Annotated in this window: 52 protein-coding genes and 2 pseudogenes (2 of these 54 cut by a window edge); 20 read left to right on the top strand and 34 right to left on the bottom strand. The window is 60.8% G+C overall.

Features of this window, described 5'->3' with window-relative positions; translation table 11 throughout:
* The 9 genes and pseudogenes from bamA to rpsB all read right to left on the bottom strand — a co-directional run.
* Positions 1-1,094 carry the 5' portion of an outer membrane protein assembly factor BamA gene (gene bamA / locus JTY93_RS05765; RefSeq protein WP_169996882.1) on the bottom strand. 1,294 nt of this gene lie to the left of the window's left edge, so 1,094 of the gene's 2,388 nt are visible here — the first part of the coding sequence; the start codon lies at positions 1,092-1,094; its stop codon lies beyond the left edge, outside the window.
* Positions 1,095-1,168: 74 nt separating this feature from the next.
* Positions 1,169-2,523: pseudogene (rseP, locus tag JTY93_RS05760) on the bottom strand (sigma E protease regulator RseP).
* Between the two features lie 35 nt (positions 2,524-2,558).
* Positions 2,559-3,749, bottom strand: coding sequence for a 1-deoxy-D-xylulose-5-phosphate reductoisomerase (gene ispC, locus JTY93_RS05755; protein WP_205477023.1), 1,191 nt, complete (start codon positions 3,747-3,749; stop codon positions 2,559-2,561).
* Positions 3,746-4,552, bottom strand: coding sequence for a phosphatidate cytidylyltransferase (locus tag JTY93_RS05750; protein WP_205477022.1), 807 nt, complete (start codon positions 4,550-4,552; stop codon positions 3,746-3,748). The genes ispC and JTY93_RS05750 overlap by 4 nt, the downstream gene beginning before the upstream one ends.
* Entirely contained in the window at positions 4,552-5,307 is a 756-nt protein-coding gene (gene uppS, locus JTY93_RS05745) for a polyprenyl diphosphate synthase (protein WP_205477021.1), read from the bottom strand. The genes JTY93_RS05750 and uppS overlap by 1 nt, the downstream gene beginning before the upstream one ends.
* Positions 5,308-5,324: 17 nt before the next feature.
* The gene (frr, locus tag JTY93_RS05740; protein WP_169996870.1) at positions 5,325-5,882 is read right to left on the bottom strand and encodes a ribosome recycling factor; all 558 of its coding nucleotides are present in this window, start codon (positions 5,880-5,882) and stop codon (positions 5,325-5,327) included.
* Positions 5,879-6,622 (bottom strand): UMP kinase, encoded by a 744-nt coding sequence (gene pyrH / locus JTY93_RS05735; protein ID WP_003172271.1) that lies wholly within the window; start codon positions 6,620-6,622, stop codon positions 5,879-5,881. Before pyrH ends, frr begins: the two co-directional genes overlap by 4 nt.
* Before the next feature lie 211 nt (positions 6,623-6,833).
* Positions 6,834-7,697 carry a translation elongation factor Ts gene (tsf, locus tag JTY93_RS05730; protein ID WP_003172264.1) on the bottom strand — a complete coding sequence of 288 codons (864 nt, stop codon included), beginning with the start codon at positions 7,695-7,697 and terminating at the stop codon, positions 6,834-6,836.
* Between the two features lie 193 nt (positions 7,698-7,890).
* Positions 7,891-8,631 carry a 30S ribosomal protein S2 gene (gene rpsB, locus JTY93_RS05725; protein ID WP_029297291.1) on the bottom strand — a complete coding sequence of 247 codons (741 nt, stop codon included), beginning with the start codon at positions 8,629-8,631 and terminating at the stop codon, positions 7,891-7,893.
* 386 nt (positions 8,632-9,017) lie between these two features.
* Between rpsB and map the strand changes: the two genes are divergently transcribed.
* The 4 genes from map (at position 9,018) to JTY93_RS05705 (ending at position 14,777) form a co-directional block, all read left to right on the top strand.
* On the top strand, positions 9,018-9,800 hold the full coding sequence (gene map / locus JTY93_RS05720; protein ID WP_029297294.1) for a type I methionyl aminopeptidase: 783 nt from the start codon (positions 9,018-9,020) through the stop codon (positions 9,798-9,800).
* Positions 9,801-9,867: 67 nt separating this feature from the next.
* On the top strand, positions 9,868-12,570 hold the full coding sequence (locus JTY93_RS05715; protein WP_169996868.1) for a [protein-PII] uridylyltransferase: 2,703 nt from the start codon (positions 9,868-9,870) through the stop codon (positions 12,568-12,570).
* A gap of 145 nt (positions 12,571-12,715) precedes the next feature.
* Entirely contained in the window at positions 12,716-13,915 is a 1,200-nt protein-coding gene (gene dapC / locus JTY93_RS05710; RefSeq protein ID WP_205477020.1) for a succinyldiaminopimelate transaminase, read from the top strand.
* Between the two features lie 553 nt (positions 13,916-14,468).
* Entirely contained in the window at positions 14,469-14,777 is a 309-nt protein-coding gene (locus tag JTY93_RS05705) for a zinc metalloprotease (RefSeq protein WP_205477019.1), read from the top strand.
* Here JTY93_RS05705 and JTY93_RS05700 read toward each other — a convergent pair.
* Positions 14,767-16,410 (bottom strand): Na+/H+ antiporter, encoded by a 1,644-nt coding sequence (locus JTY93_RS05700; protein WP_205477018.1) that lies wholly within the window; start codon positions 16,408-16,410, stop codon positions 14,767-14,769. The genes JTY93_RS05705 and JTY93_RS05700 overlap by 11 nt on opposite strands.
* A gap of 264 nt (positions 16,411-16,674) precedes the next feature.
* Here JTY93_RS05700 and JTY93_RS05695 point away from each other — a divergent pair, with 264 nt between their 5' ends.
* From JTY93_RS05695 to JTY93_RS05680, 4 genes are all read left to right on the top strand, one after another.
* Positions 16,675-16,983, top strand: coding sequence for an arsenate reductase (locus JTY93_RS05695; RefSeq protein WP_240344362.1), 309 nt, complete (start codon positions 16,675-16,677; stop codon positions 16,981-16,983).
* Between the two features lie 32 nt (positions 16,984-17,015).
* Entirely contained in the window at positions 17,016-18,050 is a 1,035-nt protein-coding gene (gene dapD / locus JTY93_RS05690) for a 2,3,4,5-tetrahydropyridine-2,6-dicarboxylate N-succinyltransferase (protein ID WP_029300118.1), read from the top strand.
* 70 nt (positions 18,051-18,120) lie between these two features.
* The gene (locus JTY93_RS05685) at positions 18,121-19,326 is read left to right on the top strand and encodes an aminotransferase class V-fold PLP-dependent enzyme (protein ID WP_205477016.1); all 1,206 of its coding nucleotides are present in this window, start codon (positions 18,121-18,123) and stop codon (positions 19,324-19,326) included.
* Positions 19,323-19,736 carry a SufE family protein gene (locus JTY93_RS05680; protein ID WP_205477015.1) on the top strand — a complete coding sequence of 138 codons (414 nt, stop codon included), beginning with the start codon at positions 19,323-19,325 and terminating at the stop codon, positions 19,734-19,736. The genes JTY93_RS05685 and JTY93_RS05680 overlap by 4 nt, the downstream gene beginning before the upstream one ends.
* A 116-nt stretch (positions 19,737-19,852) precedes the next feature.
* On the opposite strand, the gene tcdA is transcribed toward JTY93_RS05680, so the two are convergent.
* Complete coding sequence (gene tcdA / locus JTY93_RS05675) at positions 19,853-20,668, bottom strand: tRNA cyclic N6-threonylcarbamoyladenosine(37) synthase TcdA (protein ID WP_205477626.1); 816 nt, start codon at positions 20,666-20,668, stop codon at positions 19,853-19,855.
* Between the two features lie 211 nt (positions 20,669-20,879).
* On the opposite strand from tcdA, the gene JTY93_RS05670 reads away from it, so the two are divergent.
* The 4 genes from JTY93_RS05670 to JTY93_RS05655 all read left to right on the top strand — a co-directional run bounded on the left by JTY93_RS05670 (position 20,880) and on the right by JTY93_RS05655 (position 26,117).
* A complete protein-coding gene (locus JTY93_RS05670; RefSeq protein ID WP_205477625.1) occupies positions 20,880-23,471 on the top strand; it encodes a glycosyltransferase in 2,592 nt (863 codons plus the stop codon).
* Between the two features lie 234 nt (positions 23,472-23,705).
* Positions 23,706-24,857 carry a succinyl-diaminopimelate desuccinylase gene (gene dapE / locus JTY93_RS05665; RefSeq protein WP_205477624.1) on the top strand — a complete coding sequence of 384 codons (1,152 nt, stop codon included), beginning with the start codon at positions 23,706-23,708 and terminating at the stop codon, positions 24,855-24,857.
* Positions 24,857-25,666, top strand: coding sequence for a putative RNA methyltransferase (locus JTY93_RS05660; protein ID WP_205477623.1), 810 nt, complete (start codon positions 24,857-24,859; stop codon positions 25,664-25,666). Before dapE ends, JTY93_RS05660 begins: the two co-directional genes overlap by 1 nt.
* A 73-nt stretch (positions 25,667-25,739) precedes the next feature.
* Entirely contained in the window at positions 25,740-26,117 is a 378-nt protein-coding gene (locus tag JTY93_RS05655; protein ID WP_169996844.1) for a hypothetical protein, read from the top strand.
* A gap of 162 nt (positions 26,118-26,279) precedes the next feature.
* Here JTY93_RS05655 and JTY93_RS05650 read toward each other — a convergent pair whose 3' ends face one another.
* Positions 26,280-26,489 carry a cold-shock protein gene (locus JTY93_RS05650; protein ID WP_017844724.1) on the bottom strand — a complete coding sequence of 70 codons (210 nt, stop codon included), beginning with the start codon at positions 26,487-26,489 and terminating at the stop codon, positions 26,280-26,282.
* Between the two features lie 179 nt (positions 26,490-26,668).
* Between JTY93_RS05650 and plsB the strand changes: the two genes are divergently transcribed.
* From plsB to JTY93_RS05635, 3 genes are read left to right on the top strand one after another with little or no spacing between them, the layout of a single operon-like run.
* Positions 26,669-29,173, top strand: a complete 2,505-nt coding sequence (gene plsB, locus JTY93_RS05645; RefSeq protein ID WP_205477622.1) for a glycerol-3-phosphate 1-O-acyltransferase PlsB — start codon at positions 26,669-26,671, stop codon at positions 29,171-29,173.
* A gap of 51 nt (positions 29,174-29,224) precedes the next feature.
* Positions 29,225-29,626 (top strand): YbaY family lipoprotein, encoded by a 402-nt coding sequence (locus JTY93_RS05640; protein WP_205477621.1) that lies wholly within the window; start codon positions 29,225-29,227, stop codon positions 29,624-29,626.
* 25 nt (positions 29,627-29,651) lie between these two features.
* Entirely contained in the window at positions 29,652-30,338 is a 687-nt protein-coding gene (locus JTY93_RS05635; protein WP_205477620.1) for a DUF4197 domain-containing protein, read from the top strand.
* A 433-nt stretch (positions 30,339-30,771) separates the two neighbouring features.
* Here the strand turns inward: JTY93_RS05635 and JTY93_RS05630 are convergent, their stop codons facing one another.
* Complete coding sequence (locus JTY93_RS05630; protein WP_205477619.1) at positions 30,772-33,837, bottom strand: efflux RND transporter permease subunit; 3,066 nt, start codon at positions 33,835-33,837, stop codon at positions 30,772-30,774.
* Positions 33,838-33,843: 6 nt separating this feature from the next.
* A complete protein-coding gene (locus tag JTY93_RS05625; RefSeq protein ID WP_205477618.1) occupies positions 33,844-34,947 on the bottom strand; it encodes an efflux RND transporter periplasmic adaptor subunit in 1,104 nt (367 codons plus the stop codon).
* Positions 34,948-35,039: 92 nt separating this feature from the next.
* On the opposite strand from JTY93_RS05625, the gene JTY93_RS05620 reads away from it, so the two are divergent.
* Positions 35,040-35,675: a TetR/AcrR family transcriptional regulator gene (locus JTY93_RS05620; RefSeq protein ID WP_169996832.1), complete on the top strand. Its 636-nt coding sequence runs from the start codon at positions 35,040-35,042 to the stop codon at positions 35,673-35,675.
* A 47-nt stretch (positions 35,676-35,722) separates the two neighbouring features.
* Here the strand turns inward: JTY93_RS05620 and JTY93_RS05615 are convergent, their stop codons facing one another.
* On the bottom strand, positions 35,723-36,505 hold the full coding sequence (locus JTY93_RS05615) for a class I SAM-dependent methyltransferase (RefSeq protein WP_205477617.1): 783 nt from the start codon (positions 36,503-36,505) through the stop codon (positions 35,723-35,725).
* Between the two features lie 95 nt (positions 36,506-36,600).
* On the opposite strand from JTY93_RS05615, the gene JTY93_RS05610 reads away from it, so the two are divergent.
* Positions 36,601-37,221, top strand: a complete 621-nt coding sequence (locus JTY93_RS05610) for an energy transducer TonB (protein WP_205477616.1) — start codon at positions 36,601-36,603, stop codon at positions 37,219-37,221.
* Between the two features lie 3 nt (positions 37,222-37,224).
* On the opposite strand, the gene JTY93_RS05605 is transcribed toward JTY93_RS05610, so the two are convergent.
* The 8 genes and pseudogenes from JTY93_RS05605 to ppc form a co-directional block, all read right to left on the bottom strand.
* Positions 37,225-37,923, bottom strand: a complete 699-nt coding sequence (locus JTY93_RS05605) for an extensin-like domain-containing protein (RefSeq protein WP_205477615.1) — start codon at positions 37,921-37,923, stop codon at positions 37,225-37,227.
* A 3-nt stretch (positions 37,924-37,926) separates the two neighbouring features.
* Positions 37,927-38,754, bottom strand: coding sequence for an isocitrate lyase/PEP mutase family protein (locus tag JTY93_RS05600; RefSeq protein WP_133714101.1), 828 nt, complete (start codon positions 38,752-38,754; stop codon positions 37,927-37,929).
* Between the two features lie 26 nt (positions 38,755-38,780).
* On the bottom strand, positions 38,781-39,641 hold the full coding sequence (locus JTY93_RS05595) for a DUF72 domain-containing protein (RefSeq protein ID WP_205477614.1): 861 nt from the start codon (positions 39,639-39,641) through the stop codon (positions 38,781-38,783).
* The gene (locus JTY93_RS05590) at positions 39,641-39,961 is read right to left on the bottom strand and encodes a hypothetical protein (protein ID WP_205477613.1); all 321 of its coding nucleotides are present in this window, start codon (positions 39,959-39,961) and stop codon (positions 39,641-39,643) included. Before JTY93_RS05590 ends, JTY93_RS05595 begins: the two co-directional genes overlap by 1 nt.
* Before the next feature lie 128 nt (positions 39,962-40,089).
* Positions 40,090-40,188 (bottom strand): annotated as a pseudogene (locus tag JTY93_RS28905) (outer membrane lipoprotein carrier protein LolA); the annotation flags it as partial.
* A gap of 151 nt (positions 40,189-40,339) precedes the next feature.
* On the bottom strand, positions 40,340-41,026 hold the full coding sequence (tsaB, locus tag JTY93_RS05585; protein ID WP_205477612.1) for a tRNA (adenosine(37)-N6)-threonylcarbamoyltransferase complex dimerization subunit type 1 TsaB: 687 nt from the start codon (positions 41,024-41,026) through the stop codon (positions 40,340-40,342).
* 90 nt (positions 41,027-41,116) lie between these two features.
* Positions 41,117-41,764: an adenylate kinase gene (gene adk / locus JTY93_RS05580; protein WP_205477611.1), complete on the bottom strand. Its 648-nt coding sequence runs from the start codon at positions 41,762-41,764 to the stop codon at positions 41,117-41,119.
* Positions 41,765-42,057: 293 nt separating this feature from the next.
* A complete protein-coding gene (ppc, locus tag JTY93_RS05575) occupies positions 42,058-44,703 on the bottom strand; it encodes a phosphoenolpyruvate carboxylase (protein ID WP_205477610.1) in 2,646 nt (881 codons plus the stop codon).
* Positions 44,704-44,886: 183 nt separating this feature from the next.
* Between ppc and JTY93_RS05570 the strand changes: the two genes are divergently transcribed.
* The 3 genes from JTY93_RS05570 (at position 44,887) to lptF (ending at position 46,787) form a co-directional block, all read left to right on the top strand.
* Positions 44,887-45,231, top strand: coding sequence for a pilin assembly protein (locus tag JTY93_RS05570; RefSeq protein ID WP_205477609.1), 345 nt, complete (start codon positions 44,887-44,889; stop codon positions 45,229-45,231).
* A gap of 293 nt (positions 45,232-45,524) precedes the next feature.
* The gene (locus JTY93_RS05565) at positions 45,525-45,950 is read left to right on the top strand and encodes a DUF4398 domain-containing protein (RefSeq protein ID WP_029300159.1); all 426 of its coding nucleotides are present in this window, start codon (positions 45,525-45,527) and stop codon (positions 45,948-45,950) included.
* 54 nt (positions 45,951-46,004) lie between these two features.
* On the top strand, positions 46,005-46,787 hold the full coding sequence (gene lptF, locus JTY93_RS05560) for a lipotoxin F family OmpA-related lipoprotein LptF (protein WP_029300161.1): 783 nt from the start codon (positions 46,005-46,007) through the stop codon (positions 46,785-46,787).
* Positions 46,788-46,878: 91 nt separating this feature from the next.
* Here lptF and JTY93_RS05555 read toward each other — a convergent pair whose 3' ends face one another.
* From JTY93_RS05555 to JTY93_RS05505, 11 genes are all read right to left on the bottom strand, one after another.
* Entirely contained in the window at positions 46,879-47,199 is a 321-nt protein-coding gene (locus JTY93_RS05555; RefSeq protein ID WP_205477608.1) for a hypothetical protein, read from the bottom strand.
* 98 nt (positions 47,200-47,297) lie between these two features.
* Positions 47,298-47,624 (bottom strand): PA3694 family proteiin, encoded by a 327-nt coding sequence (locus JTY93_RS05550; protein WP_038446400.1) that lies wholly within the window; start codon positions 47,622-47,624, stop codon positions 47,298-47,300.
* Complete coding sequence (locus tag JTY93_RS05545) at positions 47,621-48,535, bottom strand: alpha/beta hydrolase (protein ID WP_205477607.1); 915 nt, start codon at positions 48,533-48,535, stop codon at positions 47,621-47,623. Before JTY93_RS05545 ends, JTY93_RS05550 begins: the two co-directional genes overlap by 4 nt.
* 117 nt (positions 48,536-48,652) lie before the next feature.
* Complete coding sequence (locus JTY93_RS05540; RefSeq protein WP_029300170.1) at positions 48,653-49,930, bottom strand: flavohemoglobin expression-modulating QEGLA motif protein; 1,278 nt, start codon at positions 49,928-49,930, stop codon at positions 48,653-48,655.
* Between the two features lie 21 nt (positions 49,931-49,951).
* Positions 49,952-50,500, bottom strand: a complete 549-nt coding sequence (locus JTY93_RS05535; protein ID WP_205477606.1) for a hypothetical protein — start codon at positions 50,498-50,500, stop codon at positions 49,952-49,954.
* 155 nt (positions 50,501-50,655) lie between these two features.
* Positions 50,656-51,372 (bottom strand): TetR/AcrR family transcriptional regulator, encoded by a 717-nt coding sequence (locus JTY93_RS05530; RefSeq protein WP_029300174.1) that lies wholly within the window; start codon positions 51,370-51,372, stop codon positions 50,656-50,658.
* 108 nt (positions 51,373-51,480) lie between these two features.
* Positions 51,481-52,980 carry a lysine--tRNA ligase gene (gene lysS, locus JTY93_RS05525; RefSeq protein WP_169996798.1) on the bottom strand — a complete coding sequence of 500 codons (1,500 nt, stop codon included), beginning with the start codon at positions 52,978-52,980 and terminating at the stop codon, positions 51,481-51,483.
* Positions 52,981-53,073: 93 nt separating this feature from the next.
* Positions 53,074-54,169, bottom strand: a protein-coding gene (gene prfB / locus JTY93_RS05520; protein ID WP_205477605.1) for a peptide chain release factor 2 whose coding sequence is annotated in 2 segments (ribosomal slippage) — positions 53,074-54,096 and positions 54,098-54,169 — 1,095 coding nt in all. Because the reading frame shifts where the segments join, the coding sequence is not laid out codon by codon here.
* A 236-nt stretch (positions 54,170-54,405) separates the two neighbouring features.
* Positions 54,406-55,407, bottom strand: coding sequence for a response regulator (locus JTY93_RS05515; protein ID WP_205477604.1), 1,002 nt, complete (start codon positions 55,405-55,407; stop codon positions 54,406-54,408).
* A gap of 51 nt (positions 55,408-55,458) precedes the next feature.
* On the bottom strand, positions 55,459-56,469 hold the full coding sequence (locus JTY93_RS05510) for a chemotaxis response regulator protein-glutamate methylesterase (protein ID WP_205477603.1): 1,011 nt from the start codon (positions 56,467-56,469) through the stop codon (positions 55,459-55,461).
* Positions 56,466-57,371 carry the final stretch of a hybrid sensor histidine kinase/response regulator gene (locus tag JTY93_RS05505; protein WP_205477602.1) on the bottom strand. Its footprint extends 1,392 nt past the window's final position, so only the last 906 of its 2,298 coding nucleotides appear in the window; its start codon lies off the right edge, out of view; it ends in the stop codon at positions 56,466-56,468. The genes JTY93_RS05510 and JTY93_RS05505 overlap by 4 nt, the downstream gene beginning before the upstream one ends.

The following is a 57,371-nucleotide window of genomic DNA, read 5'->3' as shown; positions in this document are numbered from 1 at the left end:
CGCAGCACTTCGTCCTCGGACTTGGTGTTGCCCCGGAAGTTGATACGGTTGACGTAGGCACGCTTGCCCGGATCGACGACAAAGGTGATGTCCACGGTGTGGTCATCATCATGTGGGGTCGGCACGCCGTTGACGTTGGCGAAGGTATAGCCTTCGTTACCCAGGCGACGGGTGATCAATTCGGATGTGGTGGTCATCAGCTTGCGCGAGAACACCTGGTCCTTCTGGACCAGCAGCAGGGACTTGACCTGGTCTTCAGGCACTTTCAGGTCGCCGCTGAGCTTCACGTCACGAACGCGGTACTTCTCGCCTTCGTTGACGTTGACCGTGATGTACACGTGCTTCTTGTCCGGGGTGATGGACACCTGGGTCGAAGCGATATCCATGTTGATATAGCCACGGTCCAGGTAGTAGGAGCGCAGACGCTCCAGGTCACCGGAGAGTTTTTCACGGGCGTACTTGTCGTCGTTCTTGAAGAACGACAGCCAGTTGGTGGTCTTGAGTTCGAACAGGTCGATCAGATCGTCGTCGGCGAACTTGGTGTTGCCCACCACGTTGATGTGCTGGATCGCCGCCACGGTGCCTTCGTTGATGTTGACCTTCAGGCCGACACGGTTGCGCGGCTGCGGCACCACTTCGGTTTCCACGGAAGCGGAGTAACGGCCTTGGGCAACGTACTGACGCTGCAGCTCGTTACGCACGCCTTCGAGGGTGGCACGCTGGAAGATCTCGCCTTCGGCCAGGCCGGATTGCTTGAGACCTTTCATCAAGTCTTCAGTGGAGATCGCCTTGTTGCCTTCGATCTCGATACTGGCGACAGAAGGTCGCTCGACGACAGTGATGACCAGGACGTTGCCTTCACGACCCAGCTGGATATCTTGAAAGAAGCCGGTTTTGAACAGCGCACGAGTGGATTCCACCAGGCGACGGTCGTCAGCCTGTTCCCCAACGTTCAACGGCAAGGCGCCAAACACGCTACCCGCGGAAACCCGCTGGAGGCCGTTGACGCGAATATCGGAGATGGTGAAGGACTCGGCGTGAACTTCGGCGATCATCAATACGGTGAGAACCGCAGTTAGCAGCAGACGTTTCATGAAGTCCTTTCTTATTCCAACTGGCAATAAACAAACTGCCGCAAAATGCGGCAGATTCGCAATTCAGCGAAGCGTTACAGACGTCCCAGATCGTTGACCAAGGCTAACAACATCACCCCGACCACCAAACTGATACCGATCTGTATCCCCCAACCCTGCACCCGATCCGACAAGGGGCGACCACGCACCCACTCGACGAGATAAAACAACAGATGCCCCCCATCCAATACTGGAATGGGCAACAAATTCAGAACCCCAAGGCTAATACTCAGATAAGCCAGGAAATTCAGGAAATCAGCAACGCCCGACTGGGCAGAAGCGCCCGCCACTTTAGCAATGGTTATCGGTCCACTCAAGTTTTTTACCGAGAGCTCGCCGAACAACATTTTCTTCAGCGAATCGAGGGTGAGCACACTCATGGTCCAAGTGCGTCGCGCACCCTCGCCAATTGCCGCCAACGGCCCGAAGCTGACCTCTCGCACCATCGATGGCGGCCACTCGACACCTTTGACCCCCCGCCCCCCAGATACCCGCCGGCCGCCTTGGCCTCCCCGCGCACCGCGAGGGTGACAGGGACGTCGATTTGAGCACCGTCGCGCTCTACTTTCAGCACAATTTTCGTATCAGGACGTACACGAACCAGATCGACTACTTGCTGCCAGTCGCCAAGTGCCTGACCATCAAGGGCCAGCAAACGATCACCGGTCTTCAGACCGGCGGCCTGGGCCGGCCCCTTCGGATCGAGCTCTGCCAGCACTGGCGGCAGCGCCGGGCGCCAAGGGCGAATCCCCAGGGACTTGATCGGATCAGGCTCGTCGGCGCCCTTGAGCCACTGGTCCAGGACCAGCTCACGCGGCGTCTGCGCCGTGGAGTCCTGCTCGCGCACCACCAGTTGTACGGTGCCGCTCTCACCCAGACGTCGCACCAACTGCAGATTGACCGCCCCCCAACCGCTGGTCGGCTCGCCATCAATAGCAACAATTTCCTGCCCAGCGCTCAAACCAGCCTTGGCTGCAATACTGCCCGCCTCCACCGCACCGATGACCGGACGCACCTGCTGGCTGCCCAACATTGCCAGGACCCAGAAGAACACCATGGCCAGCAGAAAGTTGGCGATCGGCCCGGCAGCTACGATAGCGATACGCTGACGAACGGTCTTGCGATTGAAAGATTGATCCAGCTGATCTGCCGGCACTTCGCCTTCGCGCTCGTCGAGCATCTTGACGTAGCCGCCCAGGGGAATGGCGGCAATCACGAATTCAGTCCCACGTCGGTCATGCCAGCGCAGCAGCGGCATGCCAAAACCCACGGAAAAACGCAGGACCTTGACGCCACAACGGCGCGCCACCCAGAAATGACCAAATTCGTGGAAAGTGACCAGTACACCCAGAGCAACCAGGGTGCCGACAATCATGTAGAGCGCACTCATCTAATCTCTCCGCATTCCAATCCCGCGCCTGCCCACTAACCTGCGTGGCGTTTCAACCATTGCTCGGCCAAGACCCGGGCCTTGGCATCCGCCTCGAACACGGCGCCCAAATCATTCACGGCAACCACCGGCTCGAGACTCAAAATTTCCTCGATGATACTCGCGATCTGTGGGAAGCGGATGCGCCGATCAAGAAACGCGGCAACCGCGACCTCATTGGCCGCATTCAACATCGCCGGAGCGCTGTTGCCCGCCTCTGCCGCTTCACGTGCCAGGCGCAGGCAAGGGAAACGCTGATCATCCGGCGCCTCGAAATCCAGGCGTGCAATGGCAAACAGGTCCAGGGGCGCCACACCCGAGTCGATACGCTCAGGCCATGCCAGGGCATTGGCAATCGGCGTGCGCATGTCCGGGTTGCCCAACTGGGCCAACACCGAACCATCCACATAGTCGACCAGGGAATGAATCACGCTTTGCGGATGAATCACCACCTCGACCCGCTCGGCCCGGGCGTCAAATAGCCAGCAGGCCTCGATCAGCTCCAGGCCCTTGTTCATCATGCTCGCCGAATCCACCGAGATCTTGCGCCCCATCGACCAATTGGGATGAGCGCAAGCCTGATCGGGAGAAACGTGCTCCAGTTCGGCCAACGGTGTCTTGCGGAACGGCCCACCAGAAGCGGTCAGCAGGATGCGCCGCACGCCCACCTGGCTCAGGCCGCGGGCAAAGTCGCCCGGCATGCACTGAAAAATCGCATTATGCTCGCTGTCCAGCGGCAACAGCACGGCGCCGCTCTTGCGCACCGCCTGCATAAACAGCGCGCCGGACATCACCAGCGCCTCTTTATTGGCCAACAGGATCTTCTTGCCTGCATCGACCGCCGCCAGGGTTGGCCGCAAGCCAGCGGCACCGACAATGGCGGCAACCACGGTATCCACTTCAGAAGCAGCGGACACCTGGCACAAGCCCTCCTCGCCGACCAGCACTTGAGTGCCCAGGCCGGCAGCCCGCAGGTCGTCCTGCAAACCACGGGCAGCAACGGCATCCGGTACCACTGCAAACTGCGGCACATGCCGCACGCACAGCGCCAGCAGTTCGCTCAAACGACTGAAGCCGGTCAGGGCGAATACCTGGTAGCGCTCGGGATGACGAGCGATCACATCCAGCGTGCTCAAGCCCACCGAGCCAGTTGCCCCCAGCACTGTCACCTGCTGTAGGCGGCTCACGAAGCAGCCATCCACAACAGCACGGCAAATACCGGGATCGCCGCCGTCAGGCTGTCAATGCGGTCCAGCACGCCACCATGGCCCGGCAGCAGGTTACTGCTGTCCTTGATACCAGCCTGGCGCTTGAACATGCTTTCGGTCAGGTCACCGACCACCGAGATCAGTACCACCACTGCCGCGCCGATCAGGGCCAGGAGGATTTGCTTGGCTTCCCACTCACGCACAACGCCGACGACCAGGGTAATCAGCAACGTCAACGCCAGCCCGCCGTACACCCCTTCCCAGCTCTTGCCGGGACTGACTGCCGGGGCCAGCTTGCGCTTGCCAAAGGCACGGCCGGAGAAATACGCACCGATATCCGCGCCCCAGACCAGCACCATCACCGCCATGATCAACCAGTTGCCCAAGGCCATATGCTTGATATAGACCAGACCCTGCCAGGCCGGCAGTAGGATCAGCAGGCCGATCACCAGCTTGCAGGCAACACTGGACCACTGAGCTCTGGTCCGCGGGTAGGTCAATACAAGGAATGTTGCCAACGCCCACCACAGTACCGCCGCCCCGAGCACCCAGGGTGCGACATCCGGCAGGATGTACATCAGGAACAGCAGCAACGCGACCACGGCGGCATACACCACCCGCGGCAACTGCTCGGCAAACCCTGCCAGGCGCGCCCACTCCCAGGCGCCCAGGGTCACGACCAGGCCAATGAACAGCGCAAAGCCGGCGCCTTCGAGCAGGAAAAACCCGCACAAGGCGATCGGCAGCAGGATCAGTGCCGTGATGATTCGTTGTTTAAGCATTAAACCCGGGCTCCAGCTTCGATCTGCTCGCTCGTTTTACCGAAGCGACGCTGACGGGAAGCGAAATCGGCCAGTGCATTACGCATGGCATCGTGTTTGAAGTCCGGCCAGAACAGGTCGGAGAAGTACAGCTCGGTATAGGCCAACTGCCACAACAGGAAATTGCTGATGCGGTGTTCGCCCCCGGTACGGATGCATAGATCCGGCAACGGCAGGTCGCCGGTCACCAGGCAGGTTTGCAACAACTCGGGCGTGATGTCTTCCGGGCGCAAATGGCCAGCCTGCACTTCACGCGCCAGGCGCTGTGCAGCCTGGGCAATATCCCATTGTCCGCCATAATTGGCGGCGATTTGCAGGACGAAGCGGTCGCTGCCGGCGGTGATCGCCTCGGCTTCACGCATGGCCGCCTGCAGCTCCGGATGGAACCGCGAGCGATCGCCAATGATGCGCAGGCTGATGTTGTTGTCGTTGAGACGCTTGGCTTCGCGACGCAAGGCCTTGAAGAACAAGTCCATCAAGGCGCTGACTTCGTCGGCCGGGCGCTGCCAGTTCTCACTGGAGAAGGCAAACAAGGTCAACACCTCGACCTTGGCCTCGGCACACACCTCGATCACCGCCCGTACCGCATCGACACCCGCTTTATGCCCGGCGACACCCGGCATAAAGCGTTTTTTCGCCCAGCGATTATTCCCATCCATGATGATCGCGACATGGCGCGGCACCACGGAGGGCACAGTCTGCTTGGTCTTTTCCATGAAAGCGTCCTGACCCCTTATACGGCCATCAGGTCCTTTTCTTTCTCTTCCGTGGCCTTGGTGATCAGGACCTCGGATTCCTTGGTCAGCTTATCGATATCAGCGATTGCACGACGCTCTTCGTCTTCGCTGATTTCCTTGTCCTTGACCAGTTTCTTCAGGTCACCCAGGGCGTCACGGCGAATGTTACGCACGGCAACACGGGCATCTTCCGCTGCGCTACGCGCCTGCTTGGTGAAGCCCTTGCGGGTTTCTTCGGTCAGCGCAGGCATGGAGATCAGCAACAACTCACCCAGGTTGGTCGGGTTGAGGTTCAGGCCGGCGCTCTGGATGGCCTTGTCGACGGCAGCGAGCATGTTGCGCTCGAAAGCCACGACCTGCAGGGTGCGCGAGTCTTTTACGGTAACGTTGGCTACGCCGCTCAGCGGAGTGTCGGAACCGTAGTAAGGCACCATCACGCTGCCCAGGATGCTTGGGTGAGCCTTGCCGGTACGAATCTGGCCGAATGCATGGCTCAGAGACTCCAGGGATTTGTGCATACGCGCTTGGGCGTCTTTCTTGATTTCGTTGATCATTGTTGGCCTTCCTCGATCAGAGTCCCTTCTGCGCCGCCGTGTACGATATTCAGCAGGGCGCCGGGCTTGTTCATGTTAAATACGCGCAGCGGCATCTTGTGGTCGCGGCACAGGCAAATTGCCGTCAGGTCCATAACGCCCAGCTTGCGATCCAGCACTTCATCATAAGTCAGATGATCGAACTTCTCGGCATGCGGGTCTTTGAATGGATCGGCAGTGTAGACACCATCAACCTTGGTGGCCTTGAGCACCACGTCAGCATCGATTTCGATGGCGCGCAGGCAGGCAGCCGAGTCGGTGGTGAAGAACGGGTTGCCGGTACCGGCAGCGAAGATCACCACTTCTTTGGCGTTCAGGTGGCGCATGGCTTTGCGACGATCGTAATGATCGGTCACACCAACCATCGAGATGGCCGACATCACAATGGCCGAGATATTGGCACGCTCCAGGGCATCACGCATGGCCAGGGCGTTCATCACAGTGGCCAGCATGCCCATGTGGTCGCCAGTGACCCGATCCATGCCAGCAGCACTGAGCGCTGCGCCACGGAACAGGTTGCCACCACCAATCACCAGGCCAACCTGGACGCCAATGCCGACCAATTGGCCGACTTCCAGCGCCATGCGGTCAAGCACCTTGGGATCGATCCCGAACTCTTCCGAGCCCATCAGGGCCTCGCCGCTAAGCTTGAGTAGAATGCGTTTATAGCGAGCCTGATAACCACTGCCCTGCTGAGCCATTGCGAATCTCTCCTGCGGCGTTTTTTTAAAAAATTCTTGGCGAGCCGTTTACGGCTTGCGTTCACTCTAGCTGGACGCTGTCACAGCGCCATCGGAACACGGCTTTGTAAGCCAGTTCCAAAGGGAAGCCAAATAAAATTGAGCATCCCATTTGAAAAGAGGCTGCGCGCGTGAGCGGGCAGCCTCTCTTGGGCGACAGTTGAAAACTGTCTTATTGCTTGGCGGCAGCCAGCTGGGCAGCAACTTCTTCAGCGAAGTTGTCGACCGGCTTCTCGATACCGTCGCCTACTTTGAAGTAGGTGAAGGAAACGATTTCAGCACCGGCTTTCTTGGCCAGCTCGCCAACCTTGATTTCAGGGTTCTTGACGAACGCCTGCTCAACCAAGCTAGCTTCGGCCAGGAACTTGCTGATACGGCCTTTGACCATGTTCTCAACAATGTTTTCTGGCTTGCCTTTGATTTTTTCTTCGTTCAGCTGCAGGAACACAGCTTTTTCGCGCTCGATCGCTTCGGCAGAAACTTCCGAAGGCAGCAGGAACTCAGGGTTGCTGGCCGCTACGTGCATAGCGATGTCTTTGGCCAGCTCAACGTTGCCGCCCTTGAGGACAACTGCAACACCGATCTTGTTGCCGTGCAGGTAACCACCAACAACGTCACCTTCAACACGCACCAGACGACGAATGTTGACGTTTTCGCCAACCTTGCCGACCAGTACCAGGCGATCAGCTTCTTGAGCGGCGATCAGCGGAGCGGCGTCAGTCAGTTTGTCGGCGAACGCTTTTTCAACGCTAGCAGCAACAAATGCCTTGAAGTCGTCCTGCAGAGCCAGGAAGTCGGTCTGCGAGTTCACTTCCAGCAGAACGGCGGATTTGCCGTCTTCTTTCAAAGCGATAGCGCCTTCAGCAGCTACGTTGCCTGCTTTCTTGGCAGCCTTGATCGCGCCCGAAGCACGCATGTCATCAATGGCTTTTTCGATGTCGCCGTCAGCCTTTTCCAGGGCTTTCTTGCAATCCATCATGCCTTCGCCAGTACGCTCACGCAGTTCTTTAACCAACGCTGCAGTAATTGCTGCCATTTTCAAATTCCTCTTGGATAGGTTTTCAACCATTCCACCCGACTTGTACGGGCGTTCAATTCTTCCCGAACCACCCTTGTTAACCGCTGCACGTTACAGATGCTGTAGCTGTGCCGCTCACAAATGGTTTTCGAGGTGGCAAAAAGGGGGCCAAGCCCCCTTTTTGCTTACTGAGTCAACGCCAGGGCGTCAATTACTCAGCTGCAGCGACCGGTGCTTCTTCAGCAGCGAACTCTACGGTGCCGCCGCCAACATTGTTGCGGCCACGGATTACAGCGTCAGCCATCGAACCCATGTACAGCTGGATAGCGCGGATTGCGTCATCGTTGCCTGGGATGATGTAGTCAACGCCTTCCGGGCTGCTGTTGGTATCGACTACGCCGATAACCGGGATGCCCAGCTTGTTGGCTTCGGTGATCGCGATGCGCTCGTGATCAACGTCGATAACGAACAGTGCGTCAGGCAGACCGCCCATGTCCTTGATACCACCCAGGGAACGATCGAGCTTTTCCAGGTCACGGGAGCGCATCAGCGCTTCTTTCTTGGTCAGCTTGGCGAAAGTACCGTCTTCGGCTTGCACTTCAAGGTCACGCAGACGCTTGATGGAAGCACGGATGGTTTTGAAGTTGGTCAGCATGCCGCCCAACCAGCGGTGATCGACGTACGGCGAACCGCAACGTGCTGCTTCTTCAGCAACGATCTTGCCAGCGGAACGCTTGGTGCCGACGAACAGAATCTTGTTTTTGCCCTGGGCCAGGCGCTCTACGAAAGTCAGAGCTTCGTTGAACATTGGCAGGGTTTTTTCAAGGTTGATAATGTGGATCTTGTTACGCGCGCCGAAAATGTATTTACCCATTTTCGGGTTCCAGTAACGGGTCTGGTGACCGAAGTGCACACCGGCCTTCAGCATATCGCGCATGTTGACTTGGGACATGATAGTTCCTTAATAAGTCGGGTTTGGCCTCCACGTATCCCAATGACCAACCAGCGGCTTCAAGGCCTCCGGCACCCAGGTCATCGTGTCGACACGTGTGTGGATTTAAGCTTTGCGGGGTATCCCCGGAAAGCGGCGCATTTTATACCACAGCAACGACAAAAACGAAACCCGCAATCGCATTTGCTTGCCGCCACGGCCACCCAAGCCATTGAATCGGGTGAAAATACCCACACCTTATAGAGAGAAGCGATAGCCAGAGACTCATGGTTTGTACCTTGCGTCTGTTAGAATCGCGTTTTTTGGGCTTGTGCGAACGCTGCACCTTTTTGTCGCACACCCGTAAACCGTATTGATTTCAGCGCGTCGCGCTAGAGAGAGCCTGTATGACCGTTACCCTGAAAACCGCCGAAGATATCGCAGGCATGCGCGTTGCCGGCAAACTGGCTGCCGACGTGCTGGAAATGATTGCCGAACACGTCAAGCCCGGCGTTACCACTGAAGCCCTGGACCGCATCTGCCATGACTATATCGTCGACGTGCAGAAAGCCATCCCTGCGCCGCTGAACTACAAAGGCTTCCCCAAGTCGATCTGCACCTCGATCAACCACGTGGTCTGCCACGGTATCCCGGGCGACAAACCGCTCAAAGACGGTGACACCCTGAACATCGACGTCACCGTGATCAAGGACGGTTATCACGGCGACACCAGCCGCATGTTCCACGTCGGCAACGTCCCGGTCTGGGCCGAGCGCCTGTCCCAGGTCACCCAGGAATGCATGTACAAGGCCATTGAACTGGTCAAGCCCGGCTGCCGCCTGGGCGATATCGGCGAAGTGATCCAGAAGCACGCTGAAAAGAACGGGTTCTCGGTAGTCCGCGAATTCTGCGGCCACGGCATCGGCAAAGTGTTCCATGAAGAGCCACAGATCCTGCACTACGGCCGTGCCGGCACCGGCATGGAGCTCAAGGCAGGCATGACCTTTACCATCGAGCCGATGATCAACCAGGGCAAGGCCGACACCAAGGTGCTGGGCGACGGCTGGACCGCCATCACCAAGGACCGCAAGCTTTCGGCACAGTGGGAGCACACCCTGCTGGTCACCGACACCGGCTACGAGATCTTCACCCTGCGTGCCGATGACACTATCCCCCGCGTTTCGGCCTGATGCTTGCAGCGGGCTTTCCGGATAGCAACGTTGCGACCTACACATAGATAGAAAGGAAAGCCGATCGATGCCCCAGGTGGATCCCGAACTCTTCGACCGTGGCCAGTTCCAGGCGGAACTGGCGCTGAAGGCAAGCCCGATTGCCGCCTTCAAGAAAGCCATCCGCCAGGCCCGCGAGGTGCTCGACGGACGTTTTCGCAGCGGCCGGGAGATCCGCCGGCTGATCGAGGATCGCGCCTGGTTCGTCGATAACATCCTGCAAAAGGCCTGGGAACAGTTCGACTGGAGCGAGGACGCCGATATCGCCCTGGTGGCCGTCGGCGGCTATGGCCGGGGCGAACTGCACCCCTACTCCGATATCGATCTGCTGATCCTGCTGGACAGCGCCGACCACGAGATTTTTCGCGACTCCATCGAGCGTTTTCTGACGCTGCTATGGGACATCGGCCTGGAAGTCGGTCAGAGCGTGCGCTCGGTAGATGAATGCGCCGAAGAGGCCCGCGCCGACCTCACCGTGGTCACCAACCTGATGGAAAGCCGCACCATTTGCGGCCCCGAACGCCTGCGCCAGCGCATGCTGGAAGTCACCAGCACCGCGCATATGTGGCCGAGCAAGGAGTTCTTCCTCGCCAAGCGCGCCGAGCAAAAAGCCCGGCACCACAAGTACAACGACACCGAGTACAACCTGGAACCCAACGTCAAGGGCTCGCCTGGCGGGCTGCGGGACATCCAGACCATTTTGTGGGTGGCCCGGCGCCAGTACGGTACCCTGAACCTGCGAGCCCTGGCCGGCGAAGGCTTTTTGGTAGAGAGCGAAAACGCCCTGCTGGCCTCGTCCCAGGAGTTTTTGTGGAAGGTGCGCTACGCCCTGCACATGCTCGCCGGACGCTCCGAAGACCGCCTGCTGTTCGACCACCAGCGCTCCATCGCCAGCCTGCTGGGGTTTGAGGGCGAAGACGCAAAGACCAGCATCGAAAGCTTCATGCAGCAGTACTACCGGGTGGTCATGAGCATCGCCCAGCTCAGCGACCTGATCATCCAGCATTTTGAAGAAGTGATCCTGGCCCCCGAAGACGAAGCGCCGCCGCAACCGATCAACGCACGCTTCCAACTGCACGATGGCTATATCGAGGCGCGCAACGACAACGTGTTCAAGCGCACCCCATTTGCCATGCTGGAAATCTTCGTACTGATGGCCCAGCAACCGGAAATCAAGGGCGTGCGCGCCGACACCATCCGCTTGCTGCGGGAAAACCGTCACCTGATCGACGACGAATTCCGCAACGACATCCGTAATACCAGCCTGTTTATCGAGCTGTTCAAGTGCAAGATCGGCATCCACCGCAACCTGCGGCGCATGAATCGCTACGGCATCCTCGGGCGCTATCTGCCGGAGTTCGGCTTTATCGTCGGGCAGATGCAACACGACCTGTTCCACATCTATACGGTCGATGCCCACACCCTGAACCTGATCAAGCACCTGCGTAAGCTGCAGTACACCCAGGTGTCAGAGAAATTCCCGCTGGCCAGTAAGCTGATGGCCAAACTGCCCAAGCCCGAGCTGATCTACCTGGCCGGCCTGTACCACGATATCGGCAAGGGCCGGCATGGCGACCATTCGGAGATCGGCGCGGTGGATGCGCAAGCCTTCTGCCAGCGTCACCAGTTGCCGCAATGGGACAGCCGCCTGATCGTCTGGCTGGTGCAGAACCACTTGGTCATGTCCACCACTGCCCAGCGCAAGGACTTGTCCGACCCGCAGGTGATCCATGACTTCGCGCAGATCGTCGGCGACGAAACCCGTCTCGACTACCTGTACGTGCTGACCGTCTCCGACATCAACGCCACCAACCCGACCCTTTGGAATTCGTGGCGCGCCAGCCTGTTGCGCCAGCTCTATACCGAGACCAAGCGCGCGTTGCGCCGTGGCCTGGAAAACCCGGTGGACCGCGAAGAGCAGATCCGCCGCACCCAGAGCGCGGCTCTGGATATCCTGGTGCGCGGCGGCAACGACCCGGACGATGTGGAGCAACTGTGGTCGCAATTGGGTGATGACTATTTCCTGCGCCACACCGCAGGCGACGTGGCCTGGCACACCGACGCGATCCTCCAGCAGCCGGCTGACGGTGGCCCGCTGGTGCTGATCAAGGAAACGACCCAGCGCGAATTCGAAGGCGGGACGCAGATTTTCATCTACGCCCCGGACCAGCATGACTTCTTCGCCGTGACCGTGGCCGCGATGGACCAGCTCAACCTGAACATCCATGACGCGCGGGTCATTACCTCCAGCAGCCAGTTCACCCTCGATACCTATATCGTGCTCGACACCGAAGGCGAGTCCATCGGCGATAACCCCGAGCGCGTGAAAAAGATCCGCGAAGGCCTCACCGAAGCCCTGCGCAACCCGGACGACTACCCAACCATCATCCAGCGCCGGGTGCCGCGCCAGCTCAAGCACTTCGCCTTTCCTCCCCAGGTGACCATCCACAACGACGCCCAGCGCCCGGTCACGGTGCTGGAACTCAGCGCGCCGGATCGGCCAGGCCTGCTGGCACGGATCGGTGGGATTTTCCTGGAGTTTGACCTGTCGCTGCAGAACGCCAAGATTGCCACCCTGGGCGAGCGGGTCGAAGACGTATTCTTTATTACCGACGCCGACAACCACCCCCTGTCCGACCCGGAACTGTGCCGCCGCTTGCAGGACGCCATCGTGCAGCAATTGAGCGTGAACCAGGAGCCTGGGGCAGAAGGTTTCCGACTGACCATTTGAGTTGAATTTTTCCCTGTGGGCGCGCGCCCTTGTAGGAGCTGGCTTGCCTGCGATGGCATCGCCTCGGTGTACCAGATACACCGCGGTGCCTACATCGCAGGCAAGCCAGCGCCTACAGGGGCCGCGCTCAACGATAGAGGACCCTATGAACAACGCCCTGAACCAGCTGCAACCCTATCCGTTCGAGAAATTGCGCGCCCTGCTGGGCAGTGTCACGCCAAACCCGGACAAGCGCCCGATCGCCCTGTCCATCGGCGAGCCCAAGCACAAGTCCCCGGATTTCGTCGCCCAGGCCCTGGCCAATAATCTGGACCAGATGGCCGTCTACCCGACGACCCTGGGTATTCCCGCCCTGCGCGAGGCCATTGGCGCCTGGTGTGAACGACGCTTCAACGTACCCAAGGGCTGGCTGGACCCGGCGCGCAATATCCTGCCGGTCAATGGCACCCGCGAAGCGCTGTTCGCCTTCACCCAGACCGTGGTCAACCGTGGCGACGATGCGCTGGTAGTCAGCCCGAACCCGTTCTATCAGATCTACGAAGGCGCAGCATTCCTCGCCGGGGCCAAGCCGCATTACCTGCCATGCCTGGATGAAAATGGCTTCAACCCGGATTTCGATGCGGTGACACCGGATATCTGGCAACGCTGCCAGATCCTGTTCCTGTGCTCCCCCGGCAACCCGACCGGCGCGCTGATTCCGGTCGCGACCCTGAAAAAACTGATCGCCCTGGCCGACCAGTACGACTTCGTGATCGCCGCCGACGAGTGCTACAGCGAGCTGTACTTCGACGAACAAACCCCTCCGCCTGGCCTGCTCAGCGCCTGTGTTGAACTGGGTCGCGAGGACTTCAAGCGCTGCGTGGTGTTCCATAGCCTGTCCAAGCGCTCCAACCTGCCGGGCCTGCGCTCCGGTTTTGTGGCCGGCGATGCCGAGATCCTCAAGGCCTTCCTGCTGTACCGCACCTACCACGGCTGTGCAATGCCGGTGCAAACCCAGCTGGCAAGCATTGCCGCCTGGCAGGATGAGGCTCATGTATTGGCCAACCGTGATCTGTACCGGGAAAAATTCGCCGCGGTCCTGGCGATTCTCAAGCCGGTATTGGACGTACAGAACCCTGACGGTGGTTTTTACCTGTGGCCGAACGTCGAGGGCGACGACGCCGCGTTCTGCCGCGACTTGTTCGTGGAAGAACACGTGACCGTGGTGCCGGGCTCGTATCTGTCGCGGGAAGTGGACGGTTTCAATCCAGGCGCCGGGCGGGTGCGCCTGGCACTGGTTGCACCGTTGTCCGAATGTGTTGAAGCGGCGGAGCGTATTCGCGATTTTATTCAACGTCGCCGCTGAATACTCACCCCATGTTTACCTCAGGTAAGCATGGGCTTACATGTTCAGGCCGTTCGAATGAAACTTTCCAGCGATTTGGACGAATGAATCCATACATTCGTCCTCATGCGTCATAGGAAAGACCACATGATAAACACCACCCTGCCAACCGCGCTCCACTACCCGCCTGCTGCCTCATCCGTCGGAAATGCTACCGATTCGGCCCAACCCCTTTCCAGAAGCCGACGCAACATTGGCGAACCCGCCACATACTGGCCCCAACACAGCACGATAAAAATAGCCATGTATGACTACGAAATGGACGATGAATACGTAGAGGCCGTCAAAAGCGCCGCCAGCGCATGGCTGCCCCACATCAATCTCAAGTTCGAGTTCGTATCAGGAGAAGAAGGTGACGTTCGCATTACACAGAACGTGAACGACGCCTCAGAGGGTAGATCAACCATGGGGACAAGAGCACTCGTCAAGCCTCCCGCCAGTCCGACCATGTCATTGCCAAGGAACCATACGCACCCCCCGATTCGCCTACGTGGTAATGCATGAGTTCGGCCATATGCTCGGCGCCCGTCACGCCCATCAACACCCCGATGCCCATATTCCCTGGAATATGGACAAGGTGTTTGAAGGCTACACCCGTATCGCCGGGCTGGACCGTGAACAGGTACAAAGTAATGTGCTCCCTCTACCCCGCTCCAGCCAATACGACTTCATGCCTTACGATGGTGACTCGGTCATGCACTATGAAATCAGCTACAAATTAACCCATGGAGGCTGGGGCCAATCTGAAACCTGGTCCCTGAGCGATGGGGACATCGCCTGGGCAAACAAGGCCTACCCAAAAGCAGCTCCCGCTACTTCTTGAGCCCCAGGTTCGCCTCACTCATATCCAGGTCCGCCAGCACCTCGCGCAGCACATCATCACCAATCTGGTGGTGGCGGCTCAGGCTGTACAACTCCAAGCGCTGCGCGCGCAGGGCCTTTAGCCGCAACTTGCGCTCCAACTGATCCATCTGCAGCGCCAATGCCTGGGCTTCAGCCGAGTCATTGAACACCTCCAGTTGATGGCGGTACTCCGACATGATCCGTGCCTTGAGCTCCGTCGCCAGTGCAGCCTGCGCCGCGTCCAGGGGCGCCACGTCGGCGGCCTCCTCCGCCTCCAGGGCATGAATTGCAGCCTCGGCGGTTTTCTTCCAGGCATCGCGCACCTCACCGTGACGCTTGTCATCCGGGCTTTTCTCAATCCCCCGTAGCAACAGCGGCAAGGCAATGCAGGCGGCCACCAATGACAGCAGAATCACCCCGGCGGCGATAAAGATCAGCAGATCACGCTCCGGAAACGCCTGGCCGGGCGCCATCAGCAACGGTACTGACATCACGCCGGCCAAGGTCACAGCCCCGCGTACACCGCCGACGGTCAACAACCAGCAGGAACGGGCGGTTGGCACCAGTGTCAGCTCGCTTTTACCGCGCAGGCGCCGCAGCAGACCAGACAGGCGCCAAATACTCTGTACCCAGATAAACCGCAGCACCAGCAACACCAGGAAGATCGCGATCACGTCCAGGACGCGATAAAACAAGGTCGGCCACAGCGTGGCTTCGTGACTGGTCACCGCCTTGATGATGTCCGGCAATTGCAGACCCAGCAGCAGGAAGATCAAACCGTTGAAGGCAAACTCCAGCAGCGACCAGACACTGCGATTGAGCAAGCGCGTACTGGTCTGGCGCGGCAGCAGGTCCAGCCAGCTTTGCATCATGCCCGCCGCTACCGCCGACAAAATTCCCGACGCCCCCAGCCGTTCGGCCAGCACGTAGGCAGCAAACGGCAGCAGCAACATAAACACCACATGGGTGGCCGGGTCATCCCAGCCCCGGGCAATCATCCAGGCCCGCAGGCGCCCCACCAGCCAGCTCAACGCCACACCGATGGCCAGGCCACCGAGCGCCACCAGCACAAACGTCAGGCTGGCATCGGCCAGGGAAAACACCCCGGTCAACGCCGCCACGAGGGCGAACTTGAACGTCACCAGGCCCGACGCATCGTTCATCAAGGCCTCGCCCTGGAGCATATGCATCAGGGGCGTGGGCAAGCGGTTCTGGGAAATCGCCGACACCGCCACCGCATCCGTCGGCGATAAAACGGCCGCCAGGGCGAAGGCCACAGGCAGGGGAATGCTCGGCAGCAACCAATGGATAAAGTAACCAGCGCCCACCACGGTAAACAGCACCAGCCCCACCGCCAACGTCAGGATCGGCCCGCGCAGGCGCCACAGTTCGCGCTTGGGCATGCGCCAGCCATCGGAGAACAGCAGCGGCGGCAGGAACAGGAATAGAAACAACTCCGGGTCCAGGGCCACATGCAACCCCAGGGTCGGCCACGCCAGCAAGGCGCCGGCAGCAATCTGCACCAAAGGCAACGGCAAGGGAATGACACGCCCGACCAGACGCGAAACGCTGACCAGCATCAGCAGGATAAGAACGGTGTAGGCGGTTTGCATAAAGCGGGGTTCCCGGACAATCGACGTACTACGACACATATCAGGCAGCAGCGCGCCTTTGAAGTGCCATATTAGCCACCTATGCTGCCGTCTGGCTTTTGCACATAAGTCGCACCCGATCACGTAAAGAGTGACGAGCGGCACCGAATCCCTTCGGTCATGGCATAATCCGCGATCCTACGTTTCCATCAGCCCAAAGGGGGCAGTTCCTTGACCGATTCAAGCAAAACATTGCACCTTTTCGGCATCAAAGCCTGCGACACCATGAAAAAGGCTCGTACCTGGCTCGATGAAAATGCCATCAGCTATGAGTTTCATGACTACAAGACGGCCGGTATCGACCGCGAACACTTGACCCAATGGTGCAACGAGCACGGTTGGCAAGTGGTTTTGAACCGTGCAGGCACGACCTTTCGCAAACTCGAAGACGAAAAGAAAGCCGATCTCGACCAGGCGAAAGCGATTGAACTGATGCTCGCACAACCCTCGATGATCAAGCGCCCGGTGCTTGATCTCGGTGACAGAACCCTGATTGGCTTCAAGCCAGATAGTTATTCGGCGGCCCTCAAGTAGGCCAGCCACTTCATTTTTGTAGAGGTAACAGCATGTCCAATTCCCTGTTCAGCCTGGGCTTCGGCGTCGGCACCCAGAACCGCCAAGGTGCTTGGCTGGAAGTGTTTTACGCGCAGCCATTGCTCAACCCTTCGGCAGAGATCGTTGCCGCCATCGCGCCCATCCTCGGCTACACCGAAGGTAACCAGGCCATCACGTTCACCATTGCCCAAGCCTCGCAGCTGGTTGATGCACTGAAAAATGTAGATGCCACCCAAGCCGCCCTGCTGACCCGCCTGGCCGAAAGCCACAAGCCGCTGGTCGCCACACTGCTGGCCGAAGACGCAGCGTTGACCTCCACTCCAGAGGCCTACCTCAAGCTGCATCTGCTGTCCCACCGCCTGGTCAAGCCCCATGGCCTGAGCCTGGCCGGTGTGTTCCCGCAACTGCCGAACGTGGCCTGGACCAGCCAGGGTGCGATCGACATCGGCGAGCTGGCCGAGCGCCAGTTGGAAGCGCGCCTGCGTGGCGAGCTGCTGGAAGTGTTCTCGGTGGACAAGTTCCCGAAAATGACCGACTACGTGGTGCCGGCCGGCGTGCGTATCGCCGATGCAGCGCGCCTGCGCCTGGGTGCCTATGTAGGCGAAGGCACCACCGTGATGCACGAAGGTTTCATCAACTTCAACGCGGGCACCGAAGGCCCGGGCATGATCGAAGGCCGTGTATCGGCGGGCGTCTTCGTCGGCAAGGGTTCGGACCTGGGCGGCGGTTGCTCCACCATGGGCACCCTGTCGGGCGGCGGCAACATCGTGATCAAGGTGGGCGAAGGCTGCCTGATCGGCGCCAACGCCGGTATCGGCATCCCGCTGGGTGATCGCAACACCGTGGAATCGGGCCTGTACGTGACCGCTGGCACCAAAGTGGCACTGCTCGATGAGCAGAACCAACTGGTCAAGGTGGTCAAGGCCCGTGAACTGGCTGGCCAGCCGGACCTGCTGTTCCGCCGCAACTCCGAGACCGGTGCCGTGGAGTGCAAAACCCACAAGTCGGCCATCGAACTGAACGCAGCGCTGCACGCTCACAACTAAGCAGCGACTCGATGCCACCGGAACCGGCCGCGCTGTTCAGCGCGGCCGGTTCATATGAGTCTTGAACCCCATGCTTGTGCCTTCGCCCTGGCGCGCCGATTTCCCGGCCATCGCTACCTTGCAACGGCAAGACCAGACCTATCTGGACAACGCCGCTACCACGCAAAAACCTCAAGCCCTGTTGGACGCCCTCAGCCATTACTACGCCAATGGCGCAGCCAATGTGCACCGTGCCCAGCATTTGCCGGGCGCCCATGCGACCCAGGCGTTCGAGGACAGTCGCAGCAAAGTGGCGCAATGGCTCAACGCAGGTGATAGCGGGCAGATCATCTTCACCCACGGCGCAACTTCAGCGCTGAACCTCCTGGCCTATGGCCTTGAGCACCTTTTCAACCCGGGCGATGAGATTGTCATCAGCGCCCTGGAACATCACGCCAACCTGTTGCCCTGGCAGCAGTTGGCCAAACGCCGCGAGCTCACGCTTGTGGTGTTGCCCCTCGACGACGAGGGCTTGATCGACCTGCAAGCCGCCGCCGCGATGATCGGGCCACGCACCCGGTTGCTGGCGGTGAGCCAATTGTCCAACGTGCTGGGCGCCTGGCAGCCTTTGCCGCAGTTGCTGGCACTGGCCAAGGCCCACGACGCCTTGACCGTGGTGGATGGCGCACAGGGCATCGTCCACGGGTGCCATGACGTGCAGGCCCTGGGCTGCGACTTCTACGTATTTTCCAGCCACAAGCTCTACGGCCCGGACGGCGTCGGCGTGCTTTACGGCCGCACCGAAGGCCTGCATCTGCTGCGCCACTGGCAGTTTGGCGGCGAGATGGTGCAACAGGCGGACTACCACAGCGCCAGCTTTCGCCCGGCGCCCCTGGGTTTCGAAGCGGGCACCCCGCCGATTGCCGGGGTGATTGGCCTGGGGGCGACCCTCGATTACCTCAGTTCCCTGGATCAACCGGCGGTGCTCGCCCATGAAGCGGCGCTGCATGACTATCTATTGCGCGGCTTGCGGGCACGCAATGGCGTGCGCCTGTTGGGCTCGCCACAGGTGGCCCTGGCCAGCTTCGTAGTGGACGGCGTGCACAACGCCGACCTCGCCCACCTGCTGACCGAGCAAGGCATCGCGGTACGCGCCGGCCATCACTGCGCAATGCCCTTGCTCAAGCGCTTGCATTTATCCGGCGCGATCCGGGTTTCCCTGGCCCTGTACAACGACTCCGATGACCTGGAGCGCTTTTTTGAAGCGCTGGACCAGGCCCTGGATATGTTGCGATGAGCTTGCCGGCGGATGCACTGACCGCGCTGCAAGCCTTTCAGGCCGTCGGCAGTTGGGAGCAACGCGCCCGCCTGCTGATGCAATGGGGCGAGCGGCTGCCGGCATTGGTGCCTGAGGACAAGATCGACGCCAACCTGGTACAGGGCTGTGAAAGCCTGGTGTGGCTGGTGGGGCGCTTGCACGAGGGCCACTGGCAGTTTGCCGCCAGCAGCGACGCGCGCTTGATTCGCGGGTTGGTGGCGTTGTTGCTGGCGCGGGTCAATGGCCTATCGGCGCACGCGTTACAGGCGGTCGACCTGCCTGACTGGTTCAGCCAGTTAGGGCTTTCTCGCCAGTTGTCACCGTCGCGCAGCAATGGCCTGAACGCAGTCCTGCAGCGCATGCGCGACTTGAGCCATACACAAAACTAACTGTAGGAGCGGGCTTGCCCGCGATAGCGGTGGGTCAGTTGATCGATACTTGACTGACCCACCGCTATCGCGGGCAAGCCCGCTCCCACATTTTGATGTATGTCCCGCAGAGAGACTCAGGTGGGCTTGACCCGCTCGGACGGCCTGCGCACCCCGGCCACGATCTTGTCCACCGCCTTGGTCGCCGCCACCATGCCAAACGTCGCCGTCACCATCATCACCGCGCCAAACCCACCCGCGCAGTCCAGCTTTACGCCATCCCCCACAAAACTCTTCTGCAAACAGATGCTGCCATCGGGCTTGGGATAACGCAGCTGTTCGGTGGAGAACACGCAAGGCACGCTGTAGTGCCGAGTCACGGTGCGTGAGAACCCGTAGTCGCGACGCAAGGTGGAGCGCACTTTCGAGGCCAGCGGATCGTTGAAGGTGCGGTTCAGGTCGCACACCTGGATCAGCGTCGGGTCAATCTGCCCGCCGGCGCCGCCGGTAGTGATGATCTGGATCTTGCGCCGCTTGCACCAGGCGATCAGCGCCGCCTTGGCGTTGACCGCATCGATGCAGTCGATCACGCAGTCGATCGTCGGCGTGATGTACTCGGCCATGGTGTCGCGGGTCACGAAGTCCGCCACCGCATGCACGGTGCAATCGGGGTTGATCGCGCGCAGGCGCTCGGCCATCACTTCGACCTTGGGTTTGCCTACCGTGCTGTCCAGGGCGTGTAACTGACGGTTGCTGTTGCTGACGCACACGTCGTCCAGGTCAAACAGCGAAATCTCGCCCACCCCGCAGCGGGCCATGGCTTCCGCCGCCCACGAACCGACACCGCCCACGCCGACGATGGCCACATGGGCCGCTTTCAAGCGTGCCAGGCCTTCAATGCCATACAAACGGGCGACACCGGCAAACCGTGGATCTTCTGTGCTCATGACCATTACCCCAAAAACCGGCGCGCATTATGGACTACGCAGCGACAAGTTCGAAGCTTCCAGCTACAAGTAAAGAACTAAGCAGAGCTTTCGCTGACTAAACTCCGGTTTTTCCCAGCTTGCTGTACGCTCATGGAAGGGCCAGTGTAGGATGCGCGCCGTTCGGCGTAGGCCAACACCTCTTTTCGTTCCGCACTCTTTGGAACCCGAAACAGCTATGTCATCGCGTAAATTTGGACTCAACCTGGTAGTAGTGCTGGCAATTGCCGCGCTGTTCACCGGTTTCTGGGCGCTGATCAACCGCCCGGTCACTACTCCCAACTGGCCACAGCAGATCTCCGGGTTTTCGTACTCGCCGTTCCAGCAAGGCCAGTACCCGCAGAAAGACCAGTACCCGACCGACGAACAGATGCGTCAGGACCTTGCGATCATGAGCAAGCTGACGGACAACATCCGTACCTATTCGGTCGACGGCCCGCTGGGGAACATCCCCAAGCTGGCAGAAGAGTTCGGCCTGCGCGTGACCCTAGGGATCTGGATCAGCCCGGACCTTGAGCGCAACGAGCGCGAGATCCAGCGCGCCATCGAGATCGCCAACAGCTCGCGCAGTGTGGTGCGTGTGGTGGTCGGCAACGAGGCGATCTTCCGCAAGGAAATCACCGCCGACGAGCTGATTGTCCTGCTGGACCGGGTGCGCGCTGCGGTCAAAGTGCCAGTGACCACCTCCGAGCAGTGGCATATCTGGGAACACAACCCGCAACTGGGCAAGCATGTCGACCTGATCGCCGCGCACGTCCTGCCGTACTGGGAACATATTCCCATGGCCCAGGCCGGGCAATTCGTCCTCGACCGCGCCAGGGATCTGAAGAAGACCTTCCCGAAAAAGCCGCTGCTGCTCTCGGAAGTCGGCTGGCCGAGTAATGGCCGCATGCGCGGTGGCGCGGACGCGTCCCCTGCCGACCAGGCCATTTACCTGCGTACCCTGGTCAACAAGCTGAACCGCCAGGGCTACAACTACTTCGTGATCGAAGCCTTCGACCAACCCTGGAAAGCCAGTGACGAAGGCTCGGTCGGCGCCTATTGGGGGGTATTCAACGCTGCGCGCCAGCAGAAATTCAATTTTGAAGGCCCGGTAGTGGCGATCCCGCAATGGCGGGTGCTGGCCATCGGCTCGGTGGTGCTGGCCCTGCTGTCGCTGACCCTGCTGATGATCGACGGCTCGGCCCTGCGCCAGCGTGGGCGTACCTTCCTGACCTTTATCGCGTTCCTGTGCGGGTCGGTGCTGGTATGGATCGGCTACGACTACAGCCAGCAATACAGCACGTGGTTCAGCCTGACGGTGGGCTTCTTGCTGGCCCTCGGCGCGCTCGGGGTGTTTATCGTGCTGCTGACCGAGGCCCATGAGCTGGCGGAAGCGGTCTGGACCCACAAACGCCGGCGTGAATTCCTGCCGGTTGAAGGGGATTCGGACTACCGCCCCAAAGTGTCGATCCATGTGCCGTGCTACAACGAGCCGCCAGAGATGGTCAAACAGACCCTCGACGCCCTGGCCGCCCTCGACTATCCGGACTACGAAGTCCTGATCATCGACAACAACACCAAGGACCCAGCCGTGTGGGAGCCAGTGCGCGACTACTGTGAGACGCTGGGCCCGCGCTTCAAGTTCTTCCACGTCGCGCCCCTGGCCGGTTTCAAGGGCGGCGCGCTGAACTACCTGATCCCGCACACCGCCAAGGACGCCGAAGTGATCGCGGTGATCGACTCGGACTACTGCGTGTCGCCCAACTGGCTCAAACACATGGTGCCGCACTTCGCCGACCCGAAAATCGCCGTGGTGCAATCGCCCCAGGATTACCGCGACCAGAACGAAAGCACCTTCAAGAAGCTCTGCTACGCCGAATACAAAGGCTTCTTCCATATCGGCATGGTCACGCGCAACGACCGCGACGCCATCATCCAGCACGGTACCATGACCATGACCCGCCGCTCGGTCCTCGAAGAACTGGGCTGGGCCGACTGGTGCATCTGTGAGGACGCCGAACTGGGCCTACGGGTATTCGAGAAAGGTCTGTCAGCTGCCTACTACCACACCAGCTACGGCAAGGGCCTGATGCCCGATACCTTTATCGACTTCAAGAAACAGCGCTTCCGCTGGGCCTACGGCGCGATCCAGATCATCAAGCGCCACACCGCCAGCCTGTTGCGTGGCAAGGACACCGAACTGACCCGTGGCCAGCGCTATCACTTCCTCGCGGGCTGGCTGCCGTGGGTGGCGGACGGCATGAATATCTTCTTCACCGTCGGTGCCTTGTTGTGGTCGGCGGCGATGATCATTGTGCCGACCCGGGTCGACCCGCCGTTGCTGATCTTCGCAATCCCGCCGTTGGCGTTGTTCGTGTTCAAGGTCGGCAAGATCATCTTCCTCTACCGCCGCGCCGTTGGCGTGAACCTCAAGGATGCGTTCTGCGCGGCCCTGGCCGGGTTGGCGTTGTCACATACCATCGCCAAGGCGGTGCTGTATGGTTTCTTCACCACCAGTATTCCGTTCTTTCGTACACCGAAAAACGCGGATAACCACGGCTTCTGGGTAGCGATTTCCGAAGCCCGGGAAGAGATGTTCATCATGTTGCTGTTGTGGGGCGCAGCGCTGGGGATTTACCTGGTGCAAGGCTTGCCGAGCAATGACATGCGCTTCTGGGTGGTGATGCTGCTGGTGCAATCGCTGCCCTATGTGGCGGCGTTGATCATGGCGTTCCTCTCCTCGCTGCCTAAACCGGCAACGGCGGAGGAGCCCGCCACGGCGGCGTAAAAACTTGCGCAATCCACTAAACGGCGGCCTCTGGCCGCCGTTTTGCTATAAGATAACGGCCCTTTATGGGTTCAGGCAGCCACTGATCCCCCCTTGTGGGAGCGGGCTTGCCCGCGATGCAGGCGCCGCGGTGCATCAGTTGCACCGCAGTGATGCTATCGCGGGCAAGCCCGCTCCCACATTGGATCTATTTCACTCTCGTCTTGCGCCCTGACACACCTTCGGAGTTTTCCCATGACGGCCCACGCCGACCTTTCGCCGACCCTCCAACTCGCTATCGACTTGATCCGCCGCCCGTCGGTGACGCCGATCGACGCCGACTGCCAGAAGCTGATGATGCAGCGCCTGGGCGACGCCGGCTTTGCGCTTGAGCCGATGCGCATCGAAGATGTGGATAACTTCTGGGCCACCCACGGCAAGCATGAAGGCCCGGTGCTGTGCTTCGCCGGCCACACCGACGTGGTCCCGACCGGCCCGGTGCAGGCCTGGCAGAATGATCCGTTCGACGCGCTGATCGACGAACACGGCATGTTGTGCGGGCGTGGCGCGGCCGACATGAAAGGCAGCCTGGCCGCAATGCTGGTGGCGTCCGAACGCTTTGTGCAGGACTACCCGGACCACAAGGGTTCGGTAGCCTTCCTGATCACCAGCGACGAAGAAGGCCCGGCACACCACGGCACCAAGGCAGTGATCGAGCGCCTGGCGGCACGCAAGGAGCGCCTGGACTGGTGCATCGTTGGCGAGCCGTCGAGCACCACCCTGGTGGGCGACGTGGTCAAGAACGGCCGTCGTGGCTCCCTCGGCGCGACCTTGACCGTGCGCGGCGTGCAAGGCCACGTGGCCTACCCGCACCTGGCGAAGAACCCGATCCACCTGGCCGCCCCGGCGCTGGCGGAACTGGCCGCCGAGCATTGGGATGATGGCAACACTTTCTTCCCGCCGACCAGCTTCCAGATTTCCAACCTCAATTCCGGCACCGGCGCCACCAACGTGATCCCCGGCGACCTGACGGCGGTGTTCAACTTCCGGTTCTCCACCGAATCCACCGTCGAAGGCCTGCAGCAGCGGGTCGCGGCGATTCTCGACAAACATGGCCTGGACTGGCACGTGGAGTGGGCGCTGTCGGGCCTGCCGTTCCTCACCGAGCCGGGAGCCCTGCTCGATGCGGTGTCGGCCAGCATCAAGGCCGTCACCGGGCGCGAGACCCGGGCATCCACCAGCGGCGGCACGTCCGACGGGCGCTTTATCGCGACTCTCGGCACCCAAGTGGTAGAACTGGGCCCGGTCAACGCGACGATCCATCAGGTCAACGAGCGCATCCTGGCCAGCGACCTCGATGTACTGACCGAAATCTACTACCAGACCCTGATCAAGTTGCTCGCCTGATGCTTGCTTGCCCCATTTGCAGTGCGCCACTCAATGAGGTGGACAATGGCGTGGTGTGCCCGGCCGGACACCGTTTCGACCGAGCCCGCCAGGGTTACCTGAACCTATTGCCAGTGCAGCACAAGAACAGCCGCGACCCGGGCGATAACCTGGCGATGGTGGAGGCGCGCCGCGACTTCCTCAATGCCGGGCACTACGCGCCGGTGGCCAGGCGCCTGGCGGCACTGGCAGCGGAACGCAAACCCCAGCGCTGGCTGGATATCGGCTGCGGCGAAGGTTATTACACCGCACAAATCGCCGACACCCTGCTGCGCGCCGATGGCTATGCCCTGGATATCTCCAAGGAAGCGGTCAAGCGCGCGTGCAAGCGCAACCCGACCCTGACCTGGTTGATCGCCAGCATGGCCCGTGTGCCGCTGGCCGACGGCAGTTGCCAGTTCCTCGCCAGCGTGTTCAGCCCGCTGGACTGGCAGGAAGCCAAACGCCTGCTCAGCCCTGGCGGCGGCCTGATGAAGGTCGGCCCGACCCGCGGCCACCTGATGGAGCTGCGCGAGCGCTTGTACGACGAAGTGCGTGAGTACACCGACGACAAGCACCTGGCCCTGGTGCCGGACGGCATGAGCCTGCAGCACAGCGAAGTCCTGGAGTTCCAGCTCAGCCTGGCCGAGCCCAAGGACCGCGCCAACCTGCTGGCGATGACGCCCCACGGCTGGCGTGCCAGTGCCGAGCGGCGCGCCCAGGTGATCGAACAGGCCGAACCGCTGCTGGTCACCGTGTCGATGCGCTACGACTATTTCGTGCTTCAATAACCGACTTTTCCGGGCATTTGCGCCCACCCTGAATCCGCGAATGGATTTTCGAATCCCGCAACGAGGAACATCCATGCGCCAACCCGATATCGAGATTTACCTCAAGGACGCCGACGTCGACTACAAGGCCATCGCTGCCTGGCTCGGCGCCGCCCTGGGGCCGTGTACCGACTGGGTACAAAAGGGCCAGACCTATAAGTGCAAGGCCGGCAACGTACCCGTGACCTGGCTGCCCAAGGCCGTGGGCAAGTGGAACAGCCTGTACCTGGAAAGCGACCAGACCCCGTGGGAAGACGACATCGCCTGCGCCCGTGCGGCCTTTGCCGCGCTGAACGTCGAAGTGCGTTGCGCGCCGGGGACGTGGGTTGAAGAGGAAGGTGAAGAAAGCGCTGATACCTGGATCCGCATCAGCGAAGACGGTGAAGAACAGATCACCTGGAAAACTGCCTGATCCAGCCCGGTCAGTGTGGGAGCGGGCTTATGTGGGAGCTGGCTTGCCTGCGATACAGGCACCTCGGTCTATCAGCCAGACCACGGTGATGCTATCGCAGGCAAGCCAGCTCCCACACAAACCCGCTCCCACTTGGGTTCAGCGGCGTTGCAGAAATCTGCTTTAAAGACCCACCACATCCTCCGCCTGCAAGCCCTTCTCGCCGCTCACCACGGCGTATTCCACCTGCTGGCCCTCGGCCAGGGAGCGGTGGCCTTCACCGCGGATGGCGCGGTAGTGCACAAACACATCCTTGCCGTCTTCCCGCTGGATAAAACCATAGCCCTTGGCGTCGTTGAACCACTTCACATTGCCGGTTTCGCGCGTTGTCATCTGTTTGCTCCCACTGGTTTTTATTGTTGAGTCAGTCGCATTGAACTGCCGAGTATAAGACAGGCTCAAAAACGATCAACTCAACTTTACTTCGCTGCTTTTTTGCCGATTTTCGGCGAATACGGCACACTACCCGCCCGAGCGCCTGCTCGGTTTTTCCCACTCAAAGCAGCACGCCTATGACCCGCTCCCCGTTCCGCCGTCTGGTATTTGGCACCTTGCGCCGACTGTTGTACCTCTGGGTTCGCTCGGAGACGATCAATCAGTCGTCCCTCACCCTTAACCTGGACCGCAGCCGGCCGGTGTTCTACGTCCTGCAATCGCCCTCCCTGACCGAACTGGCCGTGGTGGATGCCGAGTGCACCAAGGCCGGCTTGCCGCGCCCGGTGCTGCCGGTGTCCGTCGGTCCGTTGATGGAACCGGCGGCGTTTTTCTACCTCACGCCCGACCCGGACTGGCTCGGCCGCCAGGACAAGCGCGGCGCGCCGCCGACCCTGACGCGCCTGGTCAATACCCTGACCGAACATGCCGAGGAAAACGCGCAGATCATCCCGGTCAGCGTGTTCTGGGGCCAATCGCCGGCCAGTGAGTCGAGCCCCTGGAAACTGCTGTTTGCCGACAGTTGGGCCGTCACCGGGCGCCTGCGCCGGCTGTTGAGCATCCTGATCCTGGGGCGCAAGACCCGTGTGCAATTCTCTGCGCCAATCAACCTGCGTGAATTGATCGAGCACAATAAAGGTCACGAACGTACGGTGCGCATGGCCCAAAGGATCCTGCGGGTACACTTTCGCAACCTCAAGACGGCGGTGATCGGCCCCGACCTGTCCCACCGGCGCAACCTGGTCAAAGGCCTGGTGAACATGCCGCTGGTACGCCAGGCGATCCTCGACGAGGCCGAGCGCGAGAACATCACGGCCGAAAAAGCCAAGGCCCAAGCCCTGCGCTATGGCAACGAGATCGCTTCGGACTACACCTATACCGCCATCCGCTTCCTGGAAGTGGTACTGAGCTGGTTCTGGAACAAGATCTACGACGGGATCAAGGTCAACAACATCGAAGGTGTGCAAAAGGTCGCCCAGGGCTACGAAGTGATCTACGTGCCTTGTCACCGCAGCCATATCGACTACCTGCTGCTGTCGTACCTGCTCTTCAAGAATGGCCTGACCCCGCCGCACATCGCCGCCGGGATCAACCTCAATATGCCGGTGATCGGCAGCCTGCTACGCCGTGGCGGGGCGTTTTTCATGCGCCGCACGTTCAAGGGCAACCCGCTGTACACCTCGGTATTCAACGAGTACCTGCACACCCTGTTCACCAAGGGCTTCCCGGTGGAGTACTTCGTCGAGGGCGGTCGCTCGCGCACCGGGCGCATGCTGCAACCCAAGACCGGGATGCTGGCGATTACCCTGCGCAGCTTCCTGCGTTCCTCACGCATGCCCATCGTGTTTGTGCCGGTGTATATCGGCTACGAACGGGTGCTGGAAGGCCGCACCTACCTGGGCGAGCTGCGCGGCGCGACGAAAAAGAAAGAATCGATCTTCGATATCTTCAAGGTCATTGGCGCCTTGAAACAGCGTTTTGGCCAAGTAGCGGTCAACTTCGGCGAGCCGATCAAGCTGGCGGAGTTCCTCGACCAGGAGCAACCGGACTGGCGCGCCCAGGACCTGGGGCCGAATTACAAACCGGCGTGGCTCAATGAAACCACCAACCGCCTCGGCGAGCGCGTGGCCCAGCACCTCAACGAGGCCGCCGCGATCAACCCGGTGAACCTGGTGGCGCTGGCGCTGCTTTCAACCAGCCGCCTGGCCCTGGACGACCAGGCCATGGCACGGGTGCTGGACCTGTACCTGGCGCTGCTGCGCCGAGTGCCCTACTCGCCCCACACGACGTTGCCCGAGGGCGACGGCCAGGCGCTGATCAAGCACGTCAAGGACATGAACCTGCTGTCGGAACAGAGCGATGCCCTGGGCAAGATCCTGTATCTGGACGAGCAAAACGCCGTCCTGATGACCTATTACCGCAACAACGTGCTGCATATCTTCGCCCTGCCGGCGCTGTTGGCCAGTTTCTTCCAGAGCAGCTCGCGCATGAGCCGCGAACAAATCCTGCGCTACACCCGCGCGCTCTACCCGTACCTGCAGTCGGAGTTGTTTATCCGCTGGTCCCTGGACGAGTTGGACGCGGTGGTCGACCAGTGGCTCGAAGCCCTGGTGGAACAAGGCCTGCTGCGCTTTGAAAACAACATCTACCTGCGCCCGGCGCCCAGCTCGCGCAATTTTGTGCTGCTGACCCTGTTGTCCAAGAGCATTGCCCAGACCCTGCAACGCTTCTACATGGCCATTTCCCTGCTGCTCAACAGCGGCCAGAACAGTATCAGCGCCGAAGAGCTGGAAGACTTGTGCACGGTCATGGCCCAGCGCCTGTCGATCCTGCATGGCCTGAATGCCCCGGAGTTCTTCGACAAGAGCCTTTTCCGACATTTTATTCAGACGCTGCTCGAGCAAGATGTGCTGCGCCGCGATGAAGCCGGCAAGTTGAGTTACCACGACCTGCTCGGCGAGTTGGCCGAAGGCGCAGCCAAACGGGTGTTGCCTGCGGAGATTCGCCTGTCGATCCGCCAGGTGGCGTTGCACCGCAACGACGAAGCGCCCGCGCCAGACGCCGAACCGCACGAAACCCGCTAGATTTACCAGGGCGCCAGGGTGTTTCTGGCGCCGTTGACAAGGAGCTGCACCATGAAAAAGATCATTCTCCTGGGCCTGACCGCCCTGCTGGGAGCCTGCCACTCGATGAGCCCTGCACCTAAAGCCAGCCTTTATGGCGAAGTGTTCTACCTGCAACGTATCGCCCTGCCGCCTGCCGCTACCTTGAGCGTCAGCCTGCAGGACGTCTCGCTGGCCGACGCCCCCGCCGTGACCCTGGCCGAGCAGAAAGGCCCGGTCAACGGCCAGGTGCCGCTGCCCTTCCACCTGAGCTACGACCCGGCACAGGTCAAGCCTGGCCACAGCTATTCGGTCAGCGCTCGCATCGAGCTGGATGGCAAGCTAATGTTTATCACCACCGAGCGCCATTCGGTGCAGTTGAACGGCCAGGATCCCCAGCCGCTTCGCCTGCGCGTTGACGCCGTTGCCCACTGATCCAGTCGATTAAAAGGAAGCGCCCATGCTCCGTAACTCTCTTCGCCTCAGCGCCCTGTGCGCCGGCCTGCTGCTCGGTGCCAACGCCATGGCCCTGTCCCTGGGTGACCTGTCCCAGGGCGATGCCACAGGTGGCCTCAAGGACGCACTGACCCAAGGCGCGCAGATTGCCGTCAAACAACTGGGGGTTCCCGGTGGTTTCAGCAACAACCCCGAGGTCAAGATTGGCTTGCCAGGCAAGCTGGAAAAAGCCGCCGGCGCCCTGAAAATGCTTGGCATGGGTGATCAAATCACCCAACTGGAAGACAGCATGAACAAAGCGGCCGAATCCGCCGTGACCCAGGCCCAGCCGATTCTAGTGAATGCCGTGAAAAACATGAGCGTGAGCGATGCCAAGGGCATCCTCAGCGGCGGCCAGGATTCGGCAACCCAGTATCTGGACAAAAGCAGCCGCGAGCAGATCCGCGCCAAGTTCCTGCCGATCGTCAAGCAATCCACGGACAAGGTCGGTGTTGCCCAGCAATACAACGCGCTCGCCAAAAAGGCCCCGATGGGCTTGCTCGGTGGCAAGAGCGACAGCGTCGAAAACTACGTGACTGAACAAGCGCTGGACGGTTTGTTCAAGATGATTGCCCAACAGGAAGAAAGCATTCGCCAGAACCCGGCAGCCGCCGCCACTAGCCTGGCCAAGAAAGTCTTCGGCGCGCTGTAGGGCACTTCGCTCAGCCAGCCGCACAAAACAAAACGCCCCGAATGTTCGGGGCGTTTTTGTAACTTAGGCCTGCATAAACCGGTCTGGTGTTCCGGCCCTGTCACCCTCAGTGACCGTAGGTTATTTTCCCTTCGAACTTGACGGTGTTACCGCACGGTTGCGGCTTGGCCTGGCACGGCTCTGGTTTCGCCGGGCAAGGCTGAGGTTTGCAAGCACCACCTTGACCCCCAGCCTTCAGCGACTTGAGTCCCAACAGCGACCAAGGGCTTAGTAATATCGGAATAGGCAAAAACATAGATAAGTCCTCACGGCTCAATGAAGCCCTATGCGCGCAACGAACCCGCCGCCGCAAAAGGCACCTGCATCCCAGGTTTCCCTGAGTGGCAGGCGCGCAATAAACAGTTCCTGAACCTTGTAGCCTCTATACACAGGCTTAAGCCGACTTCGGCTTGACCCGGAACCACGCCGCATACAACGCTGGCAAAAACAGCAGGGTCAGCGCCGTCGCCACAATCAAGCCCCCCATGATCGCCACCGCCATCGGCCCGAAAAACACACTGCGCGACAGCGGGATCATCGCCAGCACCGCCGCCAGCGCCGTCAGCACAATCGGCCGGAAGCGCCGCACGGTGGCCTCGATAATCGCCTGCCATGGATCCAGGCCGGCCTTGATGTCCTGCTCGATCTGATCCACCAGGATCACCGAGTTACGCATGATCATCCCCGACAGCGCGATAGTGCCCAACATGGCCACAAAGCCGAACGGCTGGCGGAACACCAGCAGGAACAGCGTCACACCGATCAGCCCCAGCGGCGCGGTGAGGAACACCATGGCCGTGCGCGAGAAACTGCGTAGTTGCAGCATCAGCAAGGTCAGCACCACCACGATGAACAGCGGCACGCCAGCCTTCACCGAGTTCTGCCCACGGGCGGAATCCTCAACGGTCCCCCCTACGTCCAGCAGATAACCGTCCGGCAGTTCTGCGCGCACCTCGGCCAGGGTGGGCAAAATCTGCTGGACCAGGGTTGCCGGTTGCTCCTTGCCGTAGATATCCGCGCGGACCGTCACAGTTGGCAAGCGATTGCGGTGCCAGATGATGCCTTCTTCGAAGCCATACTCCAGGGTGGCAATCTGCGACAGCGCGACGCTGGCGCCGTTGTCGGTGGGCACCGCCAGGCTCGGCAGCAACGACAGTTCGGTGCGTTCATGCACGGTGCCGCGCAGCAGGATCTCGATCAACTCGTTGTCCTCACGGTATTGACTGACGCTGGAGCCGGTCAGGGAACTCTGGAGGAATTTCGACAGGTTGGCAGTGCTCACGCCCAAGGCGCGGGCGCGATCCTGGTCGACATTGAGGTAGACGATCTTGCTCGGCTCTTCCCAATCCAGGTGCACGTTGACCACGTGGGTATTCTCACGCACCTTGGCCGCGACCTTGCGCGCCAGGGCCCGGACCTCTTCGATGTGCTCGCCGGTCACGCGAAACTGCACCGGATAACCCACCGGTGGGCCGTTCTCCAAGCGCGTGACCCGCGAGCGCAGGTCGGGGAATTGCTCGTTGAGGGTCTCGATCAACCAAGTGCGCAGGCTTTCGCGCTCCTCGATGGTCTTGGCCAACACCACGAACTGGGCAAAGCTGGCCGCCGGCAATTGCTGGTCCAGCGGCAAGTAGAAACGGGGCGAACCGGTGCCGACATAAGCCACATAGTTGTCGATCCCTGCATGCTCCTTAAGCAAGCCCTCAAGACGCTTGACCTGATCGGCAGTGTTGCTCAGGGAAGCGCCTTCGGCCAGTTTCAGGTCGACCATCAGTTCCAGACGCCCGGACGCCGGGAAGAACTGTTGCGGGACAAGACGGAACAGCGCCACCGAGCCGATAAACAGCAGCACAGTCAGCACGATTACCGTCTTGCGGCGGCGCACGCACCATTCCACCCAACGCCGTACGCGCTGGTAGAACGGCGTGCCGTAGGGATCCGGTCCATCAGTACCGTGCTTGGCTGCGTGAATCTTCGCCAGGTCCGGCAGGAGCTTTTCCCCCAGATACGGCACAAACACCACGGCAGCGATCCACGAGGCCAACAGCGCGATGGTCACCACCTGGAAGATCGAACGGGTGTATTCGCCCGTACCCGATTGCGCGGTGGCAATCGGCAGAAAGCCGGCAGCCGTGATCAGCGTACCGGTGAGCATCGGAAACGCCGTACTGGTCCAGGCGAAACTGGCGGCCTTGAGACGGTCGTAGCCCTGCTCCATTTTGATCGCCATCATTTCCACAGCGATGATTGCGTCGTCCACCAACAAGCCCAGGGCCAGGACCAAAGCGCCCAGAGAGATCTTGTGCAAGCCGATGCCCAGGTAATACATGCTGGCAAAGGTCATGGCCAGCACCAGCGGAATCGCCAGGGCCACCACCATACCGGTGCGCACGCCGAGGGAGAAAAAACTCACCAACAATACAATCGCCAACGCCTCGGCCAACACCTGGACGAACTCACCCACGCTGGTCTTCACCGCCGCCGGCTGATCCGACACCTTGCGCAGCTCCATGCCTGCGGGAAGGTTCTTCTGCAGGCGTGCGAACTCGCCCTCAAGAGCCTTGCCCAATACCAGGATGTCACCGCCATCGCGCATGGCCACGGCCAGGCCGATTGCGTCATCCCCCATGTAGCGCATACGTGGCGCAGGAGGGTCGTTGAAGCCACGGTGAACCTCGGCCACATCGCCGATGCGGAACGTGCGGTCGCCCACACGGATCGGGAAATTGCGGATCTCCTCCACCGTCTTGAAGTTACCCGACACCCGCAGTTGCACGCGCTCGCTCGGGGTTTCAAAGAAGCCGGCGGTAGACACCGCGTTCTGCTCCTGCAATGCCTGTTGCACGGCCGCCAGGGGCAGGCCAAGGGTGGCGAGCTTGAGGTTGGACAACTCGATCCAAATCTTCTCGTCCTGCAACCCCAACAGCTCGACCTTGCCCACATCCGGTACCCGTTGCAGCTGGATCTGGACGCGGTCGGCGTAGTCCTTGAGCACCGCGTAGTCAAAACCCTTGCCGGTCAGGGCGTAGATATTGCCAAAGGTGGTACCGAATTCATCGTTGAAGAACGGGCCCTGGATATCCGGTGGCAGGGTCTGGCGGATATCGCTGATCTTCTTGCGTACCTGGTACCAGAGGTCGGGAATCTGCGCCGAGTGCATCGAGTCCCGGGCGATAAACGTGACCTGGGATTCGCCCGGACGCGAGAACGAGACAATGCGCTCGTACTCGCCGGTTTCCATCAGCTTCTTTTCAATACGCTCGGTGACCTGGCGCGAGACTTCCTGAGCCGTGGCACCTGGCCAGTTGGTCTTGATCACCATGGCCTTGAAGGTGAACGGCGGGTCTTCGCTTTGCCCCAGTTTGGTGTAGGACAACGTACCGACAACAGCCAGCAGCAACATCAGGAACAGCACGATCTGGCGATTACGCAACGCCCATTCGGAAAGATTGAAACCCATCGGGGACTACTCCTTGTTGGCCGCCAGATTCACCACCCGGTTGGAGCGATCCACCGGGCGTACTTGCTGGCCCTCATGGAGCACATGGACACCGGCGGCAATCACCCAGTCAGAAGGACTCAGGCCCTCGAGCACCGGTACGCTTTTTTCGCCAAAGGCACCGATCCGCACTGCCGTGCGCTTGAGGGTGTTATCCGGTTTGACCAACCAGACGTAGGACGCGCCGTTCTCTGCGCTGAGGGCAGAGAGCGGTACCGACAGCGGGATCACGCCGTCAGCCTGAATAAATACCCGTGCGCTCTGCCCCAGTTCGGCCGGGACTTTGCCGGCGTTGAAGGCTACCCGGGCGGCGAAGGTGCGCGACCTGGGGTCCGCCGCCGGTGACAGCTCGCGAATGCGCCCATCAAAACGCTGGTCGGGCTGGCTCCACAACTCAACGGAGACCGGCTGGCCAACCTTGAAGCGGCCGAAGCTTTGCTCCGGGAAGCTGATCAACACTTCACGCTCGCCATCGGTGGCCAGGGTAAACACGGTCTGCCCGGCCGCCACCACTTGCCCGACTTCCACCGCACGCTTGGCCACCACGCCATCCTGGGGCGCGCGCAGCACGGCATAGCCGGCCTGGTTGTTGGCGACGTCGAATTCAGCCTTGATCTGTTGCAGGCGGGCGACACCTGAGCGGTAGAGGTTTTCGGAATTGTCGTACTGGGAGCGGCTGACCATCTGACGATCCATCAGGGTCTTGTAGCGATCGCGCTCGGCCCGCACCAGGCTCAAGTTGGCCTCGGCCGCCGTGACCTGGGCCCGGGTGGCCTGCAGTTGCAGGCGCACATCCTGAGGATCGAGCTCTGCCAGCGGCTGGTTGGCCTTGACGCGCTCGCCCTCCTCCACCAGCCGTCGGCTGACTTTGCCCCCAATGCGAAACGCCAGGTCCGGCTCATAACGGGCACGAACCTCGCCAGGATAGCTGTCCATCGCCAGCGCCGAGGGCTGTGGCTGCACCACCATGGCGGGGCGCACGCTGGTTTGGGCCGCTTCTTCATGGCCACAGCCAGCCAACAAGAAAGCCAGGCTGACAGGCAACGCGAGGGGCAGGAGAATGCTGCGCATGCTGAAGGACCTTTCGCAAATGGTGCTTGGAATAATTATACTGGCCGGTATGTTATTAATACCAAACTCACCAGTCCAGTATTAAAGTGAACATGTCCGACAATCCTGTAAACACCAATAGCCCCGGGCGTCCCAAGGACATGGCAAAACGCCAGGCAATCCTCGACGCGGCAAAAACCCTGTTTTTGAGCAATGGTTACGCGAGTACCAGCATGGATGCGGTAGCCCTTGAGGCAGGCGTGTCGAAACTGACGGTCTACAGCCACTTCACCGACAAGGAAACGCTGTTCACCGCAGCAGTGGAGGCCAAGTGCGAAGCGCAGCTGCCGGTGATGTATTTCGAGCTACCCGACGGTGTGCCGGTGGAGAGGGTGCTGCTGAACATCGCCCGTGGCTTTCACCTGCTGATCAATAGCGAGGAGTCGGTGAACCTGCATCGTTTGATGATGACCTCGGGCAATCAGGATCCGAAACTGTCGCAGATCTTTTTCGAAGCCGGCCCCATGCGGATGTTGCAGGGGATGGAGCGCTTGCTGGGCAAGATCAATCAGAGTGGGGCATTGCGCATCGACAAGCCGTTTACCGCCGCCGAGCACTTCTTTTGCCTGCTCAAGGGCACGGCGAATTTCTGCTTGCTGTATGGCTGTGGCGAGCGCTTGAGCGAAGCGGCCGCCGAGGAGCATGTGCAGGAAGTGGTGGGGTTGTTTATGCGGGCGTACCGGCCTTGAACAGTCGTTGATCGATCTGGCGCCATCGCCGGCCGGCGATGAGGCCCTCAGGCCTTGAGCGCTTTTTTCGGATAAATATCGTACCGGCTGGATTTGCCGTCCAGCGCGTGGCTCGGCTTGGGCCCATCAATGCACGGTGCCTTGCGCGGGCGCTTGACCACCACCCGGTGGCTGGCCAGGGCCAAGGCCGCCGCCAGCAACGCCGGGGCATCCGGATCGTCGCCCACCAGCGGGCGAAACAGGCGCATTTCTTTCTTCACCAGGGCGGTTTTCTCACGATGGGGAAACATCGGGTCCAGGTAGATCACCTGCGGCGGCTCACCTTCCCAATTGCGCATCACGTCAATGGAGTTGCCCTTGAGCAAGGTCATTCGCGCGACAATCGGCGCTACTTCAAAATCATCAGCACCGCGCGCCAGGCCATCTTCGAGCAAGGCACCAATCAACGGTTGCCGCTCGATCAGGCTCATCTCACAGCCCAGGCTAGCCAATACGAACGCGTCCTTGCCCAGGCCGGCCGTGGCATCCAGCACCCGGGGGCGCACACCTTGGGACACGCCAACCGCCTTGGCAATCATCTGCCCGCTGCCACCGCCGTAGAGCCGGCGATGAGCCGCGCCACCCTCGACAAAATCCACCCGCACCGGCCCAGGCGCATCGGGCCCCAACTGTTGCAGTTGCAGGCCGTGCTCACCCACTTGCAGGGCAAAATCGGCGTCCGCCAGCTGCAAAGGCAGGCCAAGCTGCTCGGCCCAGTGCTGGGCACGGGCCTGGAAACCGTCGGCCAAGGCCTCGACCCGAATGCGGCTGGCCGCGGGTTGTTCGTTCATCGTTTACTACGCTCAAAAATATTAAGGATCGGCAAAAAGCGGCCGATAAAAAAGGATCAGGCATTTTGCCAGACCCTGAGCGTCGACCGAGAGAAATGTCAGACATTCATTCCCTATTCACCGGTGTACTGCCGACCCACAACCACTTCGGCCTGCGCAATACCCAAGCGCTGGCCGGCGTCAGTCATGTGTGGCAGGACTTCTTCGCCAGGGCGTTGGCCGAGCAACTTGGCCAGGAGCCAGGTGCGCAGTTGGCTGCAGATCCGGTGCCGGTGGATGCCTCAGTCGAACCCAGCGCCGGCAGCGACCTGCTGACGCAAATCGTTACCCAGCGTCATTGCGATGTCCAGGACACCGAAATCGCCCCACCTGAGCCGCTGTTCCTGCCGATTGCCGAGTTCGAACTGCAATTGCTGCCCCCGGCGGCCGTGCCGTTCCCGGAGGATGAAATCGTCGCCCAGCAGCGCCAGCAGAATTTCGAAAGTGGCTGGGTACGGCCGATCGTCCTGACCGCCGGCCAGCCACTGCCCGAGCCAGGCCCGGCGCCGCAACCCAAGCCATTGTTCCTGCCGATTGCCGAATTCGAACTGGACCTGCTGCCACCCGCAGCCGAACCTTACCCTGACGAAGAACGGGTACAACAGCAAAAGGCCCTGGACTTCGATTGCGGCTGGGCGCGCCCACTGATCCTCAACAACCTGCGCCTGGCGGCCTGATCCCTAGCGGCACACCCACCAACGGCCCATATCCAGATGGAAATGGTTGCGATGGGCGGCGTTGTAGTCCGGGCTCAAGACCACGTTGAAATTGCTGCATGCACTGTCGCGCACCTGGCGCAGAAAGCGCGCGCTGGCACCCTCCCCAGGCCAATCCTTCAATACATTGATACTGCGCCCGTCCGCCAGGCGGAACCCGGCGATGTCCAGGGCATTGGCCCAAGCATGCTGGCTGAGTTGCCCTTGCTCACGCCCATACATATTGCGACAGGCAAAACTGCCCAAGTGATCGACCCGTGTCACCGCCTGGCCAAACACCGCCTGGGCGGCCGGCTGCAAGCTGTGGCGCTCGAACAGGGCAAACGCCACCGCCAACGGGCAACTGGCGAGGAAACTGCTGCTCAACCCTACCTCCGCCCCCTGTACCCGCAGGACGTTGCGCAATGGGCACGCAGCATCCACCGGGCTGTCCGCTTGATGGCTGACCCGCAGCCCGGAGGTTTTCAGCACCAGGTCGCACAGCGCGGGATCATCCTGCAAACGCCCGAGCTTGAACCGCGTCAGCAGGTTGGGAGCCGCCTGCACATCCAGCGGCGCCCAGGGGTTCCACTCGGCGGGCACCGGCACCCAGCCGCGCCAGAGGCCCACGAGTAGGCCGCCGGCGAGTAGCAGCAACATACCCAACACTTTGAAAAAAGCCACGACTCAACCCTTGAACAACTGATTGGCCTGGCTGAACGGCATCGAGCGCTCGGTAAAAGTGAAGGTTCCCAGTTCCTGAACCTCCCGCGCGGCCCTGAAGAACTCCCCATAGGCCGCCAGGGCCATGGCCGAGCCGACGCTAATGCGCCTGACGCCCATCTCGCTCAGTTGCGCCACCGAGAGCTTGAGGCCACCTGACATCAACACATTCACCGGTTTTGGCGCCACCGCCCGCACCACCGCCAGTACTTCCTCAGCACTGCGCAGGCCCGGCGCATACAACACGTCGGCGCCCGCTTCGGCGTAGGCCTGCAAACGGCGAATAGTGTCGGGCAAATCCAGGCGACCATGTAGGAGGTTTTCCGCACGGGCCGTCAGCATGAAGGGGAATGGCAAGCTGCGTGCCGCAGCGACGGCAGCCTCGATGCGTTCAACAGACAGATCAAAAGGGTAGATCGGGTCGACCGCAATCCCGGTAGCGTCTTCGATAGAACCGCCGACGATGCCGGTAGCGGCAGCGCGCAGTAGGCTCTGGGCACAACCTTGAGGCGTATCGCTGAAGCCGTTTTCCAGGTCCGCCGCCACCGGCAGCGCGGTGGCCTGGACAATCATCCCGGCGTTGCCCAGGGTATCTTCCAGCGACAGCGCGCCTTCAGCATCAGGGCGCCCAAGACTGAAGGCAAACCCCGCGCTGGTGGTGGCCAAGGCTTCAAAACCGAGGCTGGCGAGCATCTTGGCGGAGCCGGCGTCCCACGGATTGGGCATGACGAATGCACGATCACGCTCGTGCAAAGCTTTAAAGGATTCGGCGCGAAGGGTTTGGGCATCCATGACTGACTCCAGGCACAAAAAGAATCCTAGAGTAACCCCAGTTGCTCTACAGCGGGTTCCCGATGCAGCTGGGCCAACGCCGGCAAACCCGGCAGACGTACCATCAATTGCTGATGAAAACGCATGGCCAACTGGGCCGCCAGGCGGTTATCCGAGGTGTGCAGGAACACGTAGGGCGTGCGCCCTTCCTCGATCCAGCCGGCGACTTTTTCAACCCACGGCACCAGGAATGGATCGTTGGCTTCCAGCTCCGGGTGGCCGATAAAGCGTACCTGGGGAAACTGGGTCAACGCCGCTGGCCGGGGCGGGACCTTGGGCTTTTTCGATTGGGCATGGAGCACCGCTGCCGAGGTTGAAGTGCAACTGAACAGGGCCCGAGGATCGAGGCAGATACGCTCGACACCACGGTCACGCAGCAGGCGGTTGAGGCTGCGCTCGGCGTCGCCCTTGGCGAAGAACTCGCGGTGACGCACTTCCACCGCCAACGGGCGCTCCAGGCCGTCGATAAACCCTGCCAGCTCCCCCAGCCGCTGTGGGGTGAAACTGGCTGGCAGCTGCAACCACAGTGGCGAAACCCGCTCGCCCAGCGGGCTCATCAAGCCGAGGAAACTTTCGGCGGCGGGCAACTGTTCGCGCAGGTCAGCGCTGTGGCTGATATCCCCGGGAAATTTGGCGGTAAAGCGAAAGTGCGCGGGCATGATCTCAGCCCAGCGCTGCACAGTCGCGACTGAGGGCCGCGCATAGAATGTGGTGTTGCCCTCGCAGGCGTTGAACACCTGGCAATACAGCCCAAGAAAATCCGTGGCCCGGGCGTCTTGCGGATACAGGTACTCGCGCCAGGCGTTTTCACTCCAGGACGGGCAACCGAGGAAATAAGGCAACACCATCAGATGTGGATATCGAGACCCAGCACTTCCATATCCCATTCGACAAAGCCGGCAGTGGTCAGGTAGCTGGCCAGGGCCGTGGCGACGCTCTTGCTCATGGAGCGCGGGAAGATCATGTCATGCTGGCGGGCCGGAACGCCGCCGATCCGCGCGCCGCTGGCACCTTGGGAACGGGCGGAAACCGCCGCACCCTGGGATGTTTCGGGCTGGACTTCAATAAAGTCGGGGGACTCTTCGACGGACTCGTCTACCTTCACGCTCGCCTTGCGGGGCTTGCGCTTGAGGGGGTAGGACTGGGAGGAAAAGCCGTCTATACGCATGCATGCAGATCCGTGATCAATGATGGCAATTTAGCGGCACTTTCCTTGGCGCGCAAATGCTCTGTTGATAACTAGAACACATAAACGGGCAAAGGTTTAAACCCTGGGGGCAAATTCTGACGATTGGCGATGCACTCCCCTGTAGGAGCGAGCTTGCTCGCGAAAAACCTCAGGGCAATGCGGGGAGTCAGATTCCCCGCGTTATCGTTAACGACCTTCGCGAGCAAGCTCGCTCCTACAAAATACCGGCAGGCGTTCCAACCCCGCCCACTGTAGGAGCGAGCTTGCTCGCGAAAAAACCTGAGGGGCAGCGCGGGGAGTCAGGCTCCCCGCGTTATCGTTAACGACCTTCGCGAGCAAGCTCGCTCCTACATGGGGTCAGGACTGTTGGCGTTCGGCCTTGGTCTGCGCCACTTTATCGCGTAGGTAGACCGGTGCGGCCTGGTCGGCGGGGATCGCCTCGCCGCGCTCCCAGGCAAAACGCGCCAGGGTCAGCAGGTCTTCGGCATGGGGCAGCATCACGGCATCCTGGCCGACCGTGGGCACGGCGATACGCTCGCCATAACCCCAGCCCGTACCGGCGCCAAACCAGTCACCGCTGGTATCCGCCGGCAAGGTAGCGGCCTCGGGGGGCTGCACGGCCTCGACACCGACCAGGCGCATCTCACCCGCGGTTTCGCGGTAGCAGCCCCAATAGACTTCATCCATCCGTGCATCAATGGCTGCCGCAACCTGCTGCGCGCCATGCTCACGCAGGGCACGCTGTGCCAGCACTGCCAGGTTGGACACCGGCAATACCGGGCGCTCCAAGGCAAACGCCAGGCCTTGCACCACACCAATGGCAATACGCACACCGGTAAACGCTCCCGGGCCACGGCCAAAGGCGATGGCGTCCACCGACGACAACGTGGTGCCGGCATCGAGCAACAACTGCTTGATCATCGGCAGCAGCTTTTGCGCGTGCAGGCGCGGGATCACCTCATAGTGGCTCGTGACCTTGCCGTTATGCAGCAGGGCAACGGAGCAAGCTTCAGTCGCGGTGTCCAGGGCCAGCAGGGTGCTCATCGGTGTGGGTGTCCAAATCGAAAAAAAGTGCGCCAGTATAAACAACAACGGCCCGCAAGCGGGCCGTTGAACGTCAAGCCGATCGTCAGATCAGCTCAGCGCTTGCAGCACCTTGGCGGTGATGGCTTCAACCGAGCCTACGCCCGGGATATGGCTGTACTTCGGCTTGCCCTGGGCAGCCGACAGCTTCTGGTAGAACTCCACCAGCGGCTTGGTCTGGGAGTGGTAGACCGACAGGCGATGACGCACGGTTTCTTCAGTGTCGTCTTTGCGCTGCACCAGGTCGTCACCGGTTACATCATCCTTGCCAGCCACTTTTGGCGGGTTGTAGACGATGTGGTAGACACGGCCCGACGCTTCGTGAACGCGGCGACCGGCGATACGCTGGACGATCTCTTCATCTTCAACGGCGATTTCGACCACGGCGTCCAACTCGACGCCCGCCTTCACCAGGGCGTCAGCCTGGGGGATGGTGCGCGGAAAACCGTCGAACAGGAAACCGTTCTTGCAGTCTTCCTGGCTGATGCGTTCCTTGACCAGGTTGATGATCAGGTCATCGGAGACCAGGCCACCGCTGTCCATCACGCTCTTGGCGATCAGGCCCAGCTCCGTGCCGGCCTTGACGGCTGCGCGCAGCATGTCGCCAGTGGAGATTTGTGGAATGCCGAACTTTTCAGTGATGAACTTTGCCTGAGTACCTTTACCGGCCCCGGGAGCTCCCAGCAGAATGACGCGCATCGATGTGCTCCTCAATTTTTTATAGAGATGACGCTCGGATTCGCCGCGTGGGGCCAATCTCGTAGAATATGCTCGTAAAAATACGAATCCAGGCCGCCCAAACGGCCAAAGGCTGATCAAGATACACAGCGAGCCCTAACCACACAAGCCGCCAAAAGTCGGAAGAACCCGCACCCCACAAGCCTTTTGGTCGCGGTATCCCTTGGTGCAACCCCGACACAAAACCGCCGGCAGAGCCCTTTCGGGTCAGCCGGCGGTTTTGTGTGCAAGCCCTTGAGAACACGCCAGAAATGTCAGCCGGTATTACGCAGCCCGGCGGCAATACCAGCCACGGACACCAGCAGCGCCTGTTCCAGAGGGCTGTCCTGTGTCGCTTCCTGCTGGCGAGAGCGGGCCAGCAGCTCGGCCTGCAACAGGTGCAACGGGTCGAGGTAGGTGTTGCGCAGGCGGATGAACTCCAGGGTGTCAGGACTGTGGGCCAGCAGCTGCGACTGCCCGGTCAAGCCAAGCACCACGGCGCACGCCTGCGACAATAGGTCGCGTAAATGCGCACCCAACGGCAGCAGGTCGGGCTGCACCAGACGCTCGTCGTACAGGCGGGCGATATCGGCGTCGGCCTTGGCCAGGACCATCTCCAGCATGTCGATACGGGTGCGGAAGAACGGCCACTGTTCGCGCATCTGCCCCAGCAACTCACCTTCGCCACGCTCCAGGGCCTTGCTCAATGCCGCTTCCCAGCCCAGCCAGGCCGGCAGCATCAGGCGGGTCTGGGTCCAGCCGAAAATCCACGGGATCGCCCGCAGACTTTCGATGCCCCCCGCACGGCGCTTGGCCGGGCGACTGCCCAGGGGCAAGCGGCCCAGTTCCTGCTCGGGTGTGGACTGGCGGAAGTACTCGACGAACTGCGGATTTTCCCGCACCACCGCGCGATAGGCACTCACGCCATCGGCCGCCAACTCATCCATCAAATGCCGCCAGGCCGGCTCTGGTGGCGGCGGTGGCAGCAAGGTCGCCTCCAGCACCGCGGCCAGGTACAGGTTGAGGTTCTGCTCGGCGATATCCGGCAAGCCGAACTTGAAGCGAATCATCTCGCCTTGCTCGGTGGTGCGAAAACGCCCGGCGACCGAACCCGGCGGCTGCGACAGAATCGCCGCGTGGGCCGGGCCGCCGCCACGGCCCACGGTGCCGCCGCGCCCATGGAACAACAGCAGTTCAACCTGCTGCTCGCGACAGATATCCACCAGGCGCTCCTGGGCCCGGTACTGCGCCCAGGCCGCGGCGGTGGTGCCGGCATCCTTGGCCGAGTCCGAGTAGCCGATCATCACTTCCTGCGGGCCTTGCAACCGCGCACGGTAGCCGGGCAACAGCAACAGGTGTTCGATCACCGGGCCGGCATTGTCCAGGTCGGCCAGGGTCTCGAACAACGGCACCACGCGCATCGGCCGCTGCACCCCGGACTCCTTGAGTAACAACTGCACCGCCAACACATCGGATGCCGCGCCCGCCATGGAGATGACGTAGGAACCGAGGGAAGCCGCCGGCGCAGCGGCAATTTCCTTACAGGTATTGAGCACCTCGGCGGTATCGGCCGAAGGCTTGAAATAGCCCGGCAGCAATGGGCGACGGTTGGCCAGCTCCTTCATCAGGAAGGTGATGCGCGCGTCTTCGTCCCATTCCTCATAGCGGCCCAGGCCCAGGTAGTCGGTGATCTCGGTCATCGCCGCCGAATGCCGGCTGGAGTCCTGGCGCACATCCAGGCGTACCAGGAACAGGCCGAACGTTACCGCTCGGCGCAGGCAATCAAGCAACGGGCCGTCGGCAATCACCCCCATGCCGCAGGCGTGCAGGGACTGGTAGCACAACTCCAGCGGCTCCAGCAGGTCGCGATTGTTTTGCAGCACATCGGCCGGCGCCGGGATGCTGCTGGTCAACGCCGCATGCGCCCAATTGCGCGTGGCGCGCAGGCGTTCGCGCAGTTGTTTGAGCAAGGCCCGATAAGGCTCGACGCTATCACCGACCTTGGCCTGCAACTCGGGGCTGGCCTGCTGCATCGACAGCTCCGATGCCAAGTGATCGATGTCGCGCAAGTACAGATCCGCCGCCATCCAGCGCGCCAGCAACAGCACTTCGCGGGTCACGGGTGCCGTCACGTTGGGGTTGCCGTCGCGGTCACCGCCCATCCACGAGGCAAAGCGGATCGGTGCCGCCTCCAAGGGCAGGCGCAGGCCGGTGGCGGCGTGCAAGGCTTGATCGGCTTTGCGCAGATAGTTGGGGATGGCGTGCCACAGCGAATGCTCGATTACCGCAAATCCCCATTTGGCCTCGTCCACGGGAGTGGGCCGAGTGCGGCGGATTTCTTCGGTGTGCCAGGCTTCGGCGATCAGCCGTTGCAAACGTTGGCGAATCTGCTCGCGCTCAGCACCGGTCAGGTCACGGTGATCCTGCAAGGCCAATTGGGCGGCGATAGCGTCGTATTTCTGGATCAGCGTGCGACGCGCGACTTCGGTCGGGTGGGCGGTGAGCACCAGTTCGATTTCCAGGCGCGCCAACTGTCGGGCCAAAGATTCGCTGCTATGGCCTTCATGCTGCAGGCGCGCCAGCAACTCGGGGAGCACTCGCGATTCGAATGGGGCAGGCTGTGATTCATCACGCCGGTGAATCAGTTGGTACTGTTCGGCGATATTGGCCAGGTTAAGGAACTGATTGAACGCACGCGCCACCGGCAGCAGCTCGTCTTCCTGCAATTGGTTGAGGCTGGCACTGAGTTCTTCGCCGGCCGCCGCCTCCGTGGCGCCACCACGACGATCGGCCTTTGCGCCTTTGCGGATCTGCTCGATCTTGGCGAGGAACTCATCACCGTACTGCTCTCGAATCGTGTTGCCCAGCAGTTCACCCAGCAGGTGAACATCTTCACGCAAACGTGCATCGATATCGCTCATCAGCCAATCTCCAGCCAGAATCCGGGACGCTTTGACCTTCAAGAGTGCCGATCAAGGCGCGGTCTTACAAGGAACTTTAAACCTTGGCGGTTGCAGCTAGTCTCAAAGATACGTCGTCGCGTTATCCACGCCGCGACCGGTCACTCATCACCGCCCGCTACCCTGGGCATAACTGAGGTTGCCATGAAAATCCGAGAACTGGCCCAGCATTGGGAAGAAACCGCCAAGGGTCGCCTGACCCGGACCGAATATGCCATCCACCTGGATGTAGAGGCCGCCGCACGGCTGGCGGCCATCCGCGAGATGTACCCCAAGCGCAGCACCGAGGAATTGCTCGGCGAACTGATCGGCGCCGCCCTCGAAGAGCTGGAAACCAGCTTTCCCTATATCCAGGGCCAGCATGTGGTTGCCACCGATGAAGAGGGTGATCCGCTGTATGAGGATATCGGCCCGACGCCACGCTTCCTGTCGCTGTCACGGCGCTACCTGCATGATCTGTCGGCGATGCCTGACGATCAGAAACACTGATAAACATCCGCGAAAAAACTCCATCCCCCTGCGCACCGGGCCTTTTATAGGCCCGGCATACCGCTGCACGTGGCAAAAGTTCCAACTTTTAAACGCTGACCCTTCAGTCAGATTTGTTCAGATATTTTTTCGGGCAAATCGCCATCTTTGGCTGAACTATTCAAAAAAGCCTCGGGTCACAGCCAGTAAGCCATCACTTGGAACAGGCGTTTGAAAAGGCAAACTGAGCTTCACCGCCAAAACGCAGACGCTGAACACCGTAGATGGATTTGATGTTTTTCAGGAGTTATCCAATGGAGTTGAAGACGATGAAGACCAGCACTGCCAAATCCTCGTTTAACCACCTGCGCGGGCTTAAATTGGCCGCGTTGGCAATCGGCACCAGCTTCGTCCTCGCGGGCTGCGCCGGCAACCCGCCGACCGAGCAGTACGCGGTGACCCAATCGGCCGTGAACAGCGCCGTAAGCGCTGGCGGTACCGAGTACGCTGCCGTGGAAATGAAAGCTGCCCAAGACAAGCTCAAGCAAGCCGAGCTGGCCATGCATGACAAGAAGTACGACGAAGCCCGTCGTCTGGCCGAACAGGCTGAGTGGGACGCTCGCGTTGCAGAGCGCAAGGCCCAGGCTGCCAAGGCTGATCTGGCGCTCAAGGACTCCCAGAAGGCTGTTCAGGAGCTGCGTAACGAAGGCATGCGCCCTGCTGTGATCCAGCAGAAGTAAGCAACGCCCTTGTTTGCATCGCATCCGAAATCGAATTGAAAGGACGACACCATTATGCGTAAACAATTGATGATCCCTGCCCTGCTGGCGATGAGCGTTGCTCTGGCGGCCTGCTCCACCCCGCCTAACGCGAACCTGGAAAACGCACGGACCAACTTCTCGGCCCTGCAAGCCAACCCGCAAGCGACCAAAATCGCCGCCCTGGAAACCAAGGACGCCAGCGAATGGCTGGACAAGGCCGACAAGGCCTATCGCGACAAGGAAGACGAGAAGAAGGTCGACCAACTGGCCTACCTGACCAATCAGCGTGTTGAAGTCGCCAAGGACACCATTGCACTGCGCGAGTCCGAAGCCAAGCTGAAAAACGCCGGCGACGAACGTGCCCGCGCCCTGCTCGAAGCCCGCGACGCGCAGATCAAGCAACTGCAAAACAGCTTGAATGCCAAGCAGACCGAACGCGGTACTCTGGTGACTTTCGGTGACGTGCTGTTCGCCACCAACAAGGCCGACCTGAAATCCAGCGGCCTGATGAACATCAACAAACTGGCGCAATTCCTCCAGGAAAACCCGGATCGCAAAGTCATCGTTGAAGGCTACACCGACAGCACTGGCAGCGCGGCCTACAACCAGACCCTGTCTGAGCGCCGTGCCACTTCGGTACAGGTCGCGCTGATCAAGATGGGCGTTAACCCAAGCCGCATCGTGACCGCAGGCTATGGCAAGGAATACCCGATTGCCGATAACGGCAGCGTTTCGGGCCGTGCCATGAACCGCCGCGTTGAAGTGACCATCTCCAACGACAACCAGCCGGTCAAACCACGTTCTTCGGTGCAATAACCGACTGACGTCTACCGGTCTGAAAGCCCTGCCTGAGTTCCAGGCAGGGCTTTTTTTTGCAAAAAAACACCTGCCGGCAGGTTTCTTCCGATTAGCCGAACTTGACCGGGTTGTTGTTTTCCTGGGGCATCATGTTCTGCATACCCTGCTGTTTTTCGCTATTGATCTGTTTGCGCAGCAGGTCTTGCTCATCCCCTTCGCCGGCACCACTGACGCCAGCGCCCTGGGAGCCGCCTGCACCACCGGCACCGGCCAACAGCATCTCCAGGAGCTTTTTCAAGGCTTCAGGGTCAGTTTTGCCCTGCTGCTGAGCGCCGCCCACGTCCTTGCCGACCATGTTGCCGGAATCACCAAGGCCGACGCCGCCGAAGTTACCAAACCCGCTTAAACCACCTATTCCACCAATACTCATCGCGATGCTCCACATAGTTGAAGGGTTGCTTGTCAGCGGTGCTGACCCTCCAATCAGTGGCTTAATACGGAATGTGGTTCCAAAAATTACCGGTTTGGTCACTGTTGCAACTGCGGTGTTTCCTGGCCCATGCAGCGCACTGCCTGCTTCTTGCTGTTCACCAGCACGCCCGTCAGCCCCTTTTGCTCGGTGTCGAACAGCACCAGCACGCCATCCACGCATTGCGCCACCTGGGGCGCCGGGGTCAGGGAGACTTTATAGTCCTCGCCAGGCACGGTCTTGAGCATGGTGTAGTCGCTGAGCAGCAACGCATCCTCGGGCTTGGCGAAGTGCAGGTAACCGTAGTACCACAGGCAGCCAACGGTGCCGATGATGGTGCCGATGCCGGTGAGGATCAGGGGGATCATGTTGCGTTCTTCGCTCATTGCGGGCTCTCTGATGATTCAACTTTAGGATTGGCGGCCGCCGGGTAATTGGGGATTTCCCCCAGGCGGCGCAGGCCATTGAAATGCTGCGGATCTTCAAGGTAGCGCAGCATCACGGTTTGCCAGGTCTTGTCGGCAAAGGTCTGCACATGCCCACCCCGGGTCAGTTGCAGCACCCTGGGCGGCGGCGCAGCTTGATACAGACGGATGCCGTTGGAAAGCGGCACGATCGGATCATCCAGACTATGGAACAGCAGTTTCGGCACGCCGGTCAGCTGTGGCATGCCATGGATCGCGCTGTCGCTGTCCGGCACCAGCCACGACAACGGCACCTGAAACGGCCATGTTAGCCAGGAAGTACTCAGGGCGAATTGCCCTACATCACGATAACTGGCAGGCACCCCGTCCAACACCAGCGCCTTGAGCCGGGGCTGGCGCGCAGGGTGAGCCGCCAGGTAATGCACCGCCAACGCCCCGCCCAGGCTCTGGCCCAGGACGACCAGCGGCTGGCCCTGGGTTTCGGGCGCCTGGTCGAGCCACTGGAAAGCGGCATCCAGGTCCTGGTAGATGGCCGGCAACGCAGGTTTGCCCTCCGATACGCCATAGCCGCGGTAGTCCAGCATCAGCACTTGATAACCCTGGGCTGGCAACCACCAACTGCCCCCGAGATGCCCGGACAGGTTGCCACCGTTGCCGTGCAGGTGCAGCACCGTACCCTTGAGCGGCACGCCGGGCTTGGCCGGCAACCACCAGGCACGCAGCTGCACGCCGTCGGCGGTGGTCAGGGTGACGTCACGGTATTCCAGGCGCGCCTGTTGCGGGGTAAAGGGCAGGCCGGGCTCGGGATAGAACAACAGCGAGCTGCAGCCATTGAGGGTCAGAAGCAGGCATAGAATGGCGAGCAGTCTCATCCGTTGAAACCTCGTAAGTGGGTGAGGACACTGTAGGAGCCGGCTTGCCGGCGATCGCGGTCTACCTGTGAGATAGCTATCGCCGGCAAGCCGGCTCCTACAGTTGATGGGGGTGGGTCAGAGGATATTGGAGTAATCCGCCTCGATCCGATCCAGGCTCAGGTGGTTGAGGAAGTTTGAGAAACACATCCACGCCGACAACGCGTTCATATCGCGGAACTGGTCCGGCAGGTATTTAGGCGGGACCACCAGGCCTTCGTCCACCAACTGGCGCAAGGTACGCATGTCTTCCAGGGTGGTCTTGCCGCAGAACAACAGCGGCACCTGCTCCAGCTTGCCTTTACGCACGGCCAACTGGATGTAGTTGTAGACCATGATAAAGCCCTTGAGATAGGACAAATCCTTGGTAAACGGCAGGCCCGTCGGCGTCGAGCCACGGAACACCCGGCTGGCGTTGCCGTAGCTCTCGGCCATTTCAAAGCCTTGCTCGCGGAAGAACTCGAACACCTGCAGGAAATCGGCGCCCTCTTCCACCATATGGATCGCGCGGGTGCGGTTGGTCAGCTTGCGCAGGCGGCTGGGGTAGGAGGCGAAGGTGATGATCTCCATGAGGATCGCCAGGCCTTCCTGGGTCACGGTCGACGACGGTGGCCCCTTGGACAGGAAGGTGCAGATCGGCTGGTTCTGGCCATTAAGGGTGGTGCCCACGTGGACCAGCCCCTCGTGGACTTCCAGGGCTCGCACATCACGCTCGTTGAACATCGCATCGGCGCGGATCTTGATGTAGTCGGCACCCGCCGCGGCGTCAGCCACGATGCCGTCGGACTCAAATACGCGGATGGTTTCCTCAGCCTCGCCAAACACCTTGTTCAGACGGCTTTGCAGCAGGCTCACGGCGTCCTTGGCGGTCAAGGTCTTGGCTTCGTCCTTGAGGTCGCCACGCCCGTCGATGTTGTTCAAGTAGTCGGAAAGCATCAGGCCCAGGTCGGCCAGGGTCGGGTCGCCGGCATGGAATGCATCGGACGCGGCGCCGTAGAGCTCCTGGGAAATCAGGCCGAAATCCTCGGTGCCACGGGCCTCGAGCATGCGCACCACCATGCGGTACTCCTTGCACATGCGCCGCATGATCTGCCCAACCGGATTGAACTGGCCCAACTGGCGGGTGATATCACGCTCGATGTTCTGGAACTCCAGCTTCACCTTGCTCGAATCGAACGACAGTGGCCGGTTCAAGTAATAATCGCGGTCCACCGCCGGCATGTGCTTGCCCTTGCCCTGGAGGAAGCCCTTGCGAATGTTGTCGTCCCACTTCACGGCGTCGAGGACGCGAATCGGTGTTTGCGCCAGCACAATGCGATCGGACAAGGTGCGTATCGTCTGCTGGTAATCGTCCACCTGGTGCTTCCTCTTTAAACGTTATTTGCCAACACGCTGATAGCGCACGGCTTCGACAAACACATCGGCGTTGGCCGGATCATCCAGGTAAGCCAGGACCTGATTGATGGGGCTGTCGATCAATGTCCCGTCGCCCTCGACTGTTTCCACACTGCTGCCCTGCAGGATTTTCTGCGCGATGGCCTGGTTGATCGCCTCGGGATCGAGGTAGTAGACCACCAATTCGCGGGCATCATTGAATTCGAAGCCGGCGAGGATAAAGTGCCCGCCGAGCTTGTCCGGCAGCGGCGCCGACAGGTACCAGCGGTTGCCGTGGCGGGACACGCTGAACAGGTATTCGTCGCGCTTGACCGGTTTGGTCTGCGAGGTGCTCACCGCCTTGTAGCGATGATTGCCTGCGCGGCTGATCTGCAGGTTGAGCGGTTCGCCCCAGGCATTCTTGCTGGCCCACTTGCCCAACAGCGCATCCGGTGCAGCCTCACTGGCCGGCAAAGGCTCCTTGAAGGTCACCAGGCAGCCGCCCAGAAGCAGGAACGACATTGCGATCACCATTACACGCCAAGCTTTCATCGGATACTCCAGCAATGAGCGATCTTCTGTAGGAGCGAGCTTGCTCGCGAAAAGCCTGAGGGCAACGCCGGGAGTCAGGTTCCCCGCGTTATCGTTAACGCCCTTCGCGAGCAAGCTCGCTCCTACATGGGCGGGTCCATAGTGCTGCTAAAACCTTAGACCGAGGCCAGGACCAGGTGCATGTAACGCTTGAGAATCTCGAGCATTTCTTCACCGGTCAGCGCCTCGGGCTCGAACAGCAGGCCCTGATATTCCATCCGACTGATAATCGCCGTCAACACTTTGGCATCCTGTTGCGGCTCACGGGAGCCCAGCACCTGGAAAAACTGGCAAGTGCCCTGCAACAAAATCTGCTGGTGAGAACGGACCAGCTCGCCCAAGCGCGGGTTCAACAAGGCCTCCTGGCGAAACGCCTGTTCGGCCATCAAGTATTCGCGACGGTTAAGCAGTTGGCGCAGCACGTAATCGGCGGTCAGGCGCGCAATATCATCGGCCAGTTGCGAGCGTGACTCGGCACTGCCATCACCGTAGGCCACCATTTCCCGCAACAAGCCCTCGTTGCGCACCCACAACTTGCCCATGAACGCTGCACTGCGCTCCACATATTGGGCAAAGGTGTCGGTGAGCAGGTCGTCGATATCCTTGAAATAGTAGGTGGTGGCCGACAGTGGCACACCGGCCTCTGCCGCCACCGCGCGATGGCGCACGGCCCGCACACCATCGCGCACGACAATGCGCATGGCCGCATCAAGGATATCCTGGCGACGCTGCTCGCTGCCCTGGCGACTGGCCTTGCGGCCCTGGTACTGAACACTTTCTGCCACGGCGGCGGCGATGCCAGCGGCGCCCTCTTGAGCCATTACGCGCTTCACGAAAGATCGTCCTCTTACTCAACAAAACTCTGGCGCCGTACGCTTGACGTTAGTACAGGCCACACAAAAAAGCCGCCTTATTAAAGGCGGCTTCTGGATTCGCTAAGGTTACGCTTGTGGCCGCATGTGCGGGAACAAGATCACATCGCGGATCGACGGTGAGTTGGTCAACAACATCACCAGGCGGTCGATACCGATACCTTCGCCAGCCGTTGGCGGCATGCCGTACTCCAGCGCCCGTACGAAATCGGCGTCGTAGTGCATGGCCTCGTCGTCACCGGCGTCCTTGTCGGCCACCTGGGCCATGAAGCGCTCGGCCTGGTCTTCCGCGTCGTTAAGCTCGGAGTAGGCGTTGGCGATTTCGCGACCACCGATGAACAGCTCGAAACGGTCGGTGACGTTCGGGTTGTCATCGTTGCGACGGGCCAGCGGCGACACTTCGAACGGGTACTGGGTAATGAAGTGCGGCTGTTCCAGCTTGTGCTCCACCAGCTCTTCGAAAATCATCACCTGCAGCTTGCCCAGGCCTTCGAAGCCCAGGACCTTGGCCCCGGCTTTCTTGGCAATGGCGCGGGCCTTGTCGATGTCGTTCAGGTCGTCAGCGGTCAGCTCAGGGTTGTACTTGAGGATCGAATCGAACACCGACAGACGCACGAACGGCTCGCCGAAGTGGAATACCTTGTCGCCGTACGGCACATCGGTGCTGCCCAGGACCAACTGCGCCAGTTCGCGGAACAGTTCTTCGGTCAGGTCCATGTTGTCTTCGTAGTCGGCGTAGGCCTGGTAGAACTCCAACATGGTGAATTCTGGGTTGTGACGGGTCGAGACACCTTCGTTACGGAAGTTGCGGTTGATCTCGAACACTTTTTCAAAGCCGCCCACTACCAGGCGCTTGAGGTACAGCTCCGGCGCGATACGCAGGAACATTTCCATGTCCAGGGCATTGTGGTGGGTTTCGAACGGCTTGGCTGCCGCGCCGCCCGGAATGGTCTGCAGCATCGGCGTCTCGACTTCGAGGAAGTCACGTGCCATCAGGAAACTGCGGATGTGTGCGATCACTTGCGAACGCACACGGAAGGTCTGGCGCACTTCTTCGTTGACGATCAGGTCGACGTAGCGCTGGCGATAACGCTGCTCGGTGTCGGTCAGGCCGTGGTGCTTGTCTGGCAGCGGGCGCAGCGACTTGGTCAGCAGGCGCACGTTGGTCATTTCGACGTAGAGGTCGCCCTTGCCCGAACGGGCCAGGGTGCCTTCGGCGGCAATGATGTCGCCCATGTCCCAGGTTTTCACCGAGGCCAGGGTTTCTTCCGAGAGCGTCTTGCGGTTGACGTAGACCTGGATACGCCCGGTCATGTCCTGGATCACCATGAACGAGCCACGGTTGAGCATGATGCGACCTGCCACCTTGACCGGGATCGCCGCTTCAGCCAGCTCTTCCTTGGTCTTGTCCGCGTACTGCTTCTGCAAGGCATCGCAGTAGTTTTCGCGGCGGAAGTCGTTGGGGAAGGCATTACCCTTGGCGCGCTCGGCAGCAAGCTTTTCCTTGCGCAGGGCGATCAGGGAGTTTTCTTCCTGTTGCAGGGCCTGGTCGAGTTGTTGGTCGCTCATGTCTTTAAATATTCCATCGGGTTCGTTGTCCCAGGCTCAGGCCGGGGATCGCCGGCAAGCCGGCTCCTACAGGGATCGCGGTTTGTCAGCGTATTACAGGCCTGATTTCAGGCTGGCTTCCAGGTATTCGTCGATATCACCGTCGAGCACCTTGTCGCAGTCGCTGCGTTCGATGTTAGTGCGCAGATCCTTGATCCGCGACGCATCGAGCACATACGAACGGATCTGGTGACCCCAGCCGATATCCGACTTGGTATCTTCCAGCGCCTGGGAAGCGGCGTTGCGCTTCTGCATTTCCTGCTCGTACAACTTGGCCCGCAGCATTTTCATGGCGGTGTCCTTGTTGGCGTGCTGGGAACGTTCGTTCTGGCAACTGACCACGGTGTTGGTCGGTACGTGGGTGATACGTACGGCCGAGTCAGTGGTGTTTACGTGCTGGCCACCGGCACCGGAGGAGCGGTAGGTGTCGATGCGCAGGTCGGCCGGGTTGATCTCGATTTCGACTTTGTCGTCGATCTCTGGCGAGACAAACACTGCAGAGAACGAGGTATGACGGCGGTTGCCGGAGTCAAACGGACTCTTGCGCACGAGACGGTGTACGCCGATCTCGGTCCGCAGCCAGCCAAAAGCGTATTCGCCCTTGATATGCACGGTCGCGCCCTTGATACCAGCGACTTCACCGGCGGACAGTTCCATGATGGTGGCTTCGAAACCGCGTTTGTCAGCCCAGCGCAGGTACATGCGCAGCAGGATGTTGGCCCAGTCCTGGGCTTCGGTGCCGCCGGAACCGGCCTGGATATCCAGGTAAGCGTTGTTCGGGTCCATTTCATGGCTGAACATGCGGCGGAATTCGAGTTTGGCGAGGTTTTCCTCGAGACGGGCCAGCTCGGCGGCGACATCGCCCACTGCGCCTTCGTCGTTTTCTTCGACGGCCATGTCCAGCAGGTCGCGGCAGTCGCCCAGACCGGTGTTCAATTCGTCGAGAGTGTCGACGATCTGCGCCAGCGCAGCGCGCTCGCGGCCCAGTTCCTGGGCGTATTCAGGTTTGTTCCAGACAGCCGGATCTTCAAGCTCGCGATTGACTTCGGTCAGACGCTCATGCTTTTGATCGTAGTCAAAGATACCCCCGAATAGTTTCGGAGCGCTCGGACAGGTCCTTGATGGTGTTAAGGATCGGGTTGATTTCCATGGCGGGCAGCACTCGTTGGCGAACTTTTGAAAGCCGGCGAGTATAACGGCAAAAGGCCGGAAACGGCAGTCCGCTTGGCCGAAAAGGCGGGGTTTGTGTGATATCCACAGACCGATAAAGAGCAAATGTGGGAGCTGGCTTGCCTGCGATACAGACGCCTCGGTGTATCCAGTAGACCGAGGAGACGCCATCGCAGGCAAGCCAGCTCCCACATTAGGTTGGCGGTGTTCTGTGGGTTATTCGATCCCGACCTGGTTGCGCCCGTTATGCTTGGCCAGGTACAACCCCTTGTCCGCCGCCGAGATCAACTGCCGGCAATCGGTGCCCAGCAGTGGCGTCATGGTCGCCAGGCCAATGCTGATCGTCAGGCTCGCCCCTTCAGAAGGTGCGATATGCGGGATCTTCAGCGCGGCAACGGCCTGGCGCAGTTTCTCGGCCACCAACCGCGCACCACCCGGCGAAGTATTGGGCAGCACCAGGGCAAACTCCTCGCCGCCGTAGCGCGCCGGCAGGTCCGAAGGACGGCTGCTGGCATCGCGAATAGCCGCCGCCACCTTGCGCAACGCTTCATCACCTTCCAGGTGGCCAAAGCTGTCGTTGTAGGTCTTGAAGAAATCCACATCGATCATCAGCAACGACAACTGGGTCTGGTCACGCATGGCACGCCGCCACTCCAGTTCCAGGTACTCGTCGAAGTGCCGGCGATTGGACAACCCGGTCAAGCCATCAGAGTTCATCAAGCGTTGCAGGACCAGGTTGGTGTCCAGCAACTGCTGCTGGCTGACCCGCAGCGCACGGTAAGCCGCGTCCCGTTGCAGCAGGGTCATGTAGGAGCGCGAGTGGTAGCGGATACGCGCCACCAATTCGATGTTGTCCGGCAGTTTGACCAGGTAGTCATTGGCCCCGGCGGCAAACGCGGCGCTCTTGATCAGCGGGTCTTCCTTGGTGGAGAGCACGATGATCGGAATGTTCTGGGTCGCCGGGTGGTTACGGTATTCGCGTACCAGGGTCAGGCCGTCCAGCCCGGGCATGACCAGGTCCTGGAGGATCACCGTCGGCTTGATGCGGATCGCCTGGGAGATGGCCTGGTGGGGGTCGGCACAAAAGTGGAAGTCGATATTTTCCTCATGGGCCAGACCGCGTCGCACGGCTTCGCCGATCATCGCCTGGTCGTCCACCAGCAACACCATGGCGGCATTTTCGTCGGTCTTGAAGTCGTCGAGTTGTAAATCATTCATTTGCGGTCACCTGAATTACTACGTGCAGGCCAGGACAGCGAGTTATATCGGTCATTTTGCGAATACCTCCAGCAATCGTGGCGCAATTCTGTCCAATGGGCGAATCTCAACAGCGGCATCAATCGCCGCTGCCGCTTTGGGCATGCCGTAAACCGCACAGCTCTGCTGATCCTGAGCGATGGTCAGATAGCCCTGCTCACGCATCAACTTGAGTCCCTGGGCTCCGTCGCGTCCCATGCCGGTCAGCAAGACGCCGACGGCATCGCCGTTCCAATGGCTGGCGACGCTCTCGAAAAACACGTCGATGGACGGCCGATAAATCTCATTCACGGGCTCCGCCGTGTAGGCCAGCGTACCGTTTTTCAGCAGCCGGATATGATGATTGGTGCCGGCCAGCAATACCACGCCACTTTGCGGTGGCTCGCCCTCACGCGCCAGGCGCACCGGCAGGCCCGAGGCGCTGCTCAGCCACTCGGCCATGCCGGCGGCGAAGACCTGGTCCACATGCTGCACCAGCACAATGGCTGCCGAAAAGTTCTGCGGCAAGCCCTTGAGCAGGATTTCCAGCGCCGCCGGACCGCCTGCCGAAGAGCCGATCGCCACCAGATTCAGGCGCTTGCCCGTACCCCGCGCGTGCACCGGTTCAGCCCGTACCCGGCTGCCGCGCTGGCCGATCAGCCAGCCAATATTGAGGATCTTGCGCAACAAGGGCGCGGCCGCCTCCTTGGCATCGCCAACCCCCAGCGCCGGGGTGTCCACCACATCCAGGGCGCCATGGCCCATGGCTTCGAAGACACGGCTGACATTCTGCTGGCGATCGACGGTAACAATAACGATAGCGCAGGGCGTCTCGGCCATGATTTGCCGGGTCGCCTCGACGCCATCCATCACCGGCATGATCAGGTCCATCAGGATCAAATCCGGGGTCCGCTCGGCGCAGCGCTGCACGGCTTCCAGGCCATTGGTGGCGACCCACACCACCTCATGGGCCGGCTCGAGGCTCAAGGCCCGGCGCAATGCCTCGACCGCCAGGGGCATGTCATTGACGATGGCGATCTTCATGCCCGGGCCCCTCCAATCAGTTCCACCACCGCATCGAGCAGGGCGTCGTCATGGAAACTGGCCTTGGCCAGGTAATAGTCCGCGCCGGCATCCAGGCCACGACGCCGGTCTTCTTCGCGATCCTTGTAGGACACCACCATCACCGGCAGCGACTGCAGGCGAGTGTCACGGCGCAACAGTGTGACCAATTCAATACCGTCCATGCGAGGCATATCAATGTCAGTGATCAGCAGGTCGAAATCTTCGGAGCGCAGAGCATTCCAGCCGTCCATGCCATCAACGGCGACCGCCACGTCATATCCACGATTAAGTAATAGCTTGCGCTGCAGTTCGCGCACGGTAAGTGAGTCATCCACCACCAGGATGCGCTTGCGCGCGGCCTCGACGGTTTGCTGGGCGCGGCGGGCAATGCGCTCCAGGCGGCCGGTGTTGAGCAACTTGTCCACCGAGCGCAGCATGTCCTCGACATCGACAATCAACACCACCGAACCGTCATCGAGCAGCGCGCCGGCAGAAATGTCCTGCACCTTGCCCAGGCGATCATCGAGCGGCAACACCACCAAGGTGCGCTCGCCAATAAAGCGTTCCACGGCAATCCCGTACACCGCTTCGCGCTCACGGATCACCACGACCTTGAGGGTGTCCTGGCTGGTCTGCCCGGGCGGGCGCTGCAATAGCTGGCTGGCCGCGACCAGGCCGACATGCCGGCCCTCGTGCCAGAAATGCTGCCGGCCTTCCAGTTGTACGATTTCGTCGGGCGAAAGGTCGCACATGCGTTCGATATGGGCCAAGGGGAAGGCGTAGGCTTCTTCGCCGACTTCCACCACCAGGCTGCGCACCACCGACAGGGTCAGCGGCACTTCCAGATGAAAGCGGCTGCCCTGCCCCGCCGTCTGTTCCAG

Origin of the sequence: Pseudomonas hygromyciniae (assembly GCF_016925675.1) — a bacterium.
GTDB classification, from domain to species: Bacteria; Pseudomonadota; Gammaproteobacteria; order Pseudomonadales; family Pseudomonadaceae; genus Aquipseudomonas; species Aquipseudomonas hygromyciniae.
The sequence above is the reverse complement of the archived record's forward strand: the minus strand, read 5'-3'. Positions and strand labels throughout refer to the sequence as shown.

Bases quoted from the DNA above. Each gene is read 5' to 3' on its own strand.
- JTY93_RS05750 (WP_205477022.1), bottom strand. From the start codon at position 4,552: ATGCTTAAACAACGAATCATCACGGCACTGATCCTGCTGCCGATCGCC.
- uppS (WP_205477021.1), bottom strand. From the start codon at position 5,307: ATGGAAAAGACCAAGCAGACTGTGCCCTCCGTGGTGCCGCGCCATGTC.
- frr (WP_169996870.1), bottom strand. From the start codon at position 5,882: ATGATCAACGAAATCAAGAAAGACGCCCAAGCGCGTATGCACAAATCC.
- pyrH (WP_003172271.1), bottom strand. From the start codon at position 6,622: ATGGCTCAGCAGGGCAGTGGTTATCAGGCTCGCTATAAACGCATTCTA.
- tsf (WP_003172264.1), bottom strand. From the start codon at position 7,697: ATGGCAGCAATTACTGCAGCGTTGGTTAAAGAACTGCGTGAGCGTACT.
- rpsB (WP_029297291.1), bottom strand. From the start codon at position 8,631: ATGTCCCAAGTCAACATGCGCGATATGCTGAAGGCCGGTGTGCACTTC.
- map (WP_029297294.1), top strand. From the start codon at position 9,018: ATGACCGTTACCCTGAAAACCGCCGAAGATATCGCAGGCATGCGCGTT.
- JTY93_RS05715 (WP_169996868.1), top strand. From the start codon at position 9,868: ATGCCCCAGGTGGATCCCGAACTCTTCGACCGTGGCCAGTTCCAGGCG.
- dapC (WP_205477020.1), top strand. From the start codon at position 12,716: ATGAACAACGCCCTGAACCAGCTGCAACCCTATCCGTTCGAGAAATTG.
- JTY93_RS05705 (WP_205477019.1), top strand. From the start codon at position 14,469: ATGCTCGGCGCCCGTCACGCCCATCAACACCCCGATGCCCATATTCCC.
- JTY93_RS05700 (WP_205477018.1), bottom strand. From the start codon at position 16,410: ATGCAAACCGCCTACACCGTTCTTATCCTGCTGATGCTGGTCAGCGTT.
- JTY93_RS05695 (WP_240344362.1), top strand. From the start codon at position 16,675: ATGAAAAAGGCTCGTACCTGGCTCGATGAAAATGCCATCAGCTATGAG.
- dapD (WP_029300118.1), top strand. From the start codon at position 17,016: ATGTCCAATTCCCTGTTCAGCCTGGGCTTCGGCGTCGGCACCCAGAAC.
- JTY93_RS05685 (WP_205477016.1), top strand. From the start codon at position 18,121: ATGCTTGTGCCTTCGCCCTGGCGCGCCGATTTCCCGGCCATCGCTACC.
- JTY93_RS05680 (WP_205477015.1), top strand. From the start codon at position 19,323: ATGAGCTTGCCGGCGGATGCACTGACCGCGCTGCAAGCCTTTCAGGCC.
- tcdA (WP_205477626.1), bottom strand. From the start codon at position 20,668: ATGGTCATGAGCACAGAAGATCCACGGTTTGCCGGTGTCGCCCGTTTG.
- JTY93_RS05670 (WP_205477625.1), top strand. From the start codon at position 20,880: ATGTCATCGCGTAAATTTGGACTCAACCTGGTAGTAGTGCTGGCAATT.
- dapE (WP_205477624.1), top strand. From the start codon at position 23,706: ATGACGGCCCACGCCGACCTTTCGCCGACCCTCCAACTCGCTATCGAC.
- JTY93_RS05660 (WP_205477623.1), top strand. From the start codon at position 24,857: ATGCTTGCTTGCCCCATTTGCAGTGCGCCACTCAATGAGGTGGACAAT.
- JTY93_RS05655 (WP_169996844.1), top strand. From the start codon at position 25,740: ATGCGCCAACCCGATATCGAGATTTACCTCAAGGACGCCGACGTCGAC.
- JTY93_RS05650 (WP_017844724.1), bottom strand. From the start codon at position 26,489: ATGACAACGCGCGAAACCGGCAATGTGAAGTGGTTCAACGACGCCAAG.
- plsB (WP_205477622.1), top strand. From the start codon at position 26,669: ATGACCCGCTCCCCGTTCCGCCGTCTGGTATTTGGCACCTTGCGCCGA.
- JTY93_RS05640 (WP_205477621.1), top strand. From the start codon at position 29,225: ATGAAAAAGATCATTCTCCTGGGCCTGACCGCCCTGCTGGGAGCCTGC.
- JTY93_RS05635 (WP_205477620.1), top strand. From the start codon at position 29,652: ATGCTCCGTAACTCTCTTCGCCTCAGCGCCCTGTGCGCCGGCCTGCTG.
- JTY93_RS05630 (WP_205477619.1), bottom strand. From the start codon at position 33,837: ATGGGTTTCAATCTTTCCGAATGGGCGTTGCGTAATCGCCAGATCGTG.
- JTY93_RS05625 (WP_205477618.1), bottom strand. From the start codon at position 34,947: ATGCGCAGCATTCTCCTGCCCCTCGCGTTGCCTGTCAGCCTGGCTTTC.
- JTY93_RS05620 (WP_169996832.1), top strand. From the start codon at position 35,040: ATGTCCGACAATCCTGTAAACACCAATAGCCCCGGGCGTCCCAAGGAC.
- JTY93_RS05615 (WP_205477617.1), bottom strand. From the start codon at position 36,505: ATGAACGAACAACCCGCGGCCAGCCGCATTCGGGTCGAGGCCTTGGCC.
- JTY93_RS05610 (WP_205477616.1), top strand. From the start codon at position 36,601: ATGTCAGACATTCATTCCCTATTCACCGGTGTACTGCCGACCCACAAC.
- JTY93_RS05600 (WP_133714101.1), bottom strand. From the start codon at position 38,754: ATGGATGCCCAAACCCTTCGCGCCGAATCCTTTAAAGCTTTGCACGAG.
- JTY93_RS05595 (WP_205477614.1), bottom strand. From the start codon at position 39,641: ATGGTGTTGCCTTATTTCCTCGGTTGCCCGTCCTGGAGTGAAAACGCC.
- JTY93_RS05590 (WP_205477613.1), bottom strand. From the start codon at position 39,961: ATGCGTATAGACGGCTTTTCCTCCCAGTCCTACCCCCTCAAGCGCAAG.
- tsaB (WP_205477612.1), bottom strand. From the start codon at position 41,026: ATGAGCACCCTGCTGGCCCTGGACACCGCGACTGAAGCTTGCTCCGTT.
- adk (WP_205477611.1), bottom strand. From the start codon at position 41,764: ATGCGCGTCATTCTGCTGGGAGCTCCCGGGGCCGGTAAAGGTACTCAG.
- ppc (WP_205477610.1), bottom strand. From the start codon at position 44,703: ATGAGCGATATCGATGCACGTTTGCGTGAAGATGTTCACCTGCTGGGT.
- JTY93_RS05570 (WP_205477609.1), top strand. From the start codon at position 44,887: ATGAAAATCCGAGAACTGGCCCAGCATTGGGAAGAAACCGCCAAGGGT.
- JTY93_RS05565 (WP_029300159.1), top strand. From the start codon at position 45,525: ATGGAGTTGAAGACGATGAAGACCAGCACTGCCAAATCCTCGTTTAAC.
- lptF (WP_029300161.1), top strand. From the start codon at position 46,005: ATGCGTAAACAATTGATGATCCCTGCCCTGCTGGCGATGAGCGTTGCT.
- JTY93_RS05555 (WP_205477608.1), bottom strand. From the start codon at position 47,199: ATGAGTATTGGTGGAATAGGTGGTTTAAGCGGGTTTGGTAACTTCGGC.
- JTY93_RS05550 (WP_038446400.1), bottom strand. From the start codon at position 47,624: ATGAGCGAAGAACGCAACATGATCCCCCTGATCCTCACCGGCATCGGC.
- JTY93_RS05545 (WP_205477607.1), bottom strand. From the start codon at position 48,535: ATGAGACTGCTCGCCATTCTATGCCTGCTTCTGACCCTCAATGGCTGC.
- JTY93_RS05535 (WP_205477606.1), bottom strand. From the start codon at position 50,500: ATGAAAGCTTGGCGTGTAATGGTGATCGCAATGTCGTTCCTGCTTCTG.
- lysS (WP_169996798.1), bottom strand. From the start codon at position 52,980: ATGAGCGACCAACAACTCGACCAGGCCCTGCAACAGGAAGAAAACTCC.
- JTY93_RS05515 (WP_205477604.1), bottom strand. From the start codon at position 55,407: ATGAATGATTTACAACTCGACGACTTCAAGACCGACGAAAATGCCGCC.
- JTY93_RS05510 (WP_205477603.1), bottom strand. From the start codon at position 56,469: ATGAAGATCGCCATCGTCAATGACATGCCCCTGGCGGTCGAGGCATTG.